The 56,980-nt window shown below is 64.3% G+C and carries 53 protein-coding genes and 1 pseudogene (2 of these 54 cut by a window edge); 37 read left to right on the top strand and 17 right to left on the bottom strand.

Annotated elements, in window-relative coordinates:
* The 11 genes from ACSC1P_RS13755 to ACSC1P_RS13705 form a co-directional block, all read left to right on the top strand.
* Positions 1-707, top strand: the 3' portion of a protein-coding gene (locus ACSC1P_RS13755) for an NADH-quinone oxidoreductase subunit D (RefSeq protein ID WP_435360759.1). Its footprint begins 964 nt before the window's first position; only the last 707 of its 1,671 coding nucleotides appear in the window; its start codon lies beyond the left edge, outside the window; the stop codon is at positions 705-707.
* Positions 707-1,789, top strand: a complete 1,083-nt coding sequence (locus ACSC1P_RS13750) for a complex I subunit 1/NuoH family protein (RefSeq protein ID WP_435360758.1) — start codon at positions 707-709, stop codon at positions 1,787-1,789. Before ACSC1P_RS13755 ends, ACSC1P_RS13750 begins: the two co-directional genes overlap by 1 nt.
* Positions 1,786-2,247, top strand: coding sequence for a NuoI/complex I 23 kDa subunit family protein (locus tag ACSC1P_RS13745; protein ID WP_435360757.1), 462 nt, complete (start codon positions 1,786-1,788; stop codon positions 2,245-2,247). Before ACSC1P_RS13750 ends, ACSC1P_RS13745 begins: the two co-directional genes overlap by 4 nt.
* 44 nt (positions 2,248-2,291) lie before the next feature.
* Positions 2,292-2,561 (top strand): NADH-quinone oxidoreductase subunit J, encoded by a 270-nt coding sequence (locus ACSC1P_RS13740; protein ID WP_435360756.1) that lies wholly within the window; start codon positions 2,292-2,294, stop codon positions 2,559-2,561.
* Entirely contained in the window at positions 2,558-3,226 is a 669-nt protein-coding gene (locus tag ACSC1P_RS13735; protein ID WP_435360755.1) for a hypothetical protein, read from the top strand. Before ACSC1P_RS13740 ends, ACSC1P_RS13735 begins: the two co-directional genes overlap by 4 nt.
* Entirely contained in the window at positions 3,226-3,531 is a 306-nt protein-coding gene (gene nuoK / locus ACSC1P_RS13730) for an NADH-quinone oxidoreductase subunit NuoK (RefSeq protein WP_435360754.1), read from the top strand. The genes ACSC1P_RS13735 and nuoK overlap by 1 nt, the downstream gene beginning before the upstream one ends.
* Before the next feature lie 2 nt (positions 3,532-3,533).
* Complete coding sequence (gene nuoL, locus ACSC1P_RS13725; protein WP_435360753.1) at positions 3,534-5,609, top strand: NADH-quinone oxidoreductase subunit L; 2,076 nt, start codon at positions 3,534-3,536, stop codon at positions 5,607-5,609.
* A complete protein-coding gene (locus ACSC1P_RS13720; RefSeq protein ID WP_435360752.1) occupies positions 5,606-7,165 on the top strand; it encodes a complex I subunit 4 family protein in 1,560 nt (519 codons plus the stop codon). Before nuoL ends, ACSC1P_RS13720 begins: the two co-directional genes overlap by 4 nt.
* Positions 7,165-8,694, top strand: coding sequence for an NADH-quinone oxidoreductase subunit N (locus ACSC1P_RS13715; protein ID WP_435360751.1), 1,530 nt, complete (start codon positions 7,165-7,167; stop codon positions 8,692-8,694). Before ACSC1P_RS13720 ends, ACSC1P_RS13715 begins: the two co-directional genes overlap by 1 nt.
* Before the next feature lie 68 nt (positions 8,695-8,762).
* Positions 8,763-10,262 carry a DHH family phosphoesterase gene (locus ACSC1P_RS13710; RefSeq protein ID WP_435360750.1) on the top strand — a complete coding sequence of 500 codons (1,500 nt, stop codon included), beginning with the start codon at positions 8,763-8,765 and terminating at the stop codon, positions 10,260-10,262.
* Between the two features lie 44 nt (positions 10,263-10,306).
* Positions 10,307-11,107 (top strand): CBS domain-containing protein, encoded by an 801-nt coding sequence (locus ACSC1P_RS13705; RefSeq protein ID WP_435360749.1) that lies wholly within the window; start codon positions 10,307-10,309, stop codon positions 11,105-11,107.
* 281 nt (positions 11,108-11,388) lie between these two features.
* On the opposite strand, the gene ACSC1P_RS13700 is transcribed toward ACSC1P_RS13705, so the two are convergent.
* Complete coding sequence (locus ACSC1P_RS13700) at positions 11,389-11,616, bottom strand: hypothetical protein (RefSeq protein WP_435360748.1); 228 nt, start codon at positions 11,614-11,616, stop codon at positions 11,389-11,391.
* Between the two features lie 115 nt (positions 11,617-11,731).
* Complete coding sequence (tuf, locus tag ACSC1P_RS13695) at positions 11,732-13,027, bottom strand: translation elongation factor EF-1 subunit alpha (protein ID WP_435360747.1); 1,296 nt, start codon at positions 13,025-13,027, stop codon at positions 11,732-11,734.
* Between the two features lie 119 nt (positions 13,028-13,146).
* Here tuf and ACSC1P_RS13690 point away from each other — a divergent pair, with 119 nt between their 5' ends.
* From ACSC1P_RS13690 to ACSC1P_RS13630, 13 genes are all read left to right on the top strand, one after another.
* The gene (locus ACSC1P_RS13690) at positions 13,147-14,199 is read left to right on the top strand and encodes a PAS domain-containing sensor histidine kinase (protein ID WP_435360746.1); all 1,053 of its coding nucleotides are present in this window, start codon (positions 13,147-13,149) and stop codon (positions 14,197-14,199) included.
* A 68-nt stretch (positions 14,200-14,267) separates the two neighbouring features.
* Positions 14,268-14,456: a hypothetical protein gene (locus ACSC1P_RS13685; RefSeq protein WP_435360745.1), complete on the top strand. Its 189-nt coding sequence runs from the start codon at positions 14,268-14,270 to the stop codon at positions 14,454-14,456.
* A 164-nt stretch (positions 14,457-14,620) separates the two neighbouring features.
* Positions 14,621-15,670: an ABC transporter ATP-binding protein gene (locus tag ACSC1P_RS13680; protein ID WP_435360744.1), complete on the top strand. Its 1,050-nt coding sequence runs from the start codon at positions 14,621-14,623 to the stop codon at positions 15,668-15,670.
* Positions 15,667-16,479 carry an ABC transporter permease gene (locus ACSC1P_RS13675; RefSeq protein ID WP_435360743.1) on the top strand — a complete coding sequence of 271 codons (813 nt, stop codon included), beginning with the start codon at positions 15,667-15,669 and terminating at the stop codon, positions 16,477-16,479. The genes ACSC1P_RS13680 and ACSC1P_RS13675 overlap by 4 nt, the downstream gene beginning before the upstream one ends.
* Before the next feature lie 45 nt (positions 16,480-16,524).
* Complete coding sequence (locus ACSC1P_RS13670; protein ID WP_435360742.1) at positions 16,525-18,225, top strand: methylmalonyl-CoA mutase family protein; 1,701 nt, start codon at positions 16,525-16,527, stop codon at positions 18,223-18,225.
* Between the two features lie 93 nt (positions 18,226-18,318).
* Positions 18,319-20,250 (top strand): acetate--CoA ligase, encoded by a 1,932-nt coding sequence (locus ACSC1P_RS13665; RefSeq protein WP_435360741.1) that lies wholly within the window; start codon positions 18,319-18,321, stop codon positions 20,248-20,250.
* Between the two features lie 361 nt (positions 20,251-20,611).
* Entirely contained in the window at positions 20,612-22,750 is a 2,139-nt protein-coding gene (locus ACSC1P_RS13660; RefSeq protein ID WP_435360740.1) for a bacterio-opsin activator domain-containing protein, read from the top strand.
* A gap of 171 nt (positions 22,751-22,921) precedes the next feature.
* On the top strand, positions 22,922-24,907 hold the full coding sequence (acs, locus tag ACSC1P_RS13655) for an acetate--CoA ligase (RefSeq protein ID WP_435360739.1): 1,986 nt from the start codon (positions 22,922-22,924) through the stop codon (positions 24,905-24,907).
* 270 nt (positions 24,908-25,177) lie between these two features.
* On the top strand, positions 25,178-26,395 hold the full coding sequence (locus ACSC1P_RS13650) for a substrate-binding protein (RefSeq protein ID WP_435361510.1): 1,218 nt from the start codon (positions 25,178-25,180) through the stop codon (positions 26,393-26,395).
* Positions 26,396-26,470: 75 nt separating this feature from the next.
* On the top strand, positions 26,471-27,412 hold the full coding sequence (locus ACSC1P_RS13645) for a branched-chain amino acid ABC transporter permease (protein WP_435360738.1): 942 nt from the start codon (positions 26,471-26,473) through the stop codon (positions 27,410-27,412).
* On the top strand, positions 27,409-28,548 hold the full coding sequence (locus ACSC1P_RS13640; protein WP_435360737.1) for a branched-chain amino acid ABC transporter permease: 1,140 nt from the start codon (positions 27,409-27,411) through the stop codon (positions 28,546-28,548). Before ACSC1P_RS13645 ends, ACSC1P_RS13640 begins: the two co-directional genes overlap by 4 nt.
* On the top strand, positions 28,548-29,303 hold the full coding sequence (locus ACSC1P_RS13635; protein WP_435360736.1) for an ABC transporter ATP-binding protein: 756 nt from the start codon (positions 28,548-28,550) through the stop codon (positions 29,301-29,303). The genes ACSC1P_RS13640 and ACSC1P_RS13635 overlap by 1 nt, the downstream gene beginning before the upstream one ends.
* Positions 29,300-30,043: an ABC transporter ATP-binding protein gene (locus ACSC1P_RS13630; RefSeq protein WP_435360735.1), complete on the top strand. Its 744-nt coding sequence runs from the start codon at positions 29,300-29,302 to the stop codon at positions 30,041-30,043. The genes ACSC1P_RS13635 and ACSC1P_RS13630 overlap by 4 nt, the downstream gene beginning before the upstream one ends.
* 6 nt (positions 30,044-30,049) lie before the next feature.
* Here the strand turns inward: ACSC1P_RS13630 and ACSC1P_RS13625 are convergent, their stop codons facing one another.
* Entirely contained in the window at positions 30,050-30,742 is a 693-nt protein-coding gene (locus ACSC1P_RS13625) for a hypothetical protein (RefSeq protein ID WP_435360734.1), read from the bottom strand.
* Between the two features lie 120 nt (positions 30,743-30,862).
* Between ACSC1P_RS13625 and ACSC1P_RS13620 the strand changes: the two genes are divergently transcribed.
* Together ACSC1P_RS13620 and acs (ACSC1P_RS13615) are read left to right on the top strand one after the other, a co-directional pair.
* Positions 30,863-31,726, top strand: a complete 864-nt coding sequence (locus ACSC1P_RS13620; protein WP_435360733.1) for a hypothetical protein — start codon at positions 30,863-30,865, stop codon at positions 31,724-31,726.
* An 86-nt stretch (positions 31,727-31,812) separates the two neighbouring features.
* Positions 31,813-33,798: an acetate--CoA ligase gene (gene acs / locus ACSC1P_RS13615; RefSeq protein ID WP_435360732.1), complete on the top strand. Its 1,986-nt coding sequence runs from the start codon at positions 31,813-31,815 to the stop codon at positions 33,796-33,798.
* Between the two features lie 214 nt (positions 33,799-34,012).
* Here the strand turns inward: acs (ACSC1P_RS13615) and ACSC1P_RS13610 are convergent, their stop codons facing one another.
* The 6 genes from ACSC1P_RS13610 to ACSC1P_RS13585 form a co-directional block, all read right to left on the bottom strand.
* Positions 34,013-34,255, bottom strand: a complete 243-nt coding sequence (locus ACSC1P_RS13610; RefSeq protein ID WP_435360731.1) for a DUF7576 family protein — start codon at positions 34,253-34,255, stop codon at positions 34,013-34,015.
* Between the two features lie 107 nt (positions 34,256-34,362).
* Positions 34,363-34,638, bottom strand: a complete 276-nt coding sequence (locus ACSC1P_RS13605) for a DUF7520 family protein (protein ID WP_435360730.1) — start codon at positions 34,636-34,638, stop codon at positions 34,363-34,365.
* Between the two features lie 117 nt (positions 34,639-34,755).
* Complete coding sequence (locus tag ACSC1P_RS13600; RefSeq protein WP_435360729.1) at positions 34,756-35,430, bottom strand: DUF3267 domain-containing protein; 675 nt, start codon at positions 35,428-35,430, stop codon at positions 34,756-34,758.
* A 93-nt stretch (positions 35,431-35,523) separates the two neighbouring features.
* On the bottom strand, positions 35,524-37,377 hold the full coding sequence (locus ACSC1P_RS13595) for a cbb3-type cytochrome c oxidase subunit I (RefSeq protein WP_435360728.1): 1,854 nt from the start codon (positions 37,375-37,377) through the stop codon (positions 35,524-35,526).
* Positions 37,378-37,549: 172 nt separating this feature from the next.
* A complete protein-coding gene (locus ACSC1P_RS13590) occupies positions 37,550-37,909 on the bottom strand; it encodes a DUF6684 family protein (protein WP_435360727.1) in 360 nt (119 codons plus the stop codon).
* A 53-nt stretch (positions 37,910-37,962) separates the two neighbouring features.
* Positions 37,963-38,388, bottom strand: coding sequence for a DUF7541 family protein (locus ACSC1P_RS13585; protein ID WP_435360726.1), 426 nt, complete (start codon positions 38,386-38,388; stop codon positions 37,963-37,965).
* 214 nt (positions 38,389-38,602) lie between these two features.
* Here ACSC1P_RS13585 and ACSC1P_RS13580 point away from each other — a divergent pair, with 214 nt between their 5' ends.
* Together ACSC1P_RS13580 and ACSC1P_RS13575 are read left to right on the top strand one after the other, a co-directional pair.
* Positions 38,603-39,769 carry a thiolase domain-containing protein gene (locus ACSC1P_RS13580; protein ID WP_435360725.1) on the top strand — a complete coding sequence of 389 codons (1,167 nt, stop codon included), beginning with the start codon at positions 38,603-38,605 and terminating at the stop codon, positions 39,767-39,769.
* Positions 39,766-40,155: a Zn-ribbon domain-containing OB-fold protein gene (locus ACSC1P_RS13575; RefSeq protein ID WP_435360724.1), complete on the top strand. Its 390-nt coding sequence runs from the start codon at positions 39,766-39,768 to the stop codon at positions 40,153-40,155. The genes ACSC1P_RS13580 and ACSC1P_RS13575 overlap by 4 nt, the downstream gene beginning before the upstream one ends.
* Before the next feature lie 249 nt (positions 40,156-40,404).
* On the opposite strand, the pseudogene ACSC1P_RS13570 reads toward ACSC1P_RS13575, so the two are convergent.
* Positions 40,405-41,325 (bottom strand): annotated as a pseudogene (locus ACSC1P_RS13570) (alpha/beta fold hydrolase); the annotation flags it as partial.
* A gap of 427 nt (positions 41,326-41,752) precedes the next feature.
* Between ACSC1P_RS13570 and ACSC1P_RS13565 the strand changes: the two are divergent.
* The gene (locus ACSC1P_RS13565; RefSeq protein ID WP_435360723.1) at positions 41,753-42,421 is read left to right on the top strand and encodes a helix-turn-helix domain-containing protein; all 669 of its coding nucleotides are present in this window, start codon (positions 41,753-41,755) and stop codon (positions 42,419-42,421) included.
* On the opposite strand, the gene meaB is transcribed toward ACSC1P_RS13565, so the two are convergent.
* Together meaB and ACSC1P_RS13555 are read right to left on the bottom strand one after the other, a co-directional pair.
* The gene (gene meaB, locus ACSC1P_RS13560) at positions 42,418-43,470 is read right to left on the bottom strand and encodes a methylmalonyl Co-A mutase-associated GTPase MeaB (RefSeq protein ID WP_435360722.1); all 1,053 of its coding nucleotides are present in this window, start codon (positions 43,468-43,470) and stop codon (positions 42,418-42,420) included. The genes ACSC1P_RS13565 and meaB overlap by 4 nt on opposite strands.
* Positions 43,467-43,883 (bottom strand): cobalamin B12-binding domain-containing protein, encoded by a 417-nt coding sequence (locus ACSC1P_RS13555; RefSeq protein WP_435360721.1) that lies wholly within the window; start codon positions 43,881-43,883, stop codon positions 43,467-43,469. Before ACSC1P_RS13555 ends, meaB begins: the two co-directional genes overlap by 4 nt.
* A 158-nt stretch (positions 43,884-44,041) precedes the next feature.
* Between ACSC1P_RS13555 and ACSC1P_RS13550 the strand changes: the two genes are divergently transcribed.
* The 4 genes from ACSC1P_RS13550 (at position 44,042) to ACSC1P_RS13535 (ending at position 46,691) form a co-directional block, all read left to right on the top strand.
* Complete coding sequence (locus ACSC1P_RS13550; RefSeq protein WP_435360720.1) at positions 44,042-44,641, top strand: DUF420 domain-containing protein; 600 nt, start codon at positions 44,042-44,044, stop codon at positions 44,639-44,641.
* A 112-nt stretch (positions 44,642-44,753) separates the two neighbouring features.
* Entirely contained in the window at positions 44,754-45,371 is a 618-nt protein-coding gene (locus tag ACSC1P_RS13545; protein WP_435360719.1) for a TlpA family protein disulfide reductase, read from the top strand.
* Positions 45,365-46,111 carry a cytochrome c biogenesis CcdA family protein gene (locus ACSC1P_RS13540; protein ID WP_435360718.1) on the top strand — a complete coding sequence of 249 codons (747 nt, stop codon included), beginning with the start codon at positions 45,365-45,367 and terminating at the stop codon, positions 46,109-46,111. The genes ACSC1P_RS13545 and ACSC1P_RS13540 overlap by 7 nt, the downstream gene beginning before the upstream one ends.
* Before the next feature lie 121 nt (positions 46,112-46,232).
* Positions 46,233-46,691 (top strand): hypothetical protein, encoded by a 459-nt coding sequence (locus tag ACSC1P_RS13535; protein ID WP_435360717.1) that lies wholly within the window; start codon positions 46,233-46,235, stop codon positions 46,689-46,691.
* A 95-nt stretch (positions 46,692-46,786) separates the two neighbouring features.
* Here the strand turns inward: ACSC1P_RS13535 and ACSC1P_RS13530 are convergent, their stop codons facing one another.
* From ACSC1P_RS13530 to ACSC1P_RS13520, 3 genes are all read right to left on the bottom strand, one after another.
* Positions 46,787-47,776 (bottom strand): YndJ family protein, encoded by a 990-nt coding sequence (locus ACSC1P_RS13530; protein WP_435360716.1) that lies wholly within the window; start codon positions 47,774-47,776, stop codon positions 46,787-46,789.
* Complete coding sequence (locus ACSC1P_RS13525) at positions 47,773-48,447, bottom strand: DUF4166 domain-containing protein (RefSeq protein WP_435360715.1); 675 nt, start codon at positions 48,445-48,447, stop codon at positions 47,773-47,775. The genes ACSC1P_RS13530 and ACSC1P_RS13525 overlap by 4 nt, the downstream gene beginning before the upstream one ends.
* Positions 48,448-48,519: 72 nt before the next feature.
* Entirely contained in the window at positions 48,520-49,023 is a 504-nt protein-coding gene (locus ACSC1P_RS13520) for a twin-arginine translocation signal domain-containing protein (RefSeq protein ID WP_435360714.1), read from the bottom strand.
* A 156-nt stretch (positions 49,024-49,179) separates the two neighbouring features.
* On the opposite strand from ACSC1P_RS13520, the gene ACSC1P_RS13515 reads away from it, so the two are divergent.
* From ACSC1P_RS13515 to nucS, 3 genes are all read left to right on the top strand, one after another.
* A complete protein-coding gene (locus tag ACSC1P_RS13515; RefSeq protein ID WP_435360713.1) occupies positions 49,180-50,172 on the top strand; it encodes a S1C family serine protease in 993 nt (330 codons plus the stop codon).
* A 133-nt stretch (positions 50,173-50,305) separates the two neighbouring features.
* Positions 50,306-52,444, top strand: a complete 2,139-nt coding sequence (gene katG, locus ACSC1P_RS13510; RefSeq protein ID WP_435360712.1) for a catalase/peroxidase HPI — start codon at positions 50,306-50,308, stop codon at positions 52,442-52,444.
* A 66-nt stretch (positions 52,445-52,510) separates the two neighbouring features.
* Positions 52,511-53,311 carry an endonuclease NucS gene (nucS, locus tag ACSC1P_RS13505; protein WP_435360711.1) on the top strand — a complete coding sequence of 267 codons (801 nt, stop codon included), beginning with the start codon at positions 52,511-52,513 and terminating at the stop codon, positions 53,309-53,311.
* A gap of 14 nt (positions 53,312-53,325) precedes the next feature.
* Here the strand turns inward: nucS and ACSC1P_RS13500 are convergent, their stop codons facing one another.
* Together ACSC1P_RS13500 and ACSC1P_RS13495 are read right to left on the bottom strand one after the other, a co-directional pair.
* The gene (locus ACSC1P_RS13500; protein ID WP_435360710.1) at positions 53,326-54,099 is read right to left on the bottom strand and encodes an ABC transporter permease; all 774 of its coding nucleotides are present in this window, start codon (positions 54,097-54,099) and stop codon (positions 53,326-53,328) included.
* Positions 54,100-54,144: 45 nt separating this feature from the next.
* Positions 54,145-55,227: a TrmB family transcriptional regulator gene (locus ACSC1P_RS13495; RefSeq protein WP_435361509.1), complete on the bottom strand. Its 1,083-nt coding sequence runs from the start codon at positions 55,225-55,227 to the stop codon at positions 54,145-54,147.
* Between the two features lie 153 nt (positions 55,228-55,380).
* Between ACSC1P_RS13495 and ACSC1P_RS13490 the strand changes: the two genes are divergently transcribed.
* Positions 55,381-56,980, top strand: partial view of a DUF7997 domain-containing protein gene (locus ACSC1P_RS13490; RefSeq protein ID WP_435360709.1) — the 5' portion only. The gene runs 458 nt beyond the window's last position; the window shows 1,600 of its 2,058 coding nt (coding positions 1-1,600); it begins with the start codon at positions 55,381-55,383; the stop codon falls past the right edge of the window.

The following is a 56,980-nucleotide window of genomic DNA, read 5'->3' as shown; positions in this document are numbered from 1 at the left end:
TCCTCGAAGACCTCACCGGGCAGCGGATGATGTTCAACTACTTCCGCCTCGGTGGCGTGGCGTGGGACCTCCCCGAACCGCGCGAGGAGTTCTTCGAGAAGTCGCGTGACTTCCTCGAGGAACTGCCGGGCAAGCTGGAGGAGTACCACGACATGATCACGTCGAACGAGATCTTCCAGCTCCGCTGTGTGGACACGGGCTACCTCGACCCCGAGGTCGCCAAGTCCTACGGCGCGACGGGACCGGTCGCCCGTGGCTCGGGCGTCGACTACGACCTGCGCCGCGACGACCCCTACGGCTACTACGACCAGCTCGACTGGGACGTGATTACGGAAGACGGCTGCGACAACTACGCGCGTGTCCTCTGTCGGATGCGCGAGGTCGAGGAATCCGCCAAGATCATCGAGCAGTGTATCGACCTGCTCGAAGGTTGGCCGGAAGACGACCGCACCATCCAGTCGAACGTGCCGCGCACGCTGAAGCCGGCCGACGACACGGAGGTTTACCGTGCCGTCGAGGCCGCGAAGGGCGAACTCGGTATCTACATCCGTGCAGACGGTACCGACAAGCCAGCACGGTTCAAGATTCGCAGTCCGTGCTTCTCGAACCTGCAGACGCTACCCGAGATGAGCCAGGGCGAGTACATCCCCGACCTCATCGCGTCACTCGGTAGCCTCGACATCGTGCTCGGGGAGGTCGACCGCTGATGGCTGACGAGATGCTCCTGCCCGAGACGGTCGAGCAGGCGCTCGGTCTCGCCCAGTTCGGGGCGGTCGGCGACCTCGTCGCGGCGTTCATCGCGGCGTTCGTCGTCGGCAACATCTTCCTCGCTTACACCGGCGTCGCCGGCCCGTGGGCGAAGCGGAAGATTACGGCCGCGTTCACGGACCGTATCGCCGTGAACCGCATCGGACCGTTCGGCCTCCTCATCATCGTGGCCGACGCAGTCCGACTGCTGTCGAAAGAACTCATCATCCCGGAGAACGCGGACCGTCCGGCGTACGACCTCGCGCCCATCGTCTTGGCCAGTTCGGCCATGCTCGGGTTCGCGGTCATCCCCATCGGTTCCATCTTCGGCATCAACCTGCAACTGGCCGACCCGGACGCTGGACTGGCGTACGTCTTCGCCGTCGCGTCCATCGCGACCCTCGGCCTGACGATGGGTGGCTACGCGTCCGCGAACAAGTTCTCCCTGCTCGGTGGCCTTCGTGCTATCGCACAGAACATCGCGTACGAGATTCCGCTCGTCATCACGGCAGCATCCGTCGTGCTGTTCACGCAGACGCTCCAGATGAGCGGCATCGTCGAGGCACAGCGCCAGACGCTCGTGAGCCTCGGTGGCGTCGAGATTTACTCGTGGTTCGCGTTCGTGAACCCGTTCGCGTTCGTGCTGTTCATGGTCGCGAACCTCGCGGAAGTCGGGCGTAACCCGTTCGACATCCCGGAAGCACCGACGGAAATTGTCGCAGGGTACCAGACCGAGTACTCCTCGGTCTACTTCGTCCTCATGTATCTGGGCGAGTTCCTGCACATCTTCCTCGGTGGCGCAATCGCCGCCACGCTGTTCCTCGGCGGCCCGTCGGCGCCGATTCCGGCGCTCGACGTCATCCCGGGCTTCATCTGGTTCACCGCGAAGATATGGGGCGTCTTCCTGCTCACGCAGTGGTTCCGCTCCGCGATTCCGCGTGTGCGTATCGACCAGATGATCGAGATCGGCTGGAAGGGCATGCTCGTCCTTTCGTTCGCCAACCTGCTACTGACGGCAGTACTCGTCGGGGTGTTAGTATGATCGGACTTCTCAAATCGATGGCAACGACGATGAAGCACGCACTCGACGGCGAGACGTTCACCGTCGAGTACCCGGACACCGCGCCGGAAGTTTCCCCGCGGTTCCGTGGCGTCCACAAGTTCAGCCAGGAGCGCTGTATCTGGTGTCGCCAGTGTGAGAACGTGTGTCCGAACGACACCATCCACATCGTCACCGACGCACAGCGCCAGGGTGAACAGTACAACCTCCACATCGGGCAGTGCATCTACTGCCGCCTGTGTGAGGAGGTCTGCCCGGTCGACGCGATTCTGCTCACGCAGAACTTCGAGTTCACCGGCGACACCAAGGACGACCTGGTGTACAACAAAGAACAGCTCAAGAGCGTTCCGTGGTACAAGGACATCGACCCGCTCGAATCCCGCGAACCGGACCGCGGCGCGTGGATCGGTGAAGGAGACGGCGAGGTCGATTACCAGTAATCGAGACACCGTCTCGCAATACAACAGATAGGAGAACCTAACAAATGGTAACCGCAGAACTCGTCGCCTTCGCGCTCTTCGCCATCGTCACGATGGCGAGTAGCATCGGCGTCGTTCTCATGGAGGACGTGTGGCACTCCGCACTCCTTCTCGGCGTCGCGCTACTGAGCTTCGCGGTGCACTACGTGATGCGCGAGGCAGAGTTCCTCGCCACGATGCAGATACTCGTCTACGTGGGCGGGGTACTCATCCTCATCACGTTCGCCGTGATGCTCGTGCGCCAGGAAGGCGATACGGAGGTGGTAGAGACATGACGACACGACCGAAATTACGACTCGGTGGGCATCTCGCCCCCGGTATTCTCGCAGTCGTGTTGTTCGCCGTGATGGCGTTCACGTTCGTGAACGCACCCATCGCGGGCGAAAATCAGGGCTTCGGTAACGCGACGGTCGAACTCGGGTCCGCCGAGGATATCTCGACGGAACAGACTAACAGTGGCCAGTTCGCCGCTATCGAGGCACGCAATAACCAGACGTTCGCGGTCGTCAAGGAGAACACGACGAACGCGGACGGCAACGCGACGACGAACGTACTAAAGGAGGTCCAACTCTCGGACCAGAGCCCGGACAGTGTGAACGCATCGGTGTTCACGCAGGACGGGAAGGTGTACGCCAGAGCCACCGGGGCTAGCGGTGGTGTCACCGACGACATCGGCTATCACATGTTCGGCCTCGCCGGCGCTGCTGAGCCGACCGTCGACGGCGAGTCGTTCCTCGTCGCCTTCGAGATTATCGACCTCGTCCTCGTCGCCGCGTTGGTCGGTGCCGTGATGCTCGCCCGTCGTGAAGTCGACGGCGACTTCGTCGGTGCCGCACTCGGCCTCGGTGACGACACCGACTCGTCCAGTTCGTCCAGCGGGACGGCGATGGCGACGGACGGTGGCGCTGCAACCGAGACCGAAGACGGAGGTGAGAACTGATGGCGATAGACAACACGTACTACCTAATACTATCTGCCGGTGTGTTCTGTACCGGCTTGTTCGGCATCCTCACCCGACGGAACGCGCTGATGTTCCTGATGTCGGTAGAGCTGATGCTCAACGCGGCGAACATCAATCTCGTCGCGTTCAGCCAGTACCACGGCAACCTCACTGGCCAGACGTTCGCGCTGTTCACGATGGCGCTGGCGGCGGCCGAGGTGGCCATCGGTATCGGCATCATCCTCGTACTGTATCGCAATTTCGAAGACGTAGACGTGGCTGAGGCCACGACGATGAGGTGGTAACGATGGCAGGAGAACTCGCATTCGAACTCGCGCCCGCTATCGCGGCGCTGCCGTTCGCGTCGTTCCTCGTCGCACTCGCGGCAGGGAAGTACTTGCCCAAGAACGGGGCAATCGCGGGCATGGCCGCCACCGGTGGCTCGCTCGTGCTCTCGCTGTTCGCAGCGCTCACCGTCCTCGGTGGCAGCACGTACCACGCCGAACTGTTCACGTGGAGCGGCGCAGAGGAGATTCCGCTTCACTTCGGCGTGTTCATCGACCCGCTGTCGTCGATGATGCTCGTCATCGTCTCGCTCATCGCGTTCCTCGTGCACATGTTCAGCATGGGTTACATGAACGACGAGGGCGAGACAGGCCTCCCGCGCTACTACGCCGAACTCGGGCTGTTCACCTTCTCGATGCTCGCGTTCGTCATGGCGGACAACATCCTCATGGCGTTCATGTTCTTCGAGCTGGTCGGCCTGTGTTCGTACCTGCTCATCGGTTTCTGGTTCCGCCAGGACGGCCCGCCGTCGGCCGCGAAGAAGGCGTTCCTCGTCACCCGCTTCGGTGACTACTTCTTCCTCATCGGCGTGGTCGGCATCATCGCGACGTTCGGGACCGGCCTGTTCGTCAGCACCGAGAGCCAGACGTCGTTCCCGGTCCTCGCCGAGGAAGCGCTCGCTGGCAGTGCTGGTGAGGTAACGAGCTTCTTCGGCATGGCCCCCGAGGCGTGGTTCCCGATTCTGGGACTGCTCGTCCTCGGTGGTGTCATGGGCAAGTCCGCGCAGTTCCCGTTCCACACGTGGCTGCCGGACGCGATGGAAGGCCCGACGCCCGTCTCCGCACTCATCCACGCGGCGACGATGGTCGCAGCCGGTGTGTACCTCGTCGCCCGGATGTACGGCTTCTACGCGCTGCTCCCGACGGTGCTCGCAGTTATCGCACTCGTCGGTGGCTTCACCGCGCTGTTCGCCGCCACGATGGGTGTCGTCAAGAAGGAGATCAAGCAGGTGCTCGCGTACTCCACCATCTCACAGTACGGGTACATGATGCTCGCGCTGGGTGGCGGTGGCTACGTAGCAGCGACCTTCCACCTGATGACGCACGCCTTCTTCAAGGCGCTGCTGTTCCTCGGTGCCGGGTCGGTCATCATCGCGATGCACCACAACGAGAACATGTGGGACATGGGCGGTCTCAAGGACAAGATGCCCGTGACCTACGCCACGTTCCTCGCCGGATCGCTGGCGCTCGCGGGCATCGTCCCGTTCGCTGGCTTCTGGTCGAAGGACGAGGTGCTCTACGAAGTGCTCGTCCACGGTCTCGGCAGTGCTGGGACGACCGGCACGATGCTCCTCGTCGCGTACGGGATGGGGCTCCTCGCCGTGCTGTTCACCGGATTCTACACCTTCCGAATGGTGTTCCTCACCTTCCACGGTGAGCCCCGGTCCGACACGGCTCGTAACCCCCACGGCGTTCGCTGGAACGTGAAGGTCCCGCTCGTCGTCCTCGGCGTGCTCGCGACGCTCGCCGGTGTCGTAAACATGGTTCCCGTCGAGAAGGTTCTGGGAATCAAGGGCATCGACTATCTCCACCAGTTCTTAGACCCCGAGTCCGAGCTGGCGTCGGACCTGAGCGCACACCACTACGGTGACTTGCTCCACGACGTCGCTGGCTACACCGCCGAAGGGGCGGCGTTCGGGAGCGAGTCCACGACCGTGCTCGTCTCGGCAGCTCTCTCGCTGGGACTGGCTCTCGCGGGTGTCGGCCTCGCGTACTTCCTGTACGGCGGTGCCGACCCCGAGGAGCACACGGCCAAACTGGGTTCGATACAGACGCTCCTGTACAACAACTACTACCAGGACGAGTATCAGGTGTGGCTCGCAACGGGTCTCACCCTGCCCGTGGCCAAAGTCGCCGACAAGTTCGACCAGGGCGTCGTCGACGGCGTCGTCAACGGCACCTCCAGCGTCAGTCTGGTCGGTAGCTCGCGCATCAAGCGCATCCAGACTGGTGTGGTGACCAACTACGCCGCCCTCGCGACACTGGGGCTGGTCATCCTGCTGGTCATCGTCGGCATCACAGGTGGGTGGTTCGCATGATAAACGGTACGATAGAAGCGCTAATCGCAGTCACGTTGGTCGGATCGTTCGTCGTCATGGCCAGCTCCGACCGGTACGCGGCGAAGCTCGCGACCGCGTGGAGTCTGCTGCCGCTCGCAGGCAGCTTGCTGATGTGGGCCAGTTTCGACGGTGAAGGGAACGCACTCTTAGAAGGCGGGTCGCTCGCGTTCGAGAGCCGGGAGACCTGGCTCTCGCTCGGCCCGCTCCCGGACATCCAGTGGGTCGCCGGTGTCGACGGCATCAGCATGCCGCTCATCGTGCTCACTGGTGTCCTCACGACGCTCGCACTCGTGAGTTCGTGGACGCCCATCCAGGAGCGTCAGTCGCAGTTCTACGGCCTCGTCCTCTTCCTCGAGGCGGGCCTGCTCGGCGTCTTTACGGCGCTCGACTTCTTCGTCTGGTTCGTCTTCTGGGAGGCCGTCCTCGTCCCGATGTACTTCCTCATCGGTGTCTGGGGCGGTCCGCGCCGCAAGTACGCGGCCATCAAGATGTTCGTCTACACGAACGTCGCCTCGCTGGTGATGTTCATCGGCTTCGCGGCGCTCGTGTTCGGACTCGGCGTCGACTCGTTCGGTCTGCAGGCGGTCACCGAGGCCAGCCTGAACGCCGGGACGGGTGAGAGCACGCTCGGCGTGCCCATCGAGACGCTGAAACTCGTCGCGTTCGCGGCGATGTTCGCAGGCTTCGCAGTGAAGGTGCCGGTCGTCCCGGTCCACACCTGGCTGCCGGACGCCCACGTCGAAGCACCGACCCCGGTGTCGGTGCTCCTGGCGGGCGTCCTGCTGAAGATGGGTACCTACGCACTGCTGCGGTTCAACTTCACGATGCTGCCCGAGGTGGCGAACGCGAACGCGCCGATTATCGCGGCCTTCGCCGTCGTCTCCATCATCTACGGCGCGATGCTCGCGCTCGCACAGAGCGACCTCAAACGTATCGTCGCCTACTCGTCCGTCTCTTCGATGGGATACGTCATTCTGGGTCTCGTCGCCTACACCATGTACGGTGTCGGCGGCGCGACGTTCCAGATGATCTCGCACGGCCTCATCTCGGGGCTGATGTTCATGGCCGTCGGCGTCATCTACAACACGACGCACACGCGCATGGTCACGGACATGTCCGGGATGGCCGGCAAGATGCCGTACACGGTCGGTATCCTCATCGCCGGTGCCTTCGGCTACATGGGGCTGCCGCTCATGTCCGGTTTCGCGGCCGAGTTCTACGTGTTCCTCGGCTCGATGCAGGCGAAATGGGGTGCTGACTTCGGCGACATCCACGTCATCTTCACGGCTATCGGGATGTTCGGTATCGTCGTCGTCGCCGGCTACCTCCTGTTCGCCATGCAACGCACGCTGTTCGGTGAGTACCGCCTCGACACCGACTACGAGGTCGGTCGCGCGCCGCTGCACGACGTGGCACCACTCGCGGTGCTCCTCATCATGATTATCGCGCTCGGCACCGCGCCCGACATCTTCTTCGAGATGATTCGGGACGCGGCTGGTCCGGTCGCTGACCTCATCTCTGGAGGTGGTGCCTGATGGCACTCGTCGACTACCAGTGGCTCTCGCCCGCCCTCGTGCTGGCGATTACCTCGCTGGTGCTGTTGCTCGTCGACAGCTGGAACCCGGACACCCGCAACCGCGGGCTGCTCGCGGGTATCTCGACGGCCGGCGCGTTCGCGTCGTTCGTCACGGCTGTTGCCCTGCTCGGCACCTACGGCGACCGGAGCGAATCGCCGACCATCCCGGTCGGTGACGCGCTCGTCGTCGACCAGATGAGTCTGCTGTTCGCCATCATCGTCGCCTCGGTGACCGCGATGGTGACACTGGCGAGCTACAACTACCTGCAGGACCACAGCTACCAGGCCGAGTACTACTCGCTGGTGCTGCTGGCCGCGACGGGGATGACCCTGATGGGGATGGCCAACTCGCTGGCCACCGTCTTCGTCGCGCTCGAACTCGCCTCGCTGCCCTCGTACGCACTCGTCGCGTTCCTCAAGAAGAACCGGGGCAGCGTCGAGGCGGGTCTGAAGTACTTCCTCATCGGCGCACTGTCCAGCGCCATCTTCGCCTACGGTATCAGCCTCGTCTACGCCGTGACTGGCTCGCTCCTGCTGAGCGACGTGCAGGCCGCCATCACCGGCGACTTCCCGGGGCTGCTCGGCATGGGCATCCTGATGATCATCGCGGGTATCGCGTTCAAGATCGCCTCCGTCCCGTTCCACTTCTGGGCACCGGAGGCCTACGAAGGCGCACCCGCACCCATCAGTGGCTTCATCTCGTCGGCCTCGAAGGCCGCCGGGTTCGTCATCGCTTTCCGCGTGTTCACCCAGGCCTTCTTGCAGGTCTCGGGCGACGGTGGCCAGTTCATGGTGCTGGGGACCGACTGGGTCCTCGTCTTCCAGATTCTGGCGGTCGTCACGATGACACTCGGTAACTTCGCCGCGGCGACGCAGAGCAACGTCAAGCGGATGCTCGCGTACTCCTCTGTCGGTCACGCTGGCTACGTCCTCATCGGACTCGCCGCGCTGACCGGTGGTGGCGCGGCAGTCGGCGGGAAAATCGAGGCGGGGCAGTTCGTGCTGGCCGGCAGCATGCTCCACCTCGTCGTCTACGGCTTCATGAACACCGGCGCGTTCCTGTTCATCGCACTCGCGGAGTACTGGGGCGTCGGTCGCACCTTCGAGGACTACACCGGTCTCGGTAAGCAGGCACCCATCGCCTGTGTCGCCATGACCGTGTTCATGTTCTCGCTCGCTGGACTGCCGCCGTTCGGTGGCTTCTTCAGCAAGTACCTGCTCTTCGGTGCAGCCGTCAACAGCGGGTTCTGGTGGCTGGCCGCGGTCGGTGCCATCAACAGTGCCCTGAGCCTGTTCTACTACAGCAGGGTCGTCAAGGCGCTGTGGATCGACGACCGACCCGAGGGCAAGAAGCCCCTCGACGTCGGCAGCCGACCGGTCGGCATCTACGCCTCGGTCCTGTTCGCGGCGGTCGTGACGGCGACTATCGTGTTCGCCTTCCAGCCGCTCTCGGATGCCGCAATCGAGGCGGCAGCCGCGTTGCTGTAACGGAATTCCGCTTTTCCTCTCTCGCTGCTTGTCGGTAGGCTTTACCGTCAGGAGTGGGAACGCCGGGTATGGTCTCCCGGGTCGTCCTCGGGTGCGGTGCCGTCGGCCAACGCCTCGTCGAGGGGATGGCCGACTGGCACGGCTTCCAGCGCGTCGTCTGCAGTCACGAGAGCCGCGTCCAGGCGCTCCGCGAGGAGGGCGTGAACGCACTCTGTGCTGACCCGACCGACCCGGACGTTCTCGCAGAACTCTCGCATGCGGATGTTGTCGTCGTCGCCAGTGACGACTCGGCCGCCAACGTGCAGATAGCGCGAGGGGCTCACGACCGGTATCCCGACGCACTACTCGTCGCGTACGCCGGTCTCGGCGTCACCGACGCCGACCTCGACGAACTCGCGTCGCTGGCCGACCGCGTCATCGAGCCGGGTAACGAATTGGCGACGACGGTCATGGGGCGTGTCGCCGGCGACCGAGCCGAGGACTCCATCGAACTCCGGCGTGTGCTGACCTCCATCGATGGGACGCTCGCGGTGATGATGCACGACAACCCTGACCCGGACGCCATCGCCAGCGCGGTCGGCCTGGCCCGACTCGCGGAGGCGGTTGGTACGCCAGCGGTCGCGTGCTACTACGGCGAGATATCGCATCAGGAGAACCGCGCGATGGTGAACCTGTTAGACCTCGACTTGCGGAACCTCGAGCCCGACGCCGACCTCGGTGAGTTCGCCGGCTTCGCACTCGTCGACCACTCCCGCCCGGGCGTGAACGACCAGTTACCGGAGGAACTGCACGTCGACATCGTCATCGACCACCATCCGCCCCGTGGGGCGATACAGGGTCGGTATCAGGACCTGCGGTACGATGTGGGGTCGACGAGCACGCTGCTGACCGACCACTTCAGTCGCTTCGGCGTTCCGTTCGACGAGACGATATCGACCGCGCTCCTCTACGGAATTCAGGTCGACACACAGGACTTCGCTCGTGAAGTGTCGACGCTGGACTTCGAAGCGGCCGCGACGCTGTTACCATACGTCGACGAAGCGATGTTGGAGCGCATCGAGTCGCCGAGCATCAGCGGTGACACGCTCGATACACTGGCGCGGGCCATCGGCGGACGAGAAGTCCGTGGCTCTGTCCTCGTCACGGGCGCTGGTGGCATCAACGACCGCGACGCGCTCCCCCAGGCAGCGGACAAACTGTTGACTATGGACGGCATCACGACGACGCTGGTGTACGGCTTCATGGACGACACGGTGTTCATCTCGGCGCGAGCACAGGGGACAGACATCGACCTCGGTGAGACGCTTCGCTCTGCGTTCGACCAAATCGGCAGCGCGGGCGGTCACGCCGACATGGCGGGCGCACAGATACCCATCACGCAGGCGTTCGGCGAGTTCGAGTCCGACGACGAGCGTGACCGGGCGATTCGAGACGTCATCGAAGACCGCTTTTTCGACGCGATTCAGGCCGTGCCGGCGTCGGTCCGGCAAGGCCACCACGAGACCGACTCGGAGGGGAAGATCGAGTTCAGCTTCGACGGCGGGTCGACCGTCGAGTTGGACGAGTGAGTACCACGCAGAAGGGTTTTCCCGAGCGCGTGAGACGATAGAGTATGGACGACGAGTCGAGCGACCACGGGAAGCCACGGGTCAAAGAGTACATGACACAGGACGTGGTGACCGTCTCGCCGGACGCGACGGTGCGTGAGGTGGCGACGCGCATCGCCGAGAGCGAAGAACACAGCGGGTTCCCGGTGTGTGACCGGCGACGGGTCGAGGGGTTCGTCAGCGCGCGCGACCTGCTGCTGGCCGACGACGAGGAGCCGATATTCAAGGTGATGACGACCGACCTCATCGTGGCCCATCCGGACATGAAGGTCACGGATGCGGCGCGAGTAATCCTCCGCTCCGGCATCCAGAAGCTACCGGTCGTCGACGACGCGGGCAACCTCGTGGGCATCATCTCGAACGCGGACGTGATTCGGAGCCAGATAGAGCGCGCGACGCCCGAGAAGGTCGGCAAACTCCGGCGAACGCTCGAAAGCATTCACAATATCACGCTCTCACAAGAGCGGCGAAAGGTCGCACTCGCGGACCTCACGCCGACGCAGAAGAAGGTGTACGCCGACGAACTGGAGGGCCGACGCTACGAGCTAGAGCGAAAGCTGGCCGAGCCACTGGTCGTCATCGACAACGGTGGGACGCTGTTGCTGGCAGACGGGCACCACCGGGTCATGGCCGCCGACCGCATCGGCGTGGAGGAGATGGACGCCTACGTCATCGTCATCCAGGACCCCATCGAACTGGGGATGGCGAAGACGGCCGAGCGCGAGGGCCTCCACTCGCTCTCCGACGTGCAGGTCGTCGACTACGCGCGGCATCCGCTGGTCGAGACGACGAAGCGACTGCAGTAGCTGGGGCTGGTCGCTGACGATTTCTCGCGGTACAGTTCGACGAGCGGCGACTGTGGCGAACAGGCAGCACGCTGGGCACACGGGACGGGCTGCTGCGCAACCGCTGATCGACCCGTGGCGGTAGATTATAGCACGAGCTGTCTGGCCGCGGTATCACTGAAAAATGGTGCGTCGCTGTGGGATGTCAGCGATGGGGAGATAGCAGTGGTGGGGTAGCAGCAATCGGGATGGCAGTGGTGGGGATGGCAGCGATGGCACTCGCTGGTCGGTCGGACCGAGGCTCAGTAGTCCTCGTGTATCCAGAACGTCTCGATGAACTGTGTGTTCACCCAGCGTGTCTTGTCTTCGGCCTCGACTTTGAGGTACGGCTCGTCCTCGAAGCTGGCCGTGTGCGGGTGTAGTTCACCTTCCTCGCCGGACGTCGTACGAATCATCACTTCACCGTACTCGTCCAGCGCGTCCTGGAGGCGACTGTACGTCGACTCCGTCTGTGTATCTGAGAGGGACATCGGTGTTCGACCTCATCTGTATCGATGGGCTGGACCGACGAGGAACCCCGGCCAAGACGAATAGCCCGCACTGGCGAACAGGTACGAGACCGAAAAAGTCGCAGTCTGTGTCGGCTCAGGCGGCCTGTTTCCGGTCCTTGCCGACGGTCTTGGGCGTGATTTCGAGGACCTTGCCCGCGGCGATGGTCTGGCCCGAGTCACGGAGCGCGAAGCTGCCCAGTTCGGGCAGTTCGGCCGCCTTCTCGATGGAGAGCGGCTTCTGCGGCCGGAGCGTGACGATGGCGGCATCGCCAGCCTCGATGAAGTCCGGGTTCTCTTCGATGACGTCGCCGGTCTTCGCGTCGATCTTCTTGTCGATGGACTCGAAGGTGCACGCGACCTGTGCCGTGTGGGTGTGCAGGACCGGCGTGTAGCCGGCCGTGATGACCGAGGGGTGCTGCATGACGATGATCTGTGCCTGGAACGTCTCGGCGACGGTGGGCGGTTCCTCGGCGGGGCCACAGACGTCACCGCGGCGGATGTCGTCCTTGCCGACGCCGCGGACGTTGAACCCGACGTTGTCGCCGGGGACGGCCTGTTTCACTTCCTCGTGGTGCATCTCGATGGAGGTGACCTCACCGGACGCGCCCGAGGGCATGAAGGCGACCTTCATGCCGGGTTCGAGCGTGCCGGTCTCGACGCGGCCGACCGGGACCGTCCCGATGCCGGAGATGGTGTACACGTCCTGAATCGGGAGTCGGAGCGGTGCCTCGGTGGGCATCGCGGGTTCCGGCAGGTCGTCGATGGCCTCGAGCAAGGTCTTGCCCTCGTACCACGGCATCTCGTCGGAGTGTGCCGAGATGTTGTCACCCTCGAACGCCGAGATGGGGATGAACGTGGCGTCGTCGGACTTGAAGTTCACCTGCTTGAGCAGTGCGATGACTTCGTCCTTGATTTCGCCGTAGCGCGACTCGTCGTAGTCGACGAGGTCCATCTTGTTCACCGCGATGATGAGTTCACCGATGCCGAGCGTGCGCGCGAGGAAGACGTGTTCGCGGGTCTGTGGCGCGACGCCGTCGTCTGCTGCGACGACGAGGACCGCGTTGTCGGCCTGCGACGCGCCGGTAATCATGTTCTTGACGAAGTCGCGGTGGCCGGGCGTGTCGACGATGGTGAAGTAGTACTTGTCCGTGTCGAAGCGCTTGTGTGCGACGTCGATGGTCAGCCCGCGGTCGCGTTCTTCCGCGAGGTTGTCCATGACGTACGCGAACTCCCAGCCGCCCTTGCCGCGGGACTCGGCCTCTGTACGGTACTGCTCGATGATGTGTTCTGGAACGTTACCCGTCTCGAACAACAGGCGACCGACGAGGGTACTCTTCCCGTGGTCGACGTGTCCGATAATCGCAAGGTTCTGGTGGAGTTTGTCTGCCATAGATGTGGTGGCGCGGACCGAGTGGTCTTGCGCCATACATAACATAAGTTCGTTAAGGATATTCGTCTTTCGTGGGAAGTAGCGGCAGTTCTTACTATGTCCAGTGTGACCAATGGGCTATGGACGACTCGTACACCCATCTCGTCCTGTCGCCACTCTTCGACGATTTGCAGGACGCGGTGTACGTATTCGACGATTCGGGCGTGCTGGTCGACGCGAACAGCCGTGTGGGTGACGTGAGCGGCAAAGGGCGCGACGAACTCGTCGGTTGGACACTGACCGACATGGTCGCGCAGTTCGCAAGCGACGAGGACGGCGAAGCGGTGGTCGAGACGGTTGAACAGGTCCGAGAAGGCGAACCGGAAACGGCACGACTGGAGTTCTCGCTCGTCAGTCCCATCGATGGGGTCGTCCCCGTCGACGGACGATTCACTCGCCACGAGGAATACGTCGTCGTGGTCGTGCGGAACCTGTCAGAGGCGACACGGCGCGAGCGACGCCTGGCCGACCTGTCGGAGCAGCTCGACGTGTTGAACCGGGTGCTTCGCCACGATATCTACAACGACATGAACGTCGTTCTCGGGTGGGCAGACGAACTCGCGGACTCGGTCGACGACCCGGCCGCACGCTCGCAGGTGACGCACATCACGGACGCGGTGACGCACACCATCGAATTGACACACGCGGCGAGAGACCTCACCGAGTCGCTCACCTCTGGCGACGACTTGCCCCTCCGGGCCGTCGCGCTCGACAGAGTCCTCACGGAGCAACTCGTGAAGGCCCGTCGGAAGTTCGAGACTGCGACCTTCGATGTCACCGACGAGATTCCCCCCGTCTCGGTCAGGGCCAACGAGATGCTCTCGTCCGTGTTCGGCAACGTGCTCGGAAACGCGGTCGTCCACAGCGACCGGGACGAACCGACCGTGACCGTCACGGTGACCGCCACCGACGAGAGCACGACCGTGCGCGTCGCCGACGACGGCCCAGGTATCACGGACTCTGCGAAGTCGGTCGTGTTCGGCCGCGGCGAAGCCGGACTCGGCAGTCCGGGGTCGGGCATCGGGCTCTACCTCGTCGACCAACTCGTCGACGGCTACGGTGGCTCGGTCCGGGTCGAAGACAATGACCCGCGTGGGTGCGTGTTCGTCGTCGAGTTGCCCCTCGCGTTCTGACTGCAATCGTGAACGTCTCAGTTTTCTAACGGTCGATTACTTGTTGGATGAATTCCAACCGGCCGTGTATGGACTTCAGTTCGCAGACGACGCTGCTCACGACGGTGAGCGTGACAGCGTTGCTCGTGGTAATGGCGGTACTGGTGGCGATGGTGGCTCCGTCGGGCGAGACGAACGCACCCGTCATCGCGTCGGGTGTGGGCGCAATCGTCGCGGCAGGAATCGCGGGACTCCATCACCGCCGAACTGCTCGGTGAGCGTAAGCGACCCGTCTCAGGGCGTCGGCGTCGGACTGTTGGCATCGGACTGTCGGCGGGACGCAGTGTAGGACTGCCGAGTCCCCCGTCGACAAACGTGTAACCGAACTTACCGAAATGGGGTTCTGAGAAGTATTTTTTATCCCGTGACACATCGTCCAGCCATGGGAGCCAACGCGATAGTGGAACGCGACGGCGAGCGGGACAGGGACGGTACGGCCACAGGGCCACCGGCCATCTCGGTCACAGGATTGACGAAAGTGTACGGCGAGGGTGACGACGCGGTCAGAGCGGTCGACGGCGTCGACCTGACCATCGAGCAGGGGACGACAGTCGGAGTCCTCGGTCCAAACGGGGCCGGGAAGACGACGACTATCAAGTCGCTGCTCGGCCTCATCGTGCCCGACCAAGGGAGTGTCGAAATCGGGGGCATCGACGCGCACGAAAATCCGAGACAGGTGTACCGCCACGTCGGCGCGATGCTCGAAGGCGCACGGAACGTCTACTGGAAACTCACCGTCCGCGAGAACCTGGAGTTCTTCGCCGCCCTCGGTGGGATCTCCGGCAGTGCGACCGACGAGCGTCACGAGCGACTGCTCGACGCCTTCGACCTCACGGCGAAAGCCGACGACCCGGTCAACGACCTCTCACGCGGGCAGAAACAGAAGGTCTCGCTGGCGTGTACGCTCACCCGCGGTACGGACGTGGTGTTCCTCGACGAGCCGACGCTCGGACTCGACGTGGAGGCGTCCATGGAACTCCGGCGAGAACTGACGCGGCTGGCCGAGGAGGAGGACATCACGGTTGTCCTCTCCAGTCACGACATGGACGTGGTCGAGGACGTGTGCGAGCGAGTGGTCATCCTCTCGGAGGGGTCGGTCATCGCCGACGATCCCATCGAGGACCTCGTGCGCGTCTTCGAGACGCAGGCGTACCGGGTGACCGTCGATGGGGAGGTTCCGGCGACCGTTCGTCGGCGACTCGACGAGACGTTCGCGGCCGACGGCTGGGACCACGCGGGCGACCGGACGCGATTCGACGTGACGCTCACCGACGGGGACGCGCTGTACGACGTACTCGACGTGCTCCGCAACGCTGGTCTCGCCCTCGTCGACATCGATGGCCTCGACCCGGACCTCGAAGACGTGTTCCTCGAAGTCACGGGGAGGGCAGTCGACGCCGATGGCCGCGGGTCGACGGAGGGCGACCGATGAGCACCGCGACGAGTGCGCCAGCCGCCGACACCGGCCTCCGCGGGTATCTCGGTTTCCTGCGCGCGTCGGCGCGAAAGCGCTTCGCCCTGCTCGTGCGCTATCCGGTCAACACCATCTCACAGTTCGGGACCATCTTCATCATGTTCTTGCTGCTGTTCTACGGCGGCAGGACGCTCGCCCCGTCGGCGATGTCGGACTCCCTCGGCGGCCTCGTCGTCGGCTATCTGCTCTGGAGTATGTCCATCTCGGCGTACGCGGGGCTGTCGTGGAACGTCACCCGCGAAGCGCAGTGGGGGACGCTCGAACAGTTGTTCATGTCGCCGTTCGGCTTCGGTCGGGTGATGCTGGCGAAGACCGTCGTGAACCTGCTCGAATCGTTCTTCTGGGGCGCGATGACGCTCGCGTTCATGTTGCTCGTCACGGGCCGGTCGCTCGTGCTCGACCCGCTGACGGTCGTGCCACTCGCCGCGCTGGCGCTCGCGCCCGCCGTCGGCATCGGCTTCGCGTTCGGTGGCCTCGCCATCCGGTTCAAGCGTATCGAGAACGCGTTTCAACTCGCGCAGTTCGTCTTCGTCGGCCTCATCGCCGCCCCGGTCGACCAGTATCCACTACTCAAGTGGTTACCGCTTGCACAGGGGAGCTACCTGCTCCAGCGTGCGATGCAAGACGGACTCGCGCTGTGGAACGTTCCCGTGGACGAACTCACCATCTTGGTCGTCACCGCCGTTGGCTACCTCACGCTCGGGTACGCTGCCTTCACCTACTGTCAGCGGTGGGCCCGGCGCGACGGTGTGATGGGGCATTATTGAGCCACCAACCGAACGCTTTTGCCCTGTCTGGCAAAAATTACGTCCATGTACGACGACGACGACCTCGCAGACATCAGGCAATCGCGCGAGGAGTGGGAAGCAGAGACACTCGAACCCGTTCTCGACCGGTTCGGGGAGCGAAAGGACCGTTTCGCGACCGTCTCGAACATGGAGGTCGACGGGCTCTACACGCCCGACGACGTGGCCGACATCGACTTCGAGGAAGACCTCGGCTTCCCCGGCGAGGAACCATACACGCGTGGGCCCTATCCGACGATGTATCGTGGCCGGACGTGGACGATGCGCCAGTTCGCCGGCTTCGGTACTGCCGAGGAGACGAACGAACGCTTCCACTACCTCATCCAGGAAGGCCAGACCGGCCTCTCGACCGCGTTCGACATGCCCAGCCTGATGGGCAAGGACTCCGACGACCCCCTGTCTGATGGGGAAGTCGGCAAGGAAGGTGTCGCGGTCGACACGCTGCGCGACATGGAGATTCTGTTCGACGAAATAGACCTCGCCGAAGTCTCCACTTCGTTCACCATCAACCCGTCTGCGCCGGTTATCTTCGCGATGTACGTCGCCCTCGCCGACCAGCGCGGCGTCCCACGCGACGAAATCAGCGGGACGATGCAGAACGACATGCTCAAAGAGTTCATCGCGCAGAAGGAGTGGGTCGTCCCGCCGGAGCCGAGTCTCGACATCGTGACGGACACGGTCGAGTTCGCCACCGAGGAGACGCCGCGCATCCACCCCATCTCCATCTCCGGCTACCACATCCGCGAGGCCGGGTCGACCGCTGTGCAGGAACTCGCGTTCACCCTCGCCGACGGCTTCGCCTACGTCGAGGACGCGATGGACCGCGGCCTCGACGTCGACGCCTTCGCGCCGCGACTCTCGTTCTTCTTCAACTCGCACAACGCCATCTTCGAGGAGGTGGCGAAGTACCGGGCTGGCCGGCGCATCTACGCCCGCATCATGGACGAGTGGTACGACGCGGAGAAACCGGAGTCGAAGCGTCTGAAGTTCCACACGCAGACTGCCGGGCAGTCCCTGACCGCCCAGCAGCCCCTGAACAACGTCGTTCGCGTCACGATTCAGGCGCTCGCCGGCGTCATGGGCGGCACCCAGTCGCTGCACACGAACAGCTTCGACGAGGCACTCGCACTCCCCTCCGAGCGCGCAGTCCGCGTCGCGCTTCGCACGCAGCAGATTATCGCGGAAGAGTCCGGCGCGGCCGACATCGTCGACCCGCTCGGCGGCAGTTACGCCATCGAAGCTCTCACGAACGAGGTCGAAGAGCAGACGATGGCCTACCTCGACGAGATTCGTGAGATGGGCGACGGCTCGGTGCGCGACGGCGTCCTCGAAGGCATCGACCAGGGCTTCTTCCTGCGCGAGATTCAGGAGGCTTCCTACGAGTACCAAGAGCGCGTCGAAGACGAGGAAGAAGTCGTCGTCGGTGTGAACAAGTACACCATCTCCGAGGACACCGAGCCGGAGATTCTCAAGGTCGACGAGGAAGCACAGGCGAAACAACTCGACCGACTCGCCCGCGTCAAAGACGAGCGCGACGACGACGCGGTGCAGGCCCGACTCGACGACCTGCAGGACGCCATCGACGACGACGAGAACGTCATGCCGGCCATCGTCGCTGCGGTGAAGGAGTACGCGACGATGGGTGAGATAATGAAGGTGTTCGAGGCGGAGTACGGCGCGTACTCCGAACAGATCGGACTGGCCTGACCCGCTCGGCCTGAACACGCTGGTCTGACCGATGGCCTCGGTTGTCAGACCAAACCTTTTACGAACGCCTGCGCGTATGAGGGATGCGTACAAGTGGCACACGAATCCGAGAGTCGACCCCCGATATCCAGTCTCCGTTCGACGGAGGTCGTCGAACCGCCGTCGTGGTTCGTCGAGCAGGCGAACGTCGACGGGCGCGACGTCCACGGGCGATTCGACGCCGACTGGCCCGACTGTTGGCGAGCGGCCGCGTCGCTGCTCACGTGGGACGAGCCCTACGACGTGGTCCTCGGCGGCGGCGAGTCGACGCTACGCTGGTTCGACGGCGGCGTGCTGAACGCCTCGTACAATTGTGTGGACCGGCACGTCGAGTTGGGCCGTGGCGACGAGGTGGCACTTCGCTGGGCGGGTCGGACCGGTGAGTCGGCTACGTACACCTACGACGACCTCTACCGCGAGGTGAACGAGACGGCAGCCGCCCTCCGTGACCTCGGTGTGGAGGCGGACGACGTGGTCACGCTCTACATGCCGATGATGCCCGTGCTGCCGGTGACGATGCTCGCCTGTGCCCGCCTCGGTGCCCTGCACAACGTCGTCTTCTCGGGCTACTCGGCCGACGAACTCGCCGAGCGACTCCGCCGGACCGACTCGGAGGTGCTCGTCACCTGCGACAGCTACTACCGCGGCGGGTCGGCGGTGAATCAGAAGAACAAGGCCGACAACGCCTGTCTGACCGTCGACCACGACGTGACGACCGTCGTGGTGCGACGCTTCGGCGACACGTACCTGAGCGAAGACCAGCACGACTTCGATTCGCTCGTCGACGCGCAAGCGGGTGCACGGGTCGACCCGGTCCCGCGCCGCGTCGCCGACCCGCTGTTCGTCATCTACACGTCCGGGACGACCGGCGAGCCCGACCGCGTCACGCACACGACCGGCGGCTACCTCTCCTACGTCGCGTGGACCAGCCACTCGGTGCTCGACCTCAAACCCGAGGACACGTACTGGTGTGCCGCCGACATCGCGTGGATTACGGGACACAGCTACATCGTCTACGGGCCGCTCGCGCTCGGCACGACGACGGTGCTCTACGAGGGGTCGGCCGATCAGCCGGAGCACGACCGCCTCTGGCGACAGATAGCGAAGCACGACGTGGACGTGTTCTACACCGCACCGACTGCGATTCGTTCGTTCATGAAGCGCGGGGCGGACGGCCCGGCGAAGTACGACCTCTCCAGTCTGCGCCTGCTCGGCACCGTCGGCGAGCCCATCAATCCGAGTGGCTGGCACTGGTACCGGACCCACGTCGGGTCGAATCGCTGTCCCATCGTGGACACGTGGTGGCAGACCGAGACCGGTGGCATTCTGGTCTCTACGCTGCCCGGCGTGGACTACATGAAGCCTGGCGCGGCCGGCCGGGGCATCCCCGGCATCGAGGTCGAGGTGGTCGACGACGACGGCGACCCGGTCGCGCCGAACGTCGCTGGGACGCTCGCCGTCACGCGACCGTGGCCTGGCATGCCCCGGTCGCTGCTGGCAGCGGCGACCGACGACGACTGGGCGTACGTCACCGGTGACCGCGCGGTCCGCGAGGACGACGGCTACGTCACGTTGCTCGGCCGCGCGGACGACACGCTGACCGTCGAGGACGAACCGGTCGGTGTCGCCTCGGTCGAAGGAGCCATCGTTGAGGTCGACGGGGTAGCAGAGGCCGCCGTCGTGGAGTCCACGCGTCGTCGTGACGTAGTCGCGTACGTGAGCACTACCCGCGACCGTATCGCCGACCAGCAACTCCGGGGAGACATCGTCGACCACGTCGTGCAGGTGCTCGGGCGAGAGACTTGCCCGACGAGGTTCGTCTTCACCTCCGAACTCCCGAAGACCCACTCTGGCAAGATTATGCGTCGCGTGCTGGCCGCCATCGTCGACGGCGACGACTACGGCGACACCAGTGCCCTCCGAAATCCGGAGGCCGTCGGTGAAATCGAACTGGTCGTCGGTAGCGACCCCGTCGGCGACCGCTGAGGCGTCGGCTTCGGTCCGAAACTGGTACACGCCATCGTTCGTGTGCTCTCGACTTTTCGACCGAGTAGCAGCAGTGTCCGTCGGGACCTCCGCACGAGTCGTCACCGTCCTCGCAACTGTGGCCCCCTGTACTGCGTCATCGTCGACCAGCCGTTTCGCGCTGGTTAACGAGCACGAAACCATCGCAGGCTGGTGATAATCGACATTTTCCGTCGACGTGATTTCGGTCGCGTCTCCAACATTGACTGTGAATACCACGCATATTTATGGATGCATACTGTTCCACCCACTGCTACAGTCCCCCACACTATGTTAAACAATACCAACGTTTTATTTCGTGGTACAAATAATACTGCGAAGTATGTCACACGGGGGCACGACTCGGAGCGAGACGGCGGCGCTCGACGAGGAGGGCTACGAGGGGCTCTTGCGGGCGACGACGACCAACCGGGAGCGACTCGTCGTCAGACTCGCCGGTGAGGTCGGGCTCCGTCCCGTCGAGATGGTCGCGGTTCGCCCGGGCGACGTCGCCCCCAACGTCGTCGACGGCACCGTCCACTACTTGGTACAAATCACGGCAGGGTCCGACTCCCGGGACGTCTACTTGCCCGCCGACCTGCAGGGCGAGCTGTCGCGATACGCAATCGAGAACGACATCAGCCCGGAGGACCCGGTCTTCGACGTGTCGGTCCGTCGGCTCCAGATGCTCGTCGCCGAGGTGTCGTCGCGGGCCGCGGCCGCGACCGGCCGGCCCGAACTCGACGACGTGTCGAGTAGCGACCTCCGTCAGTACTTCGCCCGCCGCCTGCTCGGGGAGCGCGAACTCCCGCCCGGCGTCGTGATGGCGGTCGGCGGCTGGACCGAACTCGCCAGTCTGGCACCCTACGTCGAAGACCCGACGCCCGAGGACGTGCTCGCGGCGTTCGCGGCTGCAACCGACACACCGACTACGTCCACCGCCGACCAGTATCGACTGCTCGACGCGCTCGACCGACCGGTCGTCGTCTTCGACGGCGATGCACAGGTCGCACACGTCAACCGGCCGTTCGAAACACGCTCGGGGAGCCACGCGACCGCTGTCGTCGGTGAGTCGTTCAGTGCGCTTACGACGGCCGACCCGATAGATACGGCGGCGATCTGGGAGACGCTGACCGCCGGAGAGTGCTGGCGCGGCGACCTCGACTTCGGCGGCGCGGGACCATCGCCGGTCAGCGGGCAGACGACTATCACGCCACTGGTGACAGCACGAGACGGGAGGTCACGGTTCGTGGCGGTCGTCGACTCTGCTCCCGCAGACGGTCCGGCGACCGACGGCCGGTTCACGTCGGTCCAGCAGGTGATTCGAGGCGTGGGGGACGTCATCGCCGACGCGACGACCCACGAGGGCGTCCTTCACGGGGTCTGCGAGCACTTCGCCGCCAGTGCGGTGTACGAGTGTGCGTGGATAAGCGACGCACCGCCGGGCGAAGCGAGCGTCCCGCACGTCTGGGCCGGGGCTGACGACGGGACCATCGAACGACTCGCGTTCGCGGACCCCTCGTGGGAAGGCGACGAATTTGCTGACGAAGTAGTCGAGCACGGGGCGGTTCGGACCCGAACAGTCGACCCAGCGCGGTCGGGACAGGCACCCGGAACGACACAGCCGACAGAGACACGTTCGGGGCGAGTAGTCGCCACACCACTGATTCACGGCGAGTCGGTGTACGGTGCCCTCTGTCTGCTGGTCCAGAACGGGACCGTCGACGAGTTCGAACGACGCGCACTCGCGGCCGTGGGCGAGCGCATCGGCGAGGCCATCGCTGGGGCGGAACGAAAGCGACTGTTGTTGGCCGATACGGTGCTCGAACTCGAGTTCCGGTGTACCGACGCCCACTCGGTCGTCGTCTCGGTCTCCGACGAACTGTCCTGTTCGGTCCGACTCGACGGGGTCGTCCCGGTCGACGAGGACTCCCTGCTCTGTTATCTTCGGGTCTCCGGCACGACGCCCGAAGCTGTTCACCCGGTCGCGGCTCGCCTCGTCGACGAGACCCGCCTCGTCGCGGACTACGAGGACTCCTCGCTGCTGGAGGTGACCATCCCCGGTGACACGCTGGCAGGGACACTCGTCGACCACGGCGGCACCGTCGAGGAGTTCGTAGCCGACGACGGCGACGCACGTCTCCGCGCGGAGTTTGCACTCGACACCGACGTTCGGGCGGTCGCCGACGCCGTCGCCGCGTCGTTCCCAGAGACAGAACTGGTCGCCAAGCGCGAGGTGGGCGCAGACGCGACGACTGCCGAGGGTTTCCAGCAGTCGCTCTCTGGCGCGCTGACCGAGAAGCAACTCGCCGTGTTGCGCGCGGCGTACCACGCGGGCTACTTCGACTGGCCACGGGACTCGACCGCCGAAGAACTCGCCGAGTCGATGGGCGTCTCCTCGCCGACGCTCCACAATCACCTCCGCCGGAGTCAGTACAAACTGCTCGATGCGTTCCTCGGTGGGTCCGCTGGAGAGGACTAACGGTATCTAGGTGCCTAGTACTCTCAGGGGTGTCGGCGGTTGCGCGGTCGTTCTCGTCCGTGGTATCGTCACGTCGAGCGACATAATCGCCGCACAGCGACGCTTTCTCCACGGTTTATCATAATTAGATGTGCTGGTTATGGTGGTGGTTACACATCGTCACGGTATCGCATGACAGGCGAGGACCAGCCAGACGCGACGATCGAGGCACGATTGCGAGAACAGGACTACTTCCGTCCACCGTCGACGTTCGTCGGGCAGGCCAACGCTACCGACCCCGACATCTACGACGAGGTCGGTGACTTCCCGGAGGGGTTCGACCGCTACGCCGAGTTGCTCGACTGGGACGAGCGGTGGGACCAGACGTTCGACGGGTCGAATCCACCCTTCTTCGAGTGGTTCGTCGAGGGGAAGCTGAACGCCAGTCACAACTGCATCGACCGCCACCTCGGCGAGCGCAAGAACCAGACCGCACTCCTCTGGGAGGGCGAAGACGGTGAACAGCGAAACATCAGCTACCAAGACCTCTACCGCGAGGTGAACGAATTCGCGGCGGCGCTTCGGTCGATGGGCGTCGAGGAGGACGACGTGGTCACCGTCCACCTGCCGATGGTACCGGCACTGCCCATCACGATGCTGGCCTGTGCCCGCATCGGCGCGCCGCACTCGGTCGTCTTCGCTGGATTCTCCGCGTCGGCGCTGGCCGAACGCGTCGACTCGGCGGATTCGGATTACATCGTCACTATCGACGGCTACTACCGGCGCGGGGAATTCCTCACCCACCTCGACAAGACGGACGAGGCGATGGCCGAACTGGACGCGGACCCCGAGGTGCTCACGTGGAGTCGCCACGACGAGCCAAATCTCGACGTAGCCGACGAGTACACGCTCGTCTCGGAACTGCTCGACGAGCACCGCCGCGAGCGCGTTGACCCGGTCTCGCGCGATGCGGAAGACCCGCTGTTCCTGATGTACACGTCGGGAACCACGGGCAAACCGAAGGGCTGTCAGCACCGAACTGGCGGCTATCTCGCGTACGCGGCCGCCACCTCGAAGAACGTCCTCGACATCGAACCGACGGACACGTACTGGTGTGCGGCCGACATCGGCTGGATTACCGGTCACAGCTACATCGTCTACGGCCCCCTCGCGCTCGGCACGACCTCGGTGATGTACGAGGGAACGCCAGACCACCCGCACAAGGGGCGTATCTGGGAAATCGCCGAGAAGTACGACGTGGACATCTTCCACACGTCGCCGACCGCGGTCCGGATGTTCATGAAGTGGGGCGAGGAGTACCCCGACGACTACGACTTCGACTTCCGGCACATGACGACCGTCGGCGAACCCATCCAGCCCGAGGCGTGGCTGTGGTACTACAAGCACATCGGCGACGAGGACGCCGTCATCGTGGACACGTGGTGGCAGACCGAGACCGGCGGCCACCTCATCACGAACCTGCCCGCCATCGACGACATGAAACCCGGCAGCGCCGGTCGCGGCTGTCCCGGCATCGAACCGGCCATCGTCGACGACGATGGCGACCCGCTCGAAGCGGCCAGCGGACAGGCTGGCAATCTCGTCATCACGCGCCCGTGGCCGAGCATGCTCCAGACGGTGTACGGCAACGACGAGCGGTTCGTCGACACCTACTGGCGCGACTTCTCGGACGTCGACAGCGACGACTGGCGCGACTGGAACTACAAGGCCGGTGACGGCGCGGTGCAAGCCAGAGACGGCTACTTCCGCGTCCTCGGTCGGCTCGACGACGTGATGAACGTCGCCGGACACCGGCTGGGAACGATGGAGCTCGAATCGGCCGTCGCCGAGGTCAGCGACGTTGCGGAGGCCGCAGTCGCCGCACGCGAACACGCCGAGAAGGGTGAGGTGCCCGACGTGTACGTCGTGGTGCGCGACGGCGTCGACCCGGACGAGTCGGTGCGTGACGACATCGTCGCGGCTGTCGAGGACGAAATCGGCGCGTTCGCACGCCCCTCGAACGTCGTGTTCGTCGTCGACCTGCCCAAAACCCGCTCCGGGAAGATAATGCGCCGACTGCTGGAGGACATCTCGAACGGGGAGGAGTTGGGGAATACTACCACGCTTCGGGACCCGAGCGTGCCGGAGCAGATTCGCGACCAGGTGCAGCGCGACTGAACGTCGCCTGACCCGGTGCGCAGCTGCCCGACTAAAGGTATTTAAAGGAATATCCCGGGGTCGTATTTTGGGGCTTAGAGGTCCCAAGGAGGCGGGTTTGAATAAAAATCCGAAATATTTATTATATTGTGTTCCATGGTACTTCCTACCGTGGCACGAAATAGTCAACACACTCGGCGCGACCTGCTGAAGGCGACGACCGCGACCGGCGTCGGCGCGGCGCTCGCCGGCTGCGCCGGGGACCTGACGAGCGGTGGTGGACAGGAAGAGATCGGGAACTTCCCGATAGAGGGGGACAAGGCGATGCTCGGGTTCAACGTCCCACAGTCGGGACCGTACGCCTCCGAGGGTGAGGACGAGCTTCGGGCGTACAAACTCGCCGTCAAGCACCTCAACAACGGTGGCGGCTGGGTCGATTCCCAGTTCGACGACCTGAGCGGCAGCGGCGTCGCTGGCAAGGAAATCGGCTGGGTCTCGGCCGACACCGCGACAGACAAGAAGAAAGCGCGTGAGAACGCTCGCCAACTCATCGAGCGGGACAACGTCATCATGGTCTCCGGCGGCTCGTCCTCCTCGGTGGCCATCAACGTACAGGACGAGTGCCAGAAACAGAAGGTCATCTTCATGGCCTGTCTGACACACTCGAACGATACGACCGGGGCGGATTGCAAGCGCTACGGCTTCCGTGAAGTGTTCGACGCGTATCACACCGCGGCGGCGCTCGCACCGGTGCTGAAGGACGAGTACGGGGAAGGCAAGAAGTTCTACCAGTTGTACGCGGACTACACCTGGGGCCAGTCCGTCGAGAAGTCCATGCGTCAGTTCATGACTGAACAGGCTGGCTGGAGTCAGGTCGACTCCGTCGCGACGCCGCTGGGGACGAAGAACTACTCGTCGTTCCTCTCGAAGGCGTCGAACTCGGGCGCGGACGTCTTGATGCTCGACCACTACGGACTGGATCTGGCGAGTTCGCTCTCGCAGGCCGTCGAAGCGGGCATCAAAGACGAGATGACCATCGTCGTCCCACTGTACAACCGGCCGATGGCGGAGAACGCGGGCTCGGCCATCTCCGGCGTGTTCGGGACCGTCGCCTGGGACTCGGCCATCGACAACGAGCCGTCGAACCAGTTCACGGAGGTGTTCAAGAGCGAGTACGGCGGCCGCATCCCGTCCGGTCCGGCCCAGCTCGCGTACGCGCAGACGCTGCAGTACGCGGCGGCCGTCGAGCGCGCCGGCTCGTTCAACCCCGAGAAGGTCATCAAGGAACTCGAGGGGTACGAGTACAACAACATCGGGATGGGCGAGGAGACGATGCGAAAGTGCGACCATCAGGCCCAGCGGGCTGTCCCGGTCGTCCGCGGCCTCCCGGAGGGCGAAATCTCGTCGGGTAACTACTACGACATCGTGAACCTCACGCCCGCGGACAAAGTCGCCTACGGCTGCAACGAAGGACCCGCGGGGCAGTGCGACCTCGGCCCCTACAAGTGAGACGGCGTCCAGCTACCGAATTTATCATACGACACGCTAGATAATGACACACAATAGACTGGTAGGAGGGAGCATATGAGTCTCGCCACCGACACCATCTCGATACTGTTGAACGGCCTCCAGCAGGGCTCGATTTACGTCCTGCTCGCGGTCGGGCTATCCATCATCCTCGGCACGCTCGAATTCGTCAACTTCGCTCACGGGGCGTTGTACATCGTCGGCGCGTACCTCGGCCTCTACGTGGCCGGGTCGTTGACCCTCTCGGAAGGGTACCTCGCCGACCAAGGCATGAACACGCTCGGCCTCGGCGCGGGGTTCGCGGCCGCCATCGTCGTCGTCGTCGTGACGGTGTTCGTCCTCGGACTGCTCATGGAGCGATTCGTCGCGCGGGCGTTCTACGACCGGCCGGACACCGACCAGATACTCGTGACGTTCGGGCTGGCCATCGTCGTGCAGGAATTGCTCCGGGTCACGCTCGGGGCGAACAGTCAGAACCTCGCGGCACCCATCAACGGGTCGGTCCCGATTCCCGGCGTCGCCACCTCGTGGTGGCGCATCGCCATCATCGGTATCACCGCGTTCTTGGTGCTCGTCGTGTACGGGCTCATCGAGTACACCGACTTCGGGCTCGTCGTCCGCGCCGGGACGGAAGACGCGGAGATGGTCCAGTTACTCGGCATCCGTATCACGCGACCGTACATCATCGTCTTCGGCATCGGCGCGGCGCTGGCCGGCGTCGCTGGCCTCGTCGGTGGACCGCTCAACCCCATCAACCCGAACGCGGGCACGGACGTGCTGGTCCCCGCCTTCGTCACCGTCGTCATCGGCGGCGTCGGGAGCATCCGGGGCGCGGTGCTCGGCGGCGTCACGCTGGGCATGGTCCAGGCGTTCTTCCAGTACTCGCCGGGTCCGCTCAACCTGACCCCGTGGGCGCAGGTCGCCATCTACGCCATCGCCGCCATCATCCTACTGTGGCGGCCACAGGGTATCCTCGGTGACGAGGTGAGCACCGCATGAGCGACGGTCGTACGGACACCGGAGACGCCACAGGAGCCGAACGTCGCCGCGAGGAGAGCGAAGAGAGCGGATTCGGCGGCTACACGACGGTACTCGGCGACGAGGGCGCAGTCATCCTGTTCACGCTCGTCGGTGTGCTCGTGTTCCCGTATCTATTCGCCGGCGCACCAGTCATCAGTGACGTACTGAGCGGGTACTACGGCCTGACGACGCTCATCCTCATCTGGGGTATCTTCACGATGGGGTTCGACCTGCTCCACGGCTACACTGGCCTGCTCTCGTTCGGCCACGCGGCCTTCTGGGGCACCGGCAGCATGGTCGCCGGGTTGCTCATCGAGTACGCGGGTATCGACTTCCCACTCGTCGTGGTTCTGGTTGGCCTCTTGGCCACCGTCTTCGTCGCGTGGATCATCGGCTACCTCTCGCTCCGACGCGGCGGCATCTACTTCGCCATCCTGACGCTCGCCTTCGGCCAGATGCTGTACTTCACCATGTTCGGCCCGCTCGGGACGTACACCGGCGGTGAAGACGGACTGTTGCTCGAAGTCGGCGGGCTCGCCGGCGTGATTCCGCTCGACGCTGGCGTGCCGATACTGACGCCGCTCGGACTCGTCGGTAGTTGGCTCTACTTCGTCGTCGCGTTGATTACGGTCGTCTCGGTCGCGGTCGCCCACCGCATCCTCAAGTCGCCGTACGGTCTCGTCTTCCGCGCTATCCGTGAGAACGAGCAGCGCGCGGAGTTCGTTGGCCTGAACGTCTGGCGGTACAAGCTGGCCGCGTTCGTCCTCTCCGGGGCGTTCGCGGGACTGGCTGGCGGCCTGTTCACGGTGTACAAGGGAACGACCTCCGCGGAGACGTTCTACTGGCTCGTCAGCGGCGAAGTCGTCATCATGAGCATCCTCGGCGGCGTCGGCACGCTGTTCGGCGCGTTCTTCGGTGCGGGGATCTACCTGTACATGTCGAACGTGCTGAACTCGACGCTCGGGTCGACGTGGCACCTGCTGCTCGGTCTGATGTTCGTCATCGTCGTCTGGCTGTTCCCCGGCGGGCTCTGGGGCGGCATCCAGCGCGTCAGAACCCTGGTGTCCGGCGGCGACGACAGTGGTCCGGTCCGCACCGATGGAGGTGACGAGTGATGGCACTGCTCGAAACCGACAATCTCGTCAAGCGCTTCGGTGGCGTCACGGCGACCGACGACGTGTCCATCGAGATCAACGAGAACGAGCGCGTGAGTCTCATCGGCCCGAACGGGGCCGGCAAGTCGACGCTCATCAACCTGATGACCCGCCGACTGGAGCCGACCGAGGGTGACATCCGATTCAAGGGTGAGTCCATCGTCGGCCTCGAACCACACGAAGTCGTCCAGCGCGGCGTGAGCAAGTCGTTCCAGACCGCCTCCATCTTCCCGGAGCTATCGGTCCTCGACAACGCCCGCATCGCCGCACTCGGCGCGGAACACGGCGACTTCAGGCTCAACTTCTTCCGTCGCCTCGACGGCTACGGCGAGGTCGGCGAAGTGGCCCGAGAGACGCTCCAGTCGGTCGGCCTCTGGGGCCAACGTGACCAGCGCGCTGCGGACCTGCCCTACGGCGACAAGCGTCGCCTCGAAATCGGCATCGCACTCGCCGCCGAACCCGACCTGTTGCTCATGGACGAGCCGACGGCCGGGATGTCGCCCGAGGAGACCGAGGCGACGGTCGACCTCATCGAGCGCATCAAGGAAGAACGCGGCCTGACGTTCCTCCTCGTCGAACACGACATGGAGATAATCTTCGAGGTGTCCGACCGCATCATCGTGCTCAACCGCGGACAGGTGATCGCTGAGGGAACGCCCGACGCGATTCGGAAGAATCCAGCCGTGCAGGAGGCCTACCTCGGAGGTGTCGAGTGATGCTGCTCGAACTCGACGGCGTGAACTCGCACTACGGGGAGAGCCACATCCTGCGCGACGTGTCGATGCAGGTCTCCGAAGGGGAGATCTGCGCACTGCTCGGACGGAACGGAGCGGGGAAGACGACGACGCTGCGCTCCATCGCGGGTGCGAGTCCGCCAGACGTTCGAACCGGAAGCGTCCGATTCCAAGACGAGGACATCACTGGCGGAAATCCCGAGGACGTGGCCGCCCGTGGCATCTCGTTCGTGCCGGAGGAACGCCGCGTGTTCACGGAGCTGACGGTCGCGGAGAACCTGAAACTGCCCGAGGTCGCACAGAACGCCTCGAATCGCTGGGGTCGGTCGGCGGCGACCACGGATACCGGGTTGTCGCTGGACGACGTGTTCGAGTACTTCCCGCGACTCGAAGAACGACAGAGTCAGGCAGCGGGGACACTCTCTGGCGGCGAGCAGCAGATGCTCGCCATCGGTCGGGCACTCAGACAGCCGACCGAACTGCTGTTGCTCGACGAACCCTACGAGGGACTCGCACCGCAGATAATCAAGTCCGTCGAGAACGCCATCGAGCGCATCCGTGACGACGGCCAGACCATCCTACTGGTCGAGCAGAACGCCCGTGCGGCGATGAACATCGCCGACCGTTGTTACGTGGTCGACCAGGGCGAAGTGGTGTTCGCCGGGGGTGCAGACGAGCTGGCGGACGACGAGGAGACGCGACAGCGGTACCTCGGCGTCTGAGCCGGTTCAGTACGCTTCTTTCTCGTCGACGGTCGCCGCGTCGTCGATTTCGTACTCACTCGCTCGCAGTAGTTGGACGTGGCAGCCGGGGCCGATAGTCACGTGGTCGCCTTCGACAGTCGTCACCTCGGTGTGTTCGAGCGAGAGGTGGTCTGCCGTAATCGTGTCGGCGACGAGGAACCCGTCTGGTTGCCGACGCGTGACGGTCAGTTCGTCGGCGTCGATGCGACGTACTGCGGACTCGCCGCTCAATCGGAGCGTGATGTGCGACGCGTCCAGCTGGTCACAGTCCAGCGCACCGTCGAGTGAGACCGTCTCGGCGGAACAGTCGGTGGCTTCGAGCGCGCCCGAGACCGAAATCGTCTCCGCGTGCAGGTCGGCGAACTGCCCCGCCCCGTCGAGGTCAAGTTCGTGGCAACTGGTCGGGCCCTCGACCCCGACCGACCCGTCCACGTCGAGATGATGCACGTTGAGCGGTCCCATGACGCCCAGCGGGCCGTTACAGTCGCAGTGGTGGACGTTCATGGGACCGTCGACGCTGAGCGGGCCGTTGACTTCCGCGTGGTGTGCATCGAAGGCGTGGTCGACCGCAACAGGTGCGTTCGCTTCGAAGCGGTGGCAGTCGACGGTCGGGAACTGGGACGGGCTGGTGACGACGAGTGCGTTCTCTGCGTGTCTGTCGTGAGTCTCGGTCGGCATGGTACGACTGACCCGTCACTGCCAGTCTACTTCAATCTATCCTAGAATGTGAGTTCAATGTGAGTTCAGTGTGAGTTTGCTAGGATAGGCTTATACCGACACGCTGTGTATCACTGAACGATGAGCCGCGAGATTCGCATCAGCATCGACGACGACGAGGTGTTCGAACGCATGAAGCGCCGGAAAGAGGAACTCGACCTCTCGTGGGAGGAGACGCTCCGGCGTGGACTCGGCGAAGGGCCTGCTGGCGGTCCCAACGCACACGCACCACACATGCCGCCACAGCCTCCACACCGCAGACCGCCGACGCCACCGCGACCACCGTCGTTCTCGCCACCGAATCGGCCACCCCACGACGCGCGTGGCCCACACGACCCAGAGGACCCACACGACTCACACACTCGTGAGTCGCACGGCCACCACGCGGACGGCGGCAGCACTAGCCGACGCGGTGGGCACGACGACCGGCCGTGGGACGACGAGTTCGACCCGTTCGACCCCGACTTCCAACGCCGACTGCAGGAGCACATCCAGTCGTCGGTTCAGGAAGGGCTGGCAGGTGTCGGCAGTGCGATGGCACACGTCGAGCGCATGACCAGTGGGTTGGACGACGAAATCGACCGCCTCTCGGACGCAGAGGATGCGGTCCTCGCATTCGACGTACTGGAAGGCGAGAGCGACGATGTCGACGATGCCAGCCGGCAGGTCCCGCTCCGCGTGAACCTGACGACGAGTGCGGAGGGGCTGGGTGTAGAGGTCGTCGCCATCAGACATGGGAAGGGCACCGAAGGGATGAATCGATTCGGCCCGTCCGACCGCGCGACGGTCGCCCGTCACCTCGCAGGCAGCGGAACGGCGAGTCTGCGTCTGCAGAACGGCGCGGAGTCCTACGACGTGGTGCCGCGACTCGTGTGGGGGCGCGCCCCGGACGGAACGCCGACAGTCACCGACGTGACGGTGACGGCGGTCTCGTTCGACGACTGAACCGCGGCGTCGGCTCCGGCCCGAGAGACACCCCATCGTACTGCCGCCGGGGGAATTTTTATCCCTTTTATGCGTGAAGTTCGAGCATGGCCGACGATAGCGATGCACCCGAAGTAGAACTGGAGGCGCGGCTCCAAGAGCAGGACTCGTTCGAGCCGCCGGAGGCCTTCGTCGAACAGGCGAACGTCTCGGACGAGGCCATCTACGAGGAGTTCGAGGAGAACTGGCCCGAGTGCTGGGAGCGTGCGGGCGACCTCCTCGACTGGGAGGAGGAGTATATGGAGGTCCTCGACGACGCCGACGCCCCGTTCTACGAGTGGTTCGGCGACGGGACGCTCAACGCCTCCTACAACTGCATCGACCGGCACATCGAAGCCGGCCGGAAGAATCAGGCGGCCATCCGCTGGGAGGGCGAACTCGGCGAGACGAAGACGTACACGTATCTCGACCTCCACCGCGAGGTGAACGCCTTCGCGGCTGCCCTGCGCGACATGGGCGTCGAGGAAGACGACGTGGTCACGATGTACATGCCGATGGTCCCGGAACTGCCCATCGCCATGCTGGCGTGCGCTCGCATCGGCGCCCCGCACTCGGTGGTCTTCGCTGGCTTCTCCGCCGACGCGCTCGCGACCCGGATGAACTCGGCGGACTCAGAGTACCTCGTCACCTGTGACGGCTACTACCGCCGCGGCGACCCGCTCAACCACAAGGAGAAGGCCGACAAGGGCCTGCGCGGCGTCGACCACGACGTCGAGACCGTGGTCGTCGACCGCCTCGGCGACGAACTGAAACACTTCCTCGGCAAGCACGCACACGACTACGACGACCTCGTCGACGAGTTCGACGGCGAGATGGTCGACCCAGTCGAGCGAAGCGCCGAGGACATGCTGTTCCTGATGTACACCTCGGGGACCACTGGCCAGCCAAAGGGCGTCAAGCACACGACCGGCGGCTACCTCGCCTACGCGGCGTGGACCAGTCACTCGGTGCTCGACCTCAAACCCGAGGACACGTACTGGTGTTCGGCCGACATCGGCTGGATTACTGGCCACAGCTACATCGTCTACGGCCCGCTCGCACTCGGGACGACGACGCTGATGTACGAAGGGACGCCTGACTACCCTAACCGTGACCGCCTCTGGGAGATGGTCGACCGTTACGACGTGGACGTGTTCTACACCGCACCGACGGCCATCCGCTCGTTCATGAAGTGGGGTCAGCAGTTCCCCGACGAGCACGACCTCTCCAGCCTGCGCCTGCTCGGCACCGTCGGCGAGCCCATCAACCCCCGCGCGTGGAAGTGGTACTACAAGCACATCGGCGCGGAGGAGTGCCCCATCGTGGACACGTGGTGGCAGACCGAAACTGGTGGCATGATGGTCACCACCCTGCCCGGCGTCGGTGAGATGAAACCCGGCTCCGCCGGACCGCCGCTCCCGGGTGTCTCTGCCAAGGTCGTCGACGCCGCCGGCGACGAGGTCGACCCCGGCCGCGCCGGCTACTTGACAGTGGACAAGCCGTGGCCCGGCATGCTCAGGACCCTGTACAACAACGACGACCGATTCATCGACGAGTACTGGCGCGAGTACTCGAAGCCCGACGACGACCACTGGGTGTACTTCCCCGAAGACGGCGCGAAGATCGACGACGACGGCTACATCACCGTCCTCGGCCGCGTCGACGATGTCATCAACGTCTCCGGTCACCGACTGGGAACGATGGAGATAGAATCCGCCATCGTCGGTGTCTCCGGCGTCGCCGAGGCCGCCGTCGTCGGCGGCGACCACGAGGTCAAAGGCGAGGCGGTCTACGCCTACGTCATCACCGAAGACGGCTACGAGGGCGACGACGACCTCCGCCAGAAAATCATACAGGGCGTCGACGACGCCATCGGTCCAATCGCCAAGCCCGAACAGGTAATCTTCACGCCCGAACTGCCGAAGACGCGCTCGGGCAAGATTATGCGCCGACTCCTCGAAGACATCGCCAACGACGAAGCACTCGGCGACACGTCGACGCTCCGGAACCCGGAAATCGTCGACGAAATCGCCAAGAAAGTCCGCGAGGAGTAAGGAGTCGCTGTCGGTCGCTCCGATTTTTCGAGCGTCGTTCTGTTCGGTAACGTCGTCATGTTCGTGGTTCCTCTCTGCGTTCGGAACCCCGCTACTACTCGCGACTGCGTCGCTCGCTCTCGGCGACTCTTCGCTGCGCTCAGAGCCGCCCTGCTCACGGCTCACTCCATTCGCCGTTCGCGACTGGCGGTTCTTCGCTATGCTCAGAACCGCCCTATTCCCCAAACCACTCGCTCAAACACGTCTCGTTCTTCACGTACTGTCGCTGCGTCTCACCGGTCTCCGAGTCTTCGACCTCGACGAGGACGTGGCGCTTGCTGAGGACGATGTTCTCGCCACAGTGGGCACACGGTTCCGTTCGCTCTTTCCCCGGTCGCCAGTGGCTGTGTGGCGCGACGTGGATTATTTTCTGGTTTCCGGCCGGCGTTGCACGTCCGACGTACTCTGAGAGTGCCATACGGGGGCTACACGTGCCGAACGCAAAAAGCTTACAAATTTTGATACATCGGTGTACTGTCTCGAACGTGCTGGTACGAAGTGAACGGGACCGATATAGAGTCGACCTTAGTCGTCGAGTGCGGCGTCGTCGTACCGGGAGACGAATCTGACGAGCAACAGGAGGATTCCGAGGGTCATACCGACCATCACCATCCCGTACACGGCCATACTGAGAGGCGAGATGGCGAACTCGATGCCTGCGAAGTTGGCGTTCGGCGCCTGCTCACCGCCGAGTAACACGCCGACCGCCGCGCCGAAGACGCCCGCGAGTACGACGACGCCGGCGTAGATGACGCCGACGACGCGTTCGCCTTCGAGGCGGTCGGAGAAGCGTTGGCTCACGTCCGACCCTTGGTCCTCGCAACGATTAGCCTTTCCTTCTCCGTTTCGTAGCGCTCTGTATGAGCCAGAAGGAACTCATCGGGCTGGTCCTCGGGAGCATCGTCACCCTCATGTTCATCACCGGCTTCGTCCTCGTTCTGAGCTGACGCTCGCACCCACTTCGGGTTCGAACACGTACATGTGGCTAGCGTCGCAGTCGTAGAGCAACGACTTCGCCGGCAATCGATTCACCGCCCACATCGCGAACACGTCTCCGGCAGCACCTGCCGTATTGACCACGAGGACTGCGAACCCGGTGAGTGCGACCAGTGGAATCTGGACGAACAGGAGTGGAATCGACAGTGCGGTGAGACAGACGAGCGGGGCAACGAGGACTTTGAGTGCGTCTTCCCGGGTCTGATACTGGTGGAAGGCCGCAGCGTACACTGCACCCATGTGGAGCGCGACGCCGTAGCTCACCTCGTAGCCGAGTCGCCGATACACCAGTCCGTGACACAGTTCGTGGAGTACTGTCGTCGCACCGATACCGACGACGAGGGGCACGACGACCTGTGCCATATCGACCGTGAACACGACGGCGTCGTCAGACCCACCCGTGTCGACGACGCCGTCGAGGATGGACGGCCCCTGCACGACCCAGAGAACTGTCCCGTACACGAGCGCGGAGAGCCAGAGCAGCACGACGACGGTCCCGACGACGACCCAAAGCGGATACTCGAACTTCTGCGGTGGCTGATACCCTGCTGGTGTGTCGGGGACGTGCGATGCCGTGGGTTCGTCGGGTTCGGACACGTTCACTCGTTCTCGGGCGAGAGACAAATCCGTTGAGCCTGCGTGGCCGAGCGCCGCCGCTTCGAGCGGGAGGAGAACGAAAAAGAAAGCGGTCTATTCGTCCTGGTCGCGGCCGCCGTCCGTGGCGACTTCCTGTTCTTCTTCACCGCCGTCGGTGAGAGCGGTTTCGAGCTTGTTGTCGAACCACGTCCACTCACGCGACGGGAGGCCGTCCGCGTCTAAGTTCCACGGGTCGGGACCGACGCGCGGACCCTCGTAGTACGACTGGATCATGTTGATGAGCCAGATAAGCTGGCTGACCAACAGGATGAACGCGCCGACGGTCGCCAGCACGTGCATCAGCGTGATGAGGTCGATGGGGCCGACCGTGATACCGCTGTAGCCGGCGTACCGACGAGGCATCCCGCCGTAGCCCATCAGAATCATCGCGAAGAAGGTGAGGTTCGTCCCCACCATCGTCGACCAGAAGTGGAACTTCGCCAGCGTCACCTGGTACATCCGCCCGGTGACGAGCGGGAACCAGTAGTAGATGCCCGCGAAGACGGCGAAGCCGATGGCACCCATGACGATGTAGTGGAAGTGACCGACGACGTAGTAGGTGTCGTGGAGCAGGAAGTCAACGGGGACCGCGGCGAGGAAGACGCCGGTGACACCGCCGATGATGAAGTTCGAGATGAAGCCGATACAGAACAGCATCGGCGTCGTCAGGCGAACTTTCCCGTTCCACATCGTCGTGATCCAGTTGAACGTCTTCACCGCCGAGGGTATCGCGATGGCGAGTGAGACGGCCATGAAGGACGCACGGATGCGCGGGTCGATGCCGGAGGCGAACATGTGGTGCGCCCAGACACCGAAGGAAAGGACACCGATGGCCAGCGTCGAGTAGACGACGAACTTAAAGCCGAACAGCTTGCGGCCCGCGAATCGCGGCAGGACGTAGCTGATGATGCCCATCGGGGGCAGTACGAGGATGTACACTTCGGGGTGGCCGAAGAACCAGAACAGGTGCTGGTACAATATCGTCCCACCACCAGCCTCGGTGAAGAACGTCGTCCCGAGGTTCCGGTCCATGAGCAGCATGACGATCGCGCTCCCGAGCAGCGGGAACGAGAACAGGATGAGCGCGGACTGCGTCAGGATAGTCCACGAGAAGATGTCGAGCTTGTCCCAGCCGACGTCGGGGCCGCGCTCGGAGAAGATGGTCGCGATGAAGTTGATGGCACCCATCGTCGCCGAGACACCCGTGAGGTGCAGACCGAGCAGCATCAGGTCAGTCCCGGCGTTGAGCGCAGCGATACTTCCCGCGACTCCACCAGACGCCGTCTGTGCGGTCGACTGCGGCGGGTACATCGTCCACGACACCATCGACGGTGCGATACCGTCCATGAACGGCGCGAGGAAGAAGCCGCCCCAGATGAGGAGCGCGCCCGGCGGCAGCAACCAGAACGCGATGGCGTTGATGCGCGGGAACGCCATGTCGTCAGCACCGATGACGAGCGGGATGAGGTAGTTCGAGAACGCCGCGAGGATGGGCGTCCCGAAGAGGAACAGCATCGTGATGCCGTGGCTCGTGAGGAGCGCGTTGTACAGCTGTTGCCCGCCAGCCACTCCCATTGCGCCCGCCATCGCGCTCGTCACGTCGACGGCCGCGGTCGCGAGTTCCGCCCGCATGATGATGACGGCGAGGCCACCCCACGCGAAGGAGATGACGCCGTAGATGCCGTAGAGGATGCCGATGTCTTTGTGGTCGACGGTCGTGAACCACCGAATGAGACCGCCGGGTTTCTCTGCATGTCCGTACCCGGTATCGCGACTGACGATGCCCGACCCACCGCCCGCCAGCGGGGTGTACGTACGCCAATCCTCGAGACGTGTGACGAAGAGGAACACGCCGAAGAGGAAGAGCGCCATGAGGCCAGTCAGCGCTATCTGTCCGCTCAAGTCCATGTGGATTGCTCGGGATTGCTTCCTAAAGAAAGATTCGTATCCGCCGCGGTGTGTGACGGTGAGATGGATGTCGAAAATGGAACGTGTTACCGGCTTCGCGGTGGAGACACACGGTCTTAGAGTGCCGCGTTCGCTACCGGAACGATGGTGTCACGTCGAGAGAGGGAGAGAATTATTCGGCCTGCGCGACCTGCCCGCCGTCGCCAGACTCACTGTCCTCGTCGGTGTGGCTGGCAGACTCCTCGCTTTCGTCGCCGTGCGACTCGTGTTCGTGGCCCGCGTGGCCCGCCTGTTCGCTCTCGACCGCGTCGCCCTCGATGGCCAGCGCCGAGAAGTACGTCAGCACTGCGAGGCCGATGAACGGCACGACGATGAGTGCCACCTGCAGCAGCGAGTACGTCGACTCCCACGGCCACGGGCCGTAGATACTCGGCACGAACAGCACGAGGAAGAACAGCATGATGCCGAGCGGGATGATGTTCACCGTCAGGTCGAGGATGGTGTCCTTGTCGAATACCTTCCGTTGTTCCATTCTTGCTCGGGAGTTGGCGTCGCCGACCAAATAGGTTGTTGGTTCCGGCCGACTCAGTGCGTCGACTCCGGACGCGATTCCACGTAGAAGAGCCCGTAGACCGAGGCGATTGCGGTTACCAGCCCCGCGACGGCGATGGCGACGCCGCGGTAGGCGATACCTCCTGCGAAGGTCCCTGCCGTCACGCTGATGATACCGTCGCCACCGATGGTTCCGCCGTAGGCGAGGAACAGCCCGGCCCCGGCGACGAGGAGGACCACGCCGAACCCGGCCATGGTGAGCCACGGTTCGTCGACGTAGCCGGATTCACTCACGATGCCGGCGAGGCTGCCACAGAACATGAGCAGGCCGAACACCGACACGGGGAGGATGGCGAACACCACGCCGACCTCCGAGATGGCGAGACCGACCGCGATGAGCATCGGCCAGACGCTCGCTTTCGGTTTGCGCGACGTCTGGTCGGTCGTCTCCGAGTCCATGCGCGGCGGTTGGGCGTGGAAGTATAAACAGGTCACGAAGCGGGTACGAGCGTCTCGACTCTCCCCAGTGAAGGGCTCTGTCTCCGTGCAGTCGTGCGATGTTCACTTGCAACAGTGGTGCGCCGCCACGGTACTCCTCTGAGAACCGAACGAATGCCCGACTCTGCGGCGTTAACCACGACCTATTAAACGCCGCATCGACTACGTTGGAACGATGACCGAGGTACGAATCGCAGGCGTCGGACTGACAAAGTTCGGCGCGTCTCCGGAACGGACAGGGCGGGACCTGTTCGCCGAGGCTGGACTCGAAGCACTCGAAGACGCGAGTGTCGACCAAGCCGACGTGGAGGCCCTGTTCTACGGGAACTTCATGGGCGAACTCGCGGAACACCAGGGCCATCAGGGACCGTTGATGGCCGAAGCGTGCGGCGTCGACGCACCGGCGACCCGATACGAGGCGGCGTGTGCCTCCTCCGGCGTCGCGGTGCGCGAAGCCGTGAAGAACGTCCGAAACGGTGAGAAGGACGTCATCCTCGTCGGCGGTGCCGAGCGCATGACGAACCTCGGGACGGCCGGGGCGACCGAGGCGCTGGCTATCGCCGCGGACGACCTCTGGGAGGTCAAAGCCGGGATGACGTTCCCCGGCGCGTACGCGCTCATGGCGAACGCCTACTTCTCGGACTACGGTGGCTCGCGCGAGGACCTCGCCGCTATCGCGGTGAAGAACCACGAGAACGCACTGAACAACGAGAAGGCACAGTACCAGCGAGAAATCACGCCTGAAGACGTGTTGGAAGCGCCGATGGTCGCCGAACCGCTCGGCCTCTACGACTCGTGTCCCATCTCGGACGGTGCCAGCGCGCTCGTGCTGGTCTCCGACGAGTTCGCCGAGGAACACGGCGTCGACGCTCCGGTGTCCATCACGGGCACGGGACAGGGCGGCGACCTGATGGCACTGCACGACCGCGAGTTCCTCGCGCGCTCGCCCGCCGCCGACAAGGCGGCCGAAGAAGCCTACGCAGACGCGGGCATCTCGGCCGAGGACGTGGACATCGCCGAAGTCCACGACTGCTTCACCATCGCAGAGGTACTCGCGATGGAGTCGCTCGGCCTGTTCGAGGTCGGTGCCGGCATCTCCGCCGCACGCGAGGGCAAGACCACTCGTGACGGCGAACTGCCGGTCAACCTCTCCGGCGGCCTGAAGGCGAAGGGCCACCCGGTCGGCGCGACCGGTGCGTCACAAATCGCCGAACTGACCAGCATCCTCCGCGGCGACCACCCGAACAGCGAGTACGCGAAGGACGCGACCACTGGCGTCACCCACAACGCAGGTGGCACCGTCGCGAGTGCAGTCGTTCACGTCTTGGAGGTCCAATCATGAGCGACCACGAAACCGTCAACGCGGGCTACGACGACTGGCTAGACGCCATCGAGGACGGCGAACCGTACTGTCTCGAAGGCCCCGAGGGCGACGGCTGGCTGCCACCGCGTCGCGTCGACCCCGCCACGGGGTCGACCGATATCGCACAGAAACCGCTCACGACCGAGGGTGAGATAGAGACGTTCACCATCGTCCACGTGCCGACGCCGAACTTCGCGGAAGACGCGCCGTTCGCCACGGCCATCGCTCGCTTCGGCTCTGTCCGCGTGACCGGCATGGTCACGGGCGTCGAGACCAGTGCGGTAGAGGTCGGCATGTCCGTCGAACTCGGTGTCGAAACCACGAAGACGACCGGCGACCGCGTCGTCGTCTTCCGCGCAGACTAAAAGAAAAAGCGGTCCGCGGTCTCGCGGCTCTCCTCAGTTCTCCGCTTCGCCAGCGCCGGTCTCTTCGACGTCGATTTCGACCGGTTCGTCCGTACTGCCATCGTCGTCTTCGTCCCCTGCCGCGGAGTCGCGTTCGCTCTCGACGGTGACGCCGACATCGTCGCGGTCAGATTCATCAGTGTCGCGCGCTCTGCGGCGTTCGAGGCTCTGCCTGCGCTCCTCTTGGAACGTCTCCGCCGAGATTTCGGGCAGGTCTTCGTCGATGGCCTCGACGAACTTGTCGGGGTGCTCGTCGTGCGGGAGGAGCATCGCGTAGTCGATGACGACGAGTTTCGCGCCGGTCGCGTCCGCCAGTTGGCGGCCTTCGGCCAGCGGCGTCGTGTCTGCCTCGCGGCCCCAAACGAGCGTCACGGGCACGTCGAGTTCGTCCAGTGCGGTCGGCAGGTCGAGGTCGGAGTCGAGGTAGCCCGAGACGAACGACGCCGGGGCGAACCGGGCACCGGGCTGGTGGGCGGTCTGCCACTGGTACGACTGCTTGTTCTTCGTGAAGCCAGTCTCGTCGTAGTAGCCGTGGTCGGCGCTGAAGTGTTCCAGCGACGGGTTCGAGACGACGGCGTTGAACAGCGCCTCACCGACCAGCGGCGAGCGGAGCAGGGTCCGCCGGAGCGACTTGCGGCCGCCCGGGAAAGTCGTCGTCGTCGGACAGACGAGGATGAGCCGTTCCATCTCGGTCCGCTGCGCGGCCCGCGTCGCGTACGCCGACGAGAGCGACGACGCGATGACCGTCGGGTCGTCGGACACGTCGGTGACGAAGTCGGTGACGAAGTCGTCGTACAACTCGGCGGTGTAGACCAGTGGCGGCCGGTCGGAGCAGCCGAAGCCCGGCAGGTCGGGGGCGATGACGTGGTACGCCTTCGACAGCGGCTCGAAGATTTCACGCCACTCGTGGCTGGACCCGGCCGCGTTCACCCCGTGGAGAAAGAGGAGGTCGGGGGCGTCCGGGTCGCCGGCCTCGGTGTACGAGACGTCCATCCCGCGCCAGCGGTACGTGCGCTGCTCGCCCGGCAGCGGTGCTTCGAGCGGTTCGCTCCGGCGGGAGAGCACTGTGTTCGCCGCGGCGACTGCGCCGACCGCTACGCCTGCTGTGGCTAACGCCCGTTTGAACTTCATACCAGACCTTCGCTCGGCTGTAACTTAATCTTGCCGACAGGTGGTGTCAGTGGGTGACAGACACGACTATTCGACCCATAAGTTCGGGACTGTTCAAAAATGGGCCGAGTGGCCCTGCAGCCGACTCGTAATGGACGTACAGCCAGCGATCTTTCGCACAGGCATGGGTCACGTTTGTCGGCCAGTGACTGGGGGGTATTGTCACCGTGGCCGACGATGTGTGCAACCGCCGCTGGAGTCGACCTCGAACCCCAACCACGTCGGCGAGCGGCCGTATCGACTGCTCGGGTACTCGGCGGCTGGGTATCATATTCTACCTCACGTAACTGGTTAAACGTGGGGCGGGATAGCTCCCGGCATTTAAGTACCGCTGCATTACAAGTAACGTCCTTATTTCACTGAATCGCCGACGAATGTGGTACAGGGGATGCTACTCGTCGAATTTCGATTGGACCATCCGATACTTCGTACCGCCCTCCGAGAAGTACCCGAGATGGAACTGCAGTGGGAGCGTTCAGACACGACGACCGACGGCCGGAGCATCCTTCTCTTGTGGGCGAACGGTGGGGACTTCGAAGCGTTCGAGGCAGCCCTCGACCTGGACGAAACCGTCGCCAGCCCGTCACGCGTCGTTCGCTTCGGCGAGCGACGGCTGTACCAGTTGGAACTACAGGGAGAAGGACTGCGAAAGAGTGTCTATCCGACCGTCGTCGAAGAAGGTGGCGTCATCCGGGACCTCAGTGCGACGCACGAGGGGTGGGACTTTCGAATCTCGTTTCCCACTGCGGGGTCGTTCGACCGGTTCTACGACGTGTGCCGCGACAACGGGTTCGGATTCACATTACATCGAATCTACGAAGAGCAAGACGGTGCGGAGGAACCGGGATATGGCCTGACATCGGGGCAATGCGACGTCCTCGTCGCGGCCGCAGAACTCGGCTACCTCGCGGTTCCGCGTCGTTGCTCGTTGGCCGAACTCGCCGACTATCTCGGTATCTCGGAGAACGCGGCGTCGGAGCGGTTTCGACGTGGCGTGAAGACGCTCGTCGAGAATACGGTGTACGACCCAGGCGGGAGTGCCGTGACTGCCGATTAGTTCTCGTCCAGACAGTCCGCGAGCGGCTGAATCACTTCGTCGGCTATCGAGTACGGGTCGGTCTCGTTCGCCATCACGCGGTCGACGTAGGAGTCGATGCCTCCGTGTTCGTCGAGTTCGCGACGGACCAGTCCGGCGGCGTCGTCACGAAGCAGCGTCCGAATCTCTTCTGCGATGCGCTGGCGGCGCTTTCGTTCGAGTTGGCCGGATTCGGCCATGTACTCGTGGTGTTCGGCGAGCGTGTCGAGGAGTTCCTCGACGCCCTCACCGTCGATGGCGATGGTCTCCAGCACGGGCGGTTTCCACGGTTCGAAGTCGGTCTCGTCGCCACTGCCGGGCATGTCCAGGTCCACTTCGGCGTCGTCGAAGCCGTGGTGACCGGCGTCGATCTTCATCGCGCCGGACCCCATCTGGACCATCTCCAGCAGTTCCTGGACCGTGCGGTCCGCGCCGTCCATGTCGGCCTTGTTGACGACGAAGACGTCCGCGATTTCGAGGATGCCCGCTTTGAGCATCTGGACGTTGTCGCCCGCCCCGGGTGGGACGAGGACGCAGACGGTGTCGGCCGCGCGGACGATGTCTATCTCGTTCTGGCCGGCACCGACCGTCTCAACGATGATGACGTCTTTGCCGAAGGCGTCCATCGCCTTCACGGCGTCCGAGGTCGCCGTCGAGAGACCGCCGAGGTTACCGCGCGCGCTCATCGACCGGAAGAACACGTCCATGTCGCCGACGTTCGACGCCATGCGGATGCGGTCACCGAGGACGGACCCGCCGGTAAACGGCGAGGACGGGTCGATAGCGACGACACCGACGGTCTTGCCCTGCTCGCGGTAGGATTCGGCCATCTTGTCCACGAGCGTGGACTTGCCAGCGCCGGGACTGCCGGTGATGCCGATGACCTCGGCGTCGCCCGTGTGTTCGTACAGGGCGGAGACGAGGTCACGATAGCCCGCTTGTCGGTTCTCGATGGTGGTGATCGCTCGCGCGAGAGCGCGGTGTTTCCCGTCGAGGACGTCCGACAGCAGTTCGTCCGTCGGCGAGCTCATCGTTCGGGTGCGTTCTCGCGGACGAAGTCGACGGTCTTCTGCATCGGTGTGCCCGGGCCGAAGACCTCGGCGACGCCGAGTTCTTTGAGGTGGGCCTGGTCGTCGTCGGGGATGACGCCGCCGACGAGGATGAGGGTGTCCTCGAAGGCGTCGTACTCTTTCAGGCCGTCGATAATCTTCGGGACGAGCGTGTTGTGGGCACCCGAGAGGATGGAGATTCCCAGTACGTCGACGTCCTCTTGGACGGCCGCCTGTACGACCTCGTCGGGCGCTTTGTGTAGTCCCGAGTAGATGACTTCGAACCCCGCGTCACGGAAAGCGCGCGCGATGACGTGTGCGCCACGGTCGTGGCCGTCCAGTCCGACCTTGGCCACGAGACATCGAATCGACCGCTGCTCTTGGTCGCTGCTCATACTTCGGGTTTCCCTTGCGGCAGGTTTTACTCTAACGGAAGGTCCGGTCCCCTGCCACCGGTTTGTACAATTTTAGACGGGCTAGTTCAACGTGGGTGGATTATCGGTCGCCGGGAACAAGCGAAAACGGCATACCGACCGTGTCCTAACCCCCGCCAATGAGTACTGCCGAGGCTCGGGCGACGGTCCGCGAGAACGTCACGGAGACGACGGTTCTGCTGACGGTTCTGGGGTACGTCCTCGTGTTGGGGACGTTTGCAGGGCTGTTCCCCTACCCCGATATCAGTCACGAGACGGTGAACCTGCTCTCACACGCCATCGCCGTCGTGAACACCGTGGCGACGGTCAGCCTCGTACTCGGCTGGTACTGGATTCGCAAGGGCGAAGTCGCGAAGCACCGCGCCGCGATGCTCACGTCGTTCAGCCTCATCCTCGTCTTCCTCGCGCTCTACCTCGTGAAGGTCGGTGGCGGTGGAGAGAAACGGATTCTCGGTACGCCGGACCTCATTTACGGCGCGTACCTGTTGATGCTCGCCATCCACATCATCCTCTCCGTGGTCTCCGTGCCGGTCGTCCTCTACGCGCTGGTACTCGGTCTGACGCACACGCCCGCCGAGTTGCGCAACACGCCACACAAGAAAATCGGCCGTATCGCCGCCGGGTCGTGGATACTCTCGCTGACCCTCGGCGTCGTCACGTACGTGATGCTGAATCACATCTACGACTACGAGTTCATGTACGCCGCGCTACCGGTCTGACGGCCGCCTATTCTTCCCGTCCCGTTTCCACCGTTCCCTCTCGTGAATCGGTCGTGCGTCTGCCACGCACTTCCCAGATGCGATTTATACGACAGAAGCCCTCAGAAGTTCCATGAACTCCCTCTCGCGACGCGATGCCCTCCGCATCGTCGGCGCTAGCGTTGGCACAGTCGGGCTCGCAGGTTGTCTCGGTGAGGGCGGCGGCGAAACGACCGGCGGCGACGACACTACGACCGATGGCAGCACGACAGACGGTACTGCCGGCGGAGAGACCGACTCCGGCGACGGCGGCAGCAACTCCGGCAACGACTGGCGCACCGCCGAACTCACGAACGTCCTCACCGACGAAACGTTCAGCATCGACCAGTTCGAGAAACCGGTCCTCGTCGAGACGTTCGCCGTCTGGTGTTCGAACTGCAAACGCCAGCAGGACGAACTGATAAACTTCCACGAGGCGGTCGGCGACGACGTGGTCAGCGTCGCCGTCGACATCGACCAGAACGAGGACGCCGAGAAGGTCAGAAAGCACGCCGAATCGCACGGCTACGACTGGTACTACGCGGTCGCCCCCGGCCCGGTCACGCGGTCGCTCACCGACGAGTTCGGCACGTCGATGGCGCAGCCGCCGGTCGTCCCGATGTTACTTCGCTGTCCCGACGGCTCCGCAACGCGACTCAAAGACGGCTACAAGTCCACGGACTTCCTCCGAACGAAGACGCAGGAATGCTAGAGCGCTACGTCGAGGTGTTCGTGCTCGGAGTCGGGACGCCGCTGACCGCGGCGTGTGCCTTGCCGCTGTACCCCGGCTTTCTGGCCTACCTCTCAGCACAGGACGAGGAGCGAAGCCTGCCCGCGGGCGTCCTCGCCGGACTCGTGACCCTCGGCGTCATCGCGTTCATGGGCCTCGTCGGCCTCGTGTTCTCGTTCTTCCTGCGGGAGTCGCTCACGACCGTCGTCGAAGTCGTCTCGCCGCTGGCCTTCGTCGTGCTCGCCGTCCTGAGCGTCGCCCTCATCTTCGACCTCGACCTCGCGCACCGACTGCCGACCAAAGAGCCCCCGCAGACCAGCCACCCGGCACTCTCGGCGCTCCTCTACGGGTTCTTCTTCGGGGCTATCGTCCTGCCGTGCAATCCGGGCCTGATTGCCCTGTTCTTCGCCCGCGTACCCATCCTGTTCGACAGCGGGTTCGAGGGCTTCGTCGGCTTCCTCACCTTCGGCGTCGGCATGGGTGCGCCCCTGCTCGCGTTTGGACTCGTCTCACAGTCCGCAGGCCAGCGGGCGACGCGCTGGCTGGCCCAGCACAGTTCGGCCATCAACCGCGTCACAGGCGTGGTGATGCTCGTCGTCGCGAGCTACTACCTGTTCGTCATCTTCGACGTGGCGGGAATTTCGGACGTCGTCAAGCCGTTCTTCGACGTGCTGTCGTCGTTCCTCGACGCGGTGTTCGGGCCGTTATCTGACTCTTTGTGACTGTTTGGGACCACCGAAGCCCGCATATCTAGTGATTTGTGGCTCACAGACCCTTACAGCAGTCGCGAGGCTGATGCCCAATAAAAAAGATAAGCTACCGAATCAAAAGTTGGTTCAACAAATGCCTGGTGAGAATCTGAGAACTGTACGTTTCACGGGTACTCTCGGTGATATTCACTACTCTGAAATTTACGAGACTGAGTTGGTGGAACTCGTGCTGGAAGAAGAGGGAGGGAAACACGATGGAGAGATACTGTACGCTACTCCCAGTTTACTCAAGATTGAAGATGAGACAGTAGCGAAACTACAGTTCAAGCTGTTCGTTTCTGTTTCCCAATACGGAGTCAAGGAAGACACTCATCCAGACGTATCGCAAGTAATCACTCTGGACGCGAAGTTCACCCACTGGGAATACCCTGATATGGCTTCGTTTGCCCTGTATAGGCCTGGAAGCAGCGTCGAGTTAGGAGCGATCCTACTTCGGAAGGACCGGTTGCCAGCATCTGGTTCCCAATATGAGTCAATTGATGAACTGAGTTTGTGGATACAGGATGCTGCTGGTTTGTCAATAGGAGCGTAGTTTTCGACGATACTGCGGCACCAACAAGAAGTGAGGGGATTCACCTCGGTCGCCGAACCGACGCGACGACACCCTGACCAGCGACCGAGCGCGGCTCAAGACTCGAGTTCCGGCACCGCGACCCGCCAGCCCACCAGCCCGAGCAGTGCGAACCCGAAGGCGTTCAGCGAGCCGTGAACCCGAATCATCGTCGGGATTCGCAGGCCGAGGTCGGTGTTCGTGAACACCGAAACCGCGTAGCCGAGTGCCAGCGCCATCGACACCGGGAGCGCCAGCGCTGACAGGCCGAGCAAGATTCCCTGTGCTCGCGGCCGCGACGGCACGACGCGACCGAGCACGAACGCGGCGAGGACCGCAACCGCAAGCGTGAACACCGAGACGGCGACGACTTCGACGACCGGCGAAAACGAGATACCGACCGCGATGATGCCCGGTCCGACGAGGACGACCGACGCGGCCGCGTCGTACACCCGCGATTGCTCGTCGACGGCGCGGCCGACGAGGCCGGTTATCACTGGGAGTGCGAACCCAGCGTAGTGGAAGTGGACCGCCGTGAGCCGGATGATTGTCCGGCTGAACCAGAACGTAACGTCGAGATGAAAGAGCAAGAGTGCACTCGCGCCGACGACCGAATACGCCAGTCCGGCGTCGATGACCGTCTCCGAGAGCGGCGTCAGTCCACAGTGGTCACTGACCCGAGTGTGGGCTCGGACGAGTGCAGTCAGCGCGAGCAGTCCAGTGACGAGCAACCACGGCGCGGCGATGGCGGCCGCTGTTTGGCCATCGACCGACTCGAACAGCGACCCGACGAACAACACTGCCGCGACTGGTTGTGCGAGAATCGCAGCAGTGCAAAGCCGTCCGGCGAGCCCGGAAAAACGAGGTGTGGCAGCCATCCCGATACCCAGCGGGACCAGCACGAGAACTGCGAGCGACAGTGCCCGGTCGACGATGTCGAAATCGCTCGCGAGGACGAACACGACGAAGAGCCAGCCGACTGCACCGAGAATCGTACTCAGGTCGGTGACTGCGAGGCCACGAATCTCGTACCGACTGCGGACCGCGGGCGATTCGACGCCGCTCATACCGGCGGGAGGTTCGACAGGCCCCGCGACGGCCGGAGGTCGGCAGGCACGCGCGCCATCTCCTCGAACGCCTGCGTGAAGGCCCCACGATAGCTCATGACGTGGCCCGTGAGCGTGCTCTCGACCGTCGCGGTCACGTGGAACTGCTCGTCAACTTCGTCGTACCGGTCGCGCACCTCGACGCTGGCCGCGAGTGGCCTGGGCAGGCGGACGTAGCGGTCACCGACGTGTGTCCACTGACGGCCGCCCTCGACGACGAGCGTGCCCGATTCGACCCGCGGGCGGAGTTCAGACGCGATGAGTCCGTCAGTGCCGAGGAAGTCGAGCAGGCGCTCGTGCTCGTGGTCCCAGACAGTCAACGAGTCGAACCGTCGTCGCTTGCGCCCGAAGTCGAACTCGCGCGCGGTCGTCAGCACTTCGTACCCAGCCTCGTTCTCGTAGCCGACCGTCGTCACGGTGAAGGGTACGTCGCGTCCCGCCTCGGGAAAGAGGAGATTCTGCGTCGTCATCGCGTACAGCACCGGCAGCGTGTGCGTGCCGCGACTGATGTGCATCCGACCGCGGCCCACGCACGCGGTCCCGTCGTCGGGGCCGATGCCGTAGCGTTCGCGGACCTTCGGGTGCAGGTCGTCGGCCGCGTCGCCGAGTGCGTGCTCGTAGACACCGGTCATGGTCGCGGCTTCTCGGTGGCGGACTATTACTGTTGGTGGGCCAGCCGACCCCCGAAGAAACCCCGTTCGTCGCTATTGCCCGTCCGCATCGAACTCCCACAGACCGTCGACCGAGTGGATGGTGAGGTACGTGCCATCCGACGAGGCCGTGACCTTCGAGTGGACCTGTACTCGGTTGAAGTTCTCCCGCGTCGTCGCGACGTTGAAACTCCCGACGGACTCGCCGTCTTCGGCCCATCCCGGACTGGTGGTGCCGACGATGTACCGTATCGAGTCGAATCGTTCGGTGAACGCGTCGTGCAGTGCATCGGAGACGACCGGCGCTCTCGGGTCGGGAAAGCGGTCTGCCCACTCCTCGTCGAGGTGGACGAGGCCCGGTGGCTCCTCGTTCGGGGCGTAGCTGGCGTCGACGTCGATGATGGAGACTCCTTCATGTCGGCCCGGTTCCTCGTTGACACCGTGTATCGATTTGAACTGAATGTACCCCTCGACGTGCTTGGGAGAGTTCAGACAGCCCGCAAGCAGTAACGGAACGCCGGTTCCAGCAGCACCGAGAAACGTACGACGGGAGGGCATATACCCCGATTTTGTCGTTTGGAGATATATGTCTTTGTGGGGACTGTTCAGCGCGTCTAATACGTCCGTCTGTCTGAACGACCCACTGAGGGGTTGCGAGTCGGCTATATACGAACCACACTTACCCAAGGTTAGTGCGAAGGTGTCGCACACCACATGACGCAGCCAGACCGCACGTACACAGCCCTGTATCGCACGACTATCCCCGCAGTCGTCTCGATCTATCCGACGACCGACCACCACTACCACGGGTCGGGGTCGGGGTTCGTCTACGACGAGGACGGCCACATCGTCACGAACCAGCACGTGGTGGCCCGCGCGGAGACGGTCGAATGTCGGTTCTCTGGCGGCGAGTGGCGAAGTGCAACGGTCGTCGGGACCGACCCGGCGACCGACCTCGCCGTCGTCCGCGTCGCTGGACTACCCGACTACGTGACGCCGTTGCCGGTCGCCGAGTCGAACCCAGAGCCGGGCGTGCCCGTGGCCGCATTGGGGAATCCGATGGGCCTCGACGGGACCATCTCCGCAGGCATCGTCTCGGGTGTCAACCGGTCGATGCCGACCGGTGAGGGGTTCACTATCCCCGACACGGTCCAGACCGACGCACCCATCAATCCGGGCAACTCCGGCGGACCGCTGGTCACGCTCGACGGCGAAGTCGTCGGCGTCAACCGCGCGCGACAGGGCGACAACATCGGCTTCGCCATCTCGCCGAAACTCGTCCGCCGGGTCGTTCCCGACCTCGTCGCGCGCGGCCACACCGACCACGCGACTCTCCACGTCCGGACGATGGACGTTTCGCCGACGGTCGCCGAAGCGAATGGGCTCGACGAGGCGCGCGGTATCCTCGTCGTCGACGTGCGAGAGGGTCCGGCGAGCGGCGTGCTCGGCGGCTGTCACGACGCGGCCGTCGTCCGAGGACGTGAAGTCCCCGTCGGCGGCGACATCATCGTCGGTATCGACGGGCAGGAACTCCACGCGCACGAGGAACTGGTACGCTACCTCATGACCGAGGTTCGCCCCGGTGATACGGTCGAGTTGGCTGTTCGCCGTCGCGCCGGTGAGACGACCGAACGACTCGTCGTCACCGATCGCGCGAACTCGGAGAACGGGAGCGACGAGGGTGGGACGCGGATTCGAGTCGACTGACGAGAAATCGGGGAGTCGAAGACGGAACCCACACTGCTTCAGTTCGCCAATCGACAATATTTATTCCGCAATGAACAAGACTTCCTCACCGAGTTAGGCAATCTTAATAGGCGAAAGCAACAATCCCTCGTTGATGAAAGGGTCCAACCAAGATTGGTGGCCGAATCAGCTGAACTTGCAGATTCTCGACCAGAACGCCCGTGACGTCGGGCCGATGGGCGAGGAGTTCGACTACGGTGAGGCGTTCGAGTCACTCGACCTCGACGCCGTGAAGTCGGACATCGAGGCAGTACTGACTGATTCGAAAGAGTGGTGGCCGGCAGACTACGGCCACTACGGACCACTGATGATCCGGATGGCGTGGCACAGCGCCGGGACATACCGCACGAAGGACGGCCGCGGCGGCGCGGGCGGCGGTGCACAGCGATTCGCGCCCCTCAACAGTTGGCCCGACAACGCGAACCTCGACAAGGCCCGACGCCTGCTCTGGCCCGTCAAGCAGAAGTACGGCCAGCAGCTCTCGTGGGCCGACCTGCTGATTCTGACCGGGAACGTCGCCCTCGAATCGATGGGCTTCGAGACGTTCGGCTTCGCCGGCGGCCGTGAGGACGCCTACGAACCCGACGAGGCCGTCGACTGGGGCCCCGAGGACGAGATGGAAGCGTCCGACCGCTTCGACGACGACGGCGACCTCCAGCAGCCGTTCGGTGCGACCGTCATGGGCCTCATCTACGTGAACCCCGAAGGCCCGGACGGCGAACCGGACACCGAAGGATCCGCGGCCAACATCCGCGAAGCGTTCAGCCGCATGGCCATGAACGACGAGGAGACCGCCGCACTCATCGCCGGCGGCCACACGTTCGGGAAAGTTCACGGTGCTGCTTCCGGCGACAACCTCGGCCCCGAGCCGGAAGCCGCACCCATCGAGAAGCAGGGCCTCGGCTGGGAGAGCGAGCACGGCACTGGGAAAGGTACCGACACCATCACCAGCGGCATCGAAGGGCCGTGGACCGACGCCCCGACGCGGTGGGACATGGGCTACATCGCCAACCTGCTCGACTACGAGTGGGAACCGGAGAAGGGCCCCGGCGGTGCGTGGCAGTGGCATCCGGTCGGCGACGAACTGGAGAACACCGTGCCGGACGTCGAGGGCGCGCCGGACTCGGTCACCCCGATGATGCTGACGACGGACGTCGCGCTGAAGCGTGACCCCGAGTACCGTGAGATTCTCGAACGCTTCCAGGAGGACCCGAAGGCGTTCCAGGACGCGTTCGCGAAGGCGTGGTACAAACTGACCCACCGCGACATGGGCCCGCCGATTCGGTTCCGCGGCCCGGAGGTCCCGGACGAGGAGATGCTGTGGCAGGACCCGCTCCCGGACGCGGACTACGACGTCATCGGCGACGACGAAGCCGCCGAACTCAAGGCGGAAATCCTCGATTCGGACCTCTCCGTCTCCGAACTGGTCAAGACCGCCTGGGCGTCGGCCTCGACGTTCCGCGGCAGCGACAAGCGCGGTGGCGCGAACGGCGCGCGCATCCGTCTCAAGCCCCAGAAGAACTGGGAGGTCAACGAGCCGGAGCAGCTCGCGACCGTCCTCGAAACCCTCGAAGGGATTCAGGAGGACTTCAACAGCTCTCGCTCCGACGGGACGCAGGTCTCGCTGGCAGACCTCATCGTGCTGGGCGGCAACGCGGCCGTCGAGCAGGCAGCAGCAGACGCTGGCTACGACGTGGATGTGCCGTTCGAACCGGGTCGCACGGACGCCACGCAGGAGCAGACCGACGTGGACTCGTTCGACGCGCTCAAGCCCGACGCCGACGGCTTCCGGAACTACCTCGGCGACGACGTCGACTACACCGCAGAAGAGATGCTGGTCGACAAGGCCGAACTGCTGAACCTGACTGCGGCCGAGATGACGGTGCTGGTCGGCGGTCTGCGCGTGCTTGACGCGAACTACGACGACACCGACCTCGGCGTCTTCACCGACGAACCGGAGACGCTGACCAACGACTTCTTCGTGAACCTGCTCAGCATGGACACGGACTGGGAGCCGGTCGAGGGCACGGACAACCGGTTCGAAGCCCGCGACCGTGACACCGACGAAGTCGTGTGGGAAGGGACTCGCGCGGACCTCATCTTCGGCTCGAACTCCCGACTCCGCGCCATCGCAGACGTGTACGGCGGCGACGACGCCGAGGAGAAGTTCGTGCAGGACTTCGCCGAGACGTGGCACAAGGTCATGACGCTCGACCGTTTCGACCTCGAATAGACGACGCAGCGAATTCGCGACCACGAATCGGACACCTTTTTTCGAATCGGCCAGAACCCGAGAGCCATGTCTACCGAACGGTACGAGTCGCCCGACGCGGCGACCGTCGAGCGCGTCGTGCGCGAGAGCCTGCGCGACGGCGCGATGGTGTCGGTCATGGCCGAGTGCGAGGTCGAGTACGACGGCCGCAGCGGCGGCTATCTCGCGCCGGGCGAACGCCTCGTCGTCTGCAAGCCCGACGGGACACTGCTCGTCCATCGGCCCTCGGGCCACAAACCCGTGAACTGGATGCCCGGCGGGGCGACGATCAAGGTCGAGTTCGACGAGGACGAGGCAGAAGGCGACGACGAGGCCGACTCCGGCGAGGCTACCGCGCCACTACTGTACGCCCGCCGGTCGAACCCGAACGAGTACCTCAGAGTCTACCTCCACGACATCTACCAGCTTTCGCGCTTCGACGCCGACGACCCCGTCGAGTATCAGGAGCGAGGGACCGAGGCGGAGATGCACGAGTACATCGAGCGCAACCCCGAGGAGACACTCGGCGACGGCGTCAGAGTCGTCGAACACGAGCGCGAGACGAAGTACGGCTTCATCGACTTCTTCGCACGCGACACCGACGGGACGCCCATCGTCGTCGAGGTGAAGCGTCGGCAGGCGACGCTGAACAACTTCGACCAACTCAAACGGTATGTCGACCTGTATCGCGAGTCGAACCCAGAAGTTCGCGGGATGCTCGTCGCGCCGTCGACCAGCGACCGGGTGAAGCGTGCGCTCCGCGACGACGGACTGGAGTTCGTCCGACTGGCGGAGTTCGACGTGGAAAAGCGCGAGGCGACCGAGAAGACGCTGTCCGATTTCCTCTGAATCGGCTCTTCCGCCTAATCCGTCTGCGGAATCACTTTCGCGCCGAGTCCGAAGAACAGCACTGCCAGCACGCCGAGCACCGCCAGCGACTGGATACCGTCGAGGCCGAGTACGACGGTGCCCGTCTCCGACCCCGCCCACATGACCTGTCGCAGTCCCTGCGCGAAGTACGTCAGTGGCGACAGCGCGACGATGGGGTGGAACCAGTCGGGGAGCATCGACGGCGGGACGAACGTCTCTGAGAGGAACAACAGCGGCAGGCCGACCGCGTTGGCGGCCGTCACTGCGCCGTCTTGCGAATCAGAGAGCGCGCCGAGCATCGACCCGACGCCGCAGAACGTGGCGACGCCGAGCAGGACGTACGCGAGAATGAGCGGTGAGTACGTCACGTCGGCTCCGGTCAGGGCGACCGTGAGGCCGAGCAGGACGACGCCCGCGATGCCGATGATGGCCGTGTTCACGAGTGTGTGCGCCGCGAGCCACTCCGCGCGAGAGAGCGGGGTCGTCGCCAGTTTCTCGAAGCGACTACCCTCGCGGTGTCGGGCGACCTCCGCGCCCATGCGCGACAGTGGTGTCTGCAGGACGACGACGGCGAGGTACGCCGGGACGTAGTACGCCGGGTCCTCGGCGAACAGGCCGCCGCCGGCTGGATTCGTCTGCACGAGCGCGCCGAAGATGCCCACGAGCAGGACGGGGAAGAAGAACGTGAAGAACACGGCGACGCGCCGTCGCAGGAAGGAGTGCCACGCGGCGACCGCCTCGGACCGGACGCGACTCACTGCGGTCATGGCTGGCAGTCGGTCCCGCCCGGGTTAAGAAGCGTCGGTTTCGCCTTACTCGTCGGCGTCGCTCCCGTCTTCGACGGCTTCGAGGCGGACCGAGCGCGCTTCGTAATCCTCGACGAACGCGCCGGGGCCACCGACGCTGATGGTCCGGTCACCGATGTCGAGCGTGAGCGAGTTCTCGACCGCGAGGTCGCTCTGGCCGGGGACGATGAGGTTCTGGCGGACGCCGACCACGCGGCCGGTGAGCGTCTCGAAATCGCCCTCGGTGGGCACGGGCCGGGCCTCGACCGTCGCCTCGACCTCGACACCAGCTTGTCGGTGGAGGGTCGCTTCGAAGACAGCCTGCCTGAAGCTTTCGAACGTCTTCGGCAGGGGTGTCGGCTCGACCACGGCAGCCTCCTCGGCCATCGGCCAGTAGTTTCCGAAGAACGAGCCGACGAGCACCGGGACGAGTTGTTCCTGCGCGATGGTGACCGCCTGCTCACCCGTGTTGGCGCGGGCAAGCAGGTCGTAGGGAGCGAACAGCCCGAGTTCCGTGTCGACCGTGAACAGCACCGGGGCGCGTTCTTCCCACACGCGGGCGACGCTGGCGACCGGTCGGTCGCCGTCGATTTCGGGCTCGCCCTCGCCCGTGTCGCCCGTCAGGATGAGGAAGACGAGGACGCCGCGTTCGACGGTGTCGCGCAACTCGTCGGCCACCTCGGGGAGGACGCTCCGGGGCATCGAGAGTGTGACTTCCGCCGTCGCGGTCGTGAGAAATTCCCGAATGCGCTTCAGCACGGTCGCCCGGGCTTTGACGACCTCGAACTCCCGGCGGTCCTCGGTGACGCGGTTCCATCGCTCAGAGAGGTCCGGGCCGAGCGTCTTCAACTCGGCCGTGAGTCGGTCGACGACTTCTTCCGGGGGATTCGCCCGGATGAGCGTCGGGACGGCGTGGTCGTTCACCTCGACGAAGCCGCGTGCCTGCAACTTCTCGCTCACGCTGTAGACGTAGCGTTTCGACACGCCAGCGTCCTGTGCGATGGTACTCGCCTTCGCCTCGCCGTGGTCGAGGATGGTGAGGTAGGTATCTATCTCCTTCTCGGAGAGGCCGAGGCGTGCCAACCGGTCGATCAGTGTCGTGTCGTCCATCGTTGCAGGGTCGTTGTCGGCACCGACGGTCCACCCCGACTTACGGTTTTCGAGCGTCGTCGGGCCGAACAGGTGGGCGATTCGACTCCACACTATAATCTGTGAACTACTATTACAACAAGTTTTATAGCTGCGGCCTGCCACCACGAACCAATGCAATTGCGTGCCGCGCTGAACGACTATAAACGGACCCACGGCGGGCAAACCGTCTTCCCGGGCGAGTGTCGGACGACTTCCGGGCTGTTCTCCGGTCTCGACGCGCGACTCGTCTACGTCGGCGCGGACGGCCGACTGCGCGACTTCTCCGCGCCGCTGTCGGGACTGCATGGTCTCGTCCGGTCTCGGTTCGGGCTCCGGGTCGACGACGAAACCCACTGGCTCGACGAGTTCGACACCGTCTCCCAGCAGTACCACGGCGACACCGCGCTCGTCGAGACGACGTTCGCGGGCGCGGGCTGTCGCGTCGTGAAGACCGACCTGACAATCGGTCGTGCGCACGTCACACAGGTCGCAGTCGACGGCGAACGAGCCTCGGAAATAGACGAACTCGTCGTCTTCGCCACGTTTGCCCCGGAAGGCACTGAAAGTCAGATTGGCCAACTCGTCTACGAGGACCGCGGCGTCGTCGAAGCGTACCACCGGCGCGAGCGAAACCTGCTCGCGGCCGACACCGGCTTCGATGCGGTCCGCGGTCAGCGGCCCGAGGGACTCGGCGAACTGCTCGGCGACGACCCAATCGACCACCCTCGCTCGGTTGAGGACGATTCCTACGAGGCGGGCAAACTCGGTGGCGACCTCGTCGCCGTCGCACCGTTCGACGACGGCGCGGTGACCGTCTCGACCCTGCTCGCCGAAACCGGCGACGAGCGTGGTGCGGCCGTCGACGAAGTCGCAGCACTCGCGGCCGACCACGACGCGGCGTCACTGGCTGTCACCGCGAACGCACAGGTCGGAAATGGCCCCACAGCTATGGGCACTGACGACACCGACTCCGCCCACGAAACCGCCATCGCCGCCGACCGGCGCGTCCTCCGTCTGCTCGCCTCGCCCGACGGCCCGCGCATCGCCGGGCCGGACTTCGACCCGTTCTACGAGCACTCCGGTGGCTACGGCTACACCTGGTTCCGAGACGACGGTGAGATTTCGCGCTACCTGCTCGACGCTGACGCCGCACTCGACCTCGGCCTCGAAGAGCAGTTCGCCGCCAGCGCGCGCTTCTACCGCGAGACCCAGTGCGACGACGGCTCGTGGCCACACCGCGTTTGGCCCTGCGACCAGTCGCTCGCACCCGGGTGGGCGAACGCGATGGTCGAAGGCGGAGGCGTCGACTATCAGGCCGACCAGACCGCCAGCGTCGTGGCGTTCCTCGCGACCTATCTGCGCCGGGGCGACCCGGACGACCCCGAGGCCATCGAGGAAGTGCTGACCGATGCCGTGGCCGCACTCGACGACTCACTCGAAGCCGACGGACTGCCCGGTCGCTGCCAGAACGCGTGGGAGGACATGGCGGGTCGGTTCACGCACACAGCCGCGACCTACCTGCAGGCGTACGCCAGCGTCGCGCAGGCCCCCGTCGGCGACCTCGCCGAGCACGCCGCGGCCCAGACACGGACCGTGTACGACGGCATCGACGACCTCCGGGTGACCGACCGCGGCGTTTTCGCGCTCCGCATCGATGACGGCGAGCAGGACGACAGACTCGATTCGAGCACCTTCGCGCTCGCGGAGGCACACGCCGAAGCGGCCGAAGTCG

The sequence above is a fragment of the Haloarchaeobius caseinilyticus genome, assembly GCF_051207395.1.
GTDB lineage: Archaea > Halobacteriota > Halobacteria > Halobacteriales > Natrialbaceae > Haloarchaeobius.
Note: the sequence above shows the minus strand (reverse complement) of the source record. Positions and strands in the feature narration are given on the sequence as shown.

What these genes read in the sequence shown, in the direction of transcription:
- ACSC1P_RS13750 (WP_435360758.1), top strand. Translation starts at nt 707, where the DNA reads ATGGCTGACGAGATGCTCCTGCCCGAGACGGTCGAGCAGGCGCTCGGT.
- ACSC1P_RS13745 (WP_435360757.1), top strand. Translation starts at nt 1,786, where the DNA reads ATGATCGGACTTCTCAAATCGATGGCAACGACGATGAAGCACGCACTC.
- ACSC1P_RS13740 (WP_435360756.1), top strand. Translation starts at nt 2,292, where the DNA reads ATGGTAACCGCAGAACTCGTCGCCTTCGCGCTCTTCGCCATCGTCACG.
- ACSC1P_RS13735 (WP_435360755.1), top strand. Translation starts at nt 2,558, where the DNA reads ATGACGACACGACCGAAATTACGACTCGGTGGGCATCTCGCCCCCGGT.
- nuoK (WP_435360754.1), top strand. Translation starts at nt 3,226, where the DNA reads ATGGCGATAGACAACACGTACTACCTAATACTATCTGCCGGTGTGTTC.
- nuoL (WP_435360753.1), top strand. Translation starts at nt 3,534, where the DNA reads ATGGCAGGAGAACTCGCATTCGAACTCGCGCCCGCTATCGCGGCGCTG.
- ACSC1P_RS13720 (WP_435360752.1), top strand. Translation starts at nt 5,606, where the DNA reads ATGATAAACGGTACGATAGAAGCGCTAATCGCAGTCACGTTGGTCGGA.
- ACSC1P_RS13715 (WP_435360751.1), top strand. Translation starts at nt 7,165, where the DNA reads ATGGCACTCGTCGACTACCAGTGGCTCTCGCCCGCCCTCGTGCTGGCG.
- ACSC1P_RS13710 (WP_435360750.1), top strand. Translation starts at nt 8,763, where the DNA reads ATGGTCTCCCGGGTCGTCCTCGGGTGCGGTGCCGTCGGCCAACGCCTC.
- ACSC1P_RS13705 (WP_435360749.1), top strand. Translation starts at nt 10,307, where the DNA reads ATGGACGACGAGTCGAGCGACCACGGGAAGCCACGGGTCAAAGAGTAC.
- ACSC1P_RS13700 (WP_435360748.1), bottom strand. Translation starts at nt 11,616, where the DNA reads ATGTCCCTCTCAGATACACAGACGGAGTCGACGTACAGTCGCCTCCAG.
- tuf (WP_435360747.1), bottom strand. Translation starts at nt 13,027, where the DNA reads ATGGCAGACAAACTCCACCAGAACCTTGCGATTATCGGACACGTCGAC.
- ACSC1P_RS13690 (WP_435360746.1), top strand. Translation starts at nt 13,147, where the DNA reads ATGGACGACTCGTACACCCATCTCGTCCTGTCGCCACTCTTCGACGAT.
- ACSC1P_RS13685 (WP_435360745.1), top strand. Translation starts at nt 14,268, where the DNA reads ATGGACTTCAGTTCGCAGACGACGCTGCTCACGACGGTGAGCGTGACA.
- ACSC1P_RS13680 (WP_435360744.1), top strand. Translation starts at nt 14,621, where the DNA reads ATGGGAGCCAACGCGATAGTGGAACGCGACGGCGAGCGGGACAGGGAC.
- ACSC1P_RS13675 (WP_435360743.1), top strand. Translation starts at nt 15,667, where the DNA reads ATGAGCACCGCGACGAGTGCGCCAGCCGCCGACACCGGCCTCCGCGGG.
- ACSC1P_RS13670 (WP_435360742.1), top strand. Translation starts at nt 16,525, where the DNA reads ATGTACGACGACGACGACCTCGCAGACATCAGGCAATCGCGCGAGGAG.
- ACSC1P_RS13660 (WP_435360740.1), top strand. Translation starts at nt 20,612, where the DNA reads ATGTCACACGGGGGCACGACTCGGAGCGAGACGGCGGCGCTCGACGAG.
- acs (WP_435360739.1), top strand. Translation starts at nt 22,922, where the DNA reads ATGACAGGCGAGGACCAGCCAGACGCGACGATCGAGGCACGATTGCGA.
- ACSC1P_RS13645 (WP_435360738.1), top strand. Translation starts at nt 26,471, where the DNA reads ATGAGTCTCGCCACCGACACCATCTCGATACTGTTGAACGGCCTCCAG.
- ACSC1P_RS13640 (WP_435360737.1), top strand. Translation starts at nt 27,409, where the DNA reads ATGAGCGACGGTCGTACGGACACCGGAGACGCCACAGGAGCCGAACGT.
- ACSC1P_RS13635 (WP_435360736.1), top strand. Translation starts at nt 28,548, where the DNA reads ATGGCACTGCTCGAAACCGACAATCTCGTCAAGCGCTTCGGTGGCGTC.
- ACSC1P_RS13625 (WP_435360734.1), bottom strand. Translation starts at nt 30,742, where the DNA reads ATGCCGACCGAGACTCACGACAGACACGCAGAGAACGCACTCGTCGTC.
- ACSC1P_RS13620 (WP_435360733.1), top strand. Translation starts at nt 30,863, where the DNA reads ATGAGCCGCGAGATTCGCATCAGCATCGACGACGACGAGGTGTTCGAA.
- acs (WP_435360732.1), top strand. Translation starts at nt 31,813, where the DNA reads ATGGCCGACGATAGCGATGCACCCGAAGTAGAACTGGAGGCGCGGCTC.
- ACSC1P_RS13610 (WP_435360731.1), bottom strand. Translation starts at nt 34,255, where the DNA reads ATGGCACTCTCAGAGTACGTCGGACGTGCAACGCCGGCCGGAAACCAG.
- ACSC1P_RS13595 (WP_435360728.1), bottom strand. Translation starts at nt 37,377, where the DNA reads ATGGACTTGAGCGGACAGATAGCGCTGACTGGCCTCATGGCGCTCTTC.
- ACSC1P_RS13590 (WP_435360727.1), bottom strand. Translation starts at nt 37,909, where the DNA reads ATGGAACAACGGAAGGTATTCGACAAGGACACCATCCTCGACCTGACG.
- ACSC1P_RS13585 (WP_435360726.1), bottom strand. Translation starts at nt 38,388, where the DNA reads ATGGACTCGGAGACGACCGACCAGACGTCGCGCAAACCGAAAGCGAGC.
- ACSC1P_RS13580 (WP_435360725.1), top strand. Translation starts at nt 38,603, where the DNA reads ATGACCGAGGTACGAATCGCAGGCGTCGGACTGACAAAGTTCGGCGCG.
- ACSC1P_RS13575 (WP_435360724.1), top strand. Translation starts at nt 39,766, where the DNA reads ATGAGCGACCACGAAACCGTCAACGCGGGCTACGACGACTGGCTAGAC.
- ACSC1P_RS13565 (WP_435360723.1), top strand. Translation starts at nt 41,753, where the DNA reads ATGCTACTCGTCGAATTTCGATTGGACCATCCGATACTTCGTACCGCC.
- meaB (WP_435360722.1), bottom strand. Translation starts at nt 43,470, where the DNA reads ATGAGCTCGCCGACGGACGAACTGCTGTCGGACGTCCTCGACGGGAAA.
- ACSC1P_RS13555 (WP_435360721.1), bottom strand. Translation starts at nt 43,883, where the DNA reads ATGAGCAGCGACCAAGAGCAGCGGTCGATTCGATGTCTCGTGGCCAAG.
- ACSC1P_RS13550 (WP_435360720.1), top strand. Translation starts at nt 44,042, where the DNA reads ATGAGTACTGCCGAGGCTCGGGCGACGGTCCGCGAGAACGTCACGGAG.
- ACSC1P_RS13545 (WP_435360719.1), top strand. Translation starts at nt 44,754, where the DNA reads ATGAACTCCCTCTCGCGACGCGATGCCCTCCGCATCGTCGGCGCTAGC.
- ACSC1P_RS13540 (WP_435360718.1), top strand. Translation starts at nt 45,365, where the DNA reads ATGCTAGAGCGCTACGTCGAGGTGTTCGTGCTCGGAGTCGGGACGCCG.
- ACSC1P_RS13535 (WP_435360717.1), top strand. Translation starts at nt 46,233, where the DNA reads ATGCCTGGTGAGAATCTGAGAACTGTACGTTTCACGGGTACTCTCGGT.
- ACSC1P_RS13530 (WP_435360716.1), bottom strand. Translation starts at nt 47,776, where the DNA reads ATGAGCGGCGTCGAATCGCCCGCGGTCCGCAGTCGGTACGAGATTCGT.
- ACSC1P_RS13525 (WP_435360715.1), bottom strand. Translation starts at nt 48,447, where the DNA reads ATGACCGGTGTCTACGAGCACGCACTCGGCGACGCGGCCGACGACCTG.
- ACSC1P_RS13520 (WP_435360714.1), bottom strand. Translation starts at nt 49,023, where the DNA reads ATGCCCTCCCGTCGTACGTTTCTCGGTGCTGCTGGAACCGGCGTTCCG.
- ACSC1P_RS13515 (WP_435360713.1), top strand. Translation starts at nt 49,180, where the DNA reads ATGACGCAGCCAGACCGCACGTACACAGCCCTGTATCGCACGACTATC.
- katG (WP_435360712.1), top strand. Translation starts at nt 50,306, where the DNA reads ATGAAAGGGTCCAACCAAGATTGGTGGCCGAATCAGCTGAACTTGCAG.
- nucS (WP_435360711.1), top strand. Translation starts at nt 52,511, where the DNA reads ATGTCTACCGAACGGTACGAGTCGCCCGACGCGGCGACCGTCGAGCGC.
- ACSC1P_RS13500 (WP_435360710.1), bottom strand. Translation starts at nt 54,099, where the DNA reads ATGACCGCAGTGAGTCGCGTCCGGTCCGAGGCGGTCGCCGCGTGGCAC.
- ACSC1P_RS13495 (WP_435361509.1), bottom strand. Translation starts at nt 55,227, where the DNA reads ATGGACGACACGACACTGATCGACCGGTTGGCACGCCTCGGCCTCTCC.